Source organism: Pseudoalteromonas haloplanktis ATCC 14393 (genome assembly GCF_000238355.1).
In the GTDB taxonomy this organism is placed as follows: Bacteria; Pseudomonadota; Gammaproteobacteria; order Enterobacterales; family Alteromonadaceae; genus Pseudoalteromonas; species Pseudoalteromonas haloplanktis.
On sequence record NZ_AHCA01000015.1, the window covers coordinates 1 to 57671 of the forward strand.

Sequence of the window (57671 nt, forward strand, 5' to 3'; positions counted from 1 at the left end):
ACTGACGATAGCAGCGGTTGCCGATGCACCAATAGCCATGGATGACAGTGCAACGACGGATGAAGATACCGACGTTAGCGTTAACTTGGTTGATAATGACACGGATGCCGAAGGGGACTTAGTGGCCGCCTCAGCTGCCATAGTATTACCGGCAAGCAAAGGCTCGGTGAGTATCACCAATGGCATTGCCACGTATACACCGAACGCCAATGAAACCGGGGTTGATACCTTTACCTATACTGTAAAAGATGCGGCGCTGAATACCTCAGCAGCGGCAACAGTGACCATCACTATCACGCCAGTGAACGACATGCCTGTGGTACAGGCGGTGAGTATCAATGTGGATGAAGACACGCCTTCAATCGCAACGGCGCTGCGCAGTTTAGCAACGGATGTGGAAGACACTACGCCCACAGGGGATATCACCCTTGTCAGTGGCCCAACGTCAGGGCAAGTGGTGTTAGATCAAGTCGCGGGTACCTTTGTGTATACCCCTGATGCCAACGTGACAGGGCAGGATAGTTTCAGCTATACCTTAACCGATAGCGAAGGTGGGGTATCACTGCCTGCCACGGTGACCGTGAATATCGGTGCTGTGAACGACCGTCCTGTAGTGGCTGATGACAGTATTAACACCGATGAAGACACTGCCGCGACCTTGGCTATTTTAGCCAACGACTCAGACGTGGAAGACAGCGGCTTTAACGCAGCGAATGTCAGCTTAGAGAACAAAGGCACCGGCGCTGGCATGTATGACTTTGCGGATGTGAGTGTCAATTTGGATGGCAGTTTAGCGATAACGCCTCAGCAAGATGTCAACGGTGTGTATAGCTTTACCTACACCCTCACCGACAGTGAAGGGCTAAGCTCAACGCCTGCCACCGTGACACTGACCATTAACGCCATCAATGACGCCCCCGTTGCCATGGATAACACCGCGCAACTACAAGAAGAAGGCGCATTTGAGGTTAACGTACTGGGTAACGACAGCGATGTGGATACCGGCGACAGCTTAGATGTAAGCAGTGTCAGCATCGTCACAGATGCCACGAATGGACAAACGCAAATCACCGCAACGGGCGCGATTATTTACACCGCCAACGCCGATTACTTCGGAAGCGACAGCTTTACCTACACAGTTAAAGACAGCAACGGCGCAACCTCCAACGTGGCTACTGTGACCATGACGGTCAACCCGGTTAATGACGCGCCCATCGCACAAGCACAGACTCTGCGGTTAGCAGAAGATGAAACGATATTGATCACGCTAACGGGTTCAGATATTGAAAACGACGCGTTGAGTTATCGCATTGATGAAGGTACGTTACATGGCTCGCTAGTGCAGCAAAGTAATGACAGTTGGTTGTATACGCCAACCGCTAATTACAATGGTAGTGATAACTTCAGTTTTGTCGCTAATGATGGTCAGTTAGATTCGGTATCTGCGGTTGTTTCGTTAGTCATTACTGCTGTAAATGATGCGCCAATAGTAAGTGCGCAAAGTGCAAGCGTTGATGAAGACACAGCTGTAGTTATAAACTTACTCGGTAGTGATATTGAGGGCGATAGCTTAACGTATACAATCGTTGATCTGCCAGTCAATGGTGTGGCTACTATCTCTGGTGACCAATTAACTTACCAAGGTAATGCAAATTACTTTGGTGAAGATCAGTTTAGCTATATTGCAAATGATGGACTACTCGACTCAGCACCTAATACAGTTTCAATCACAGTGAATAGTATTAATGATGTACCCGTAATAACGGGGGTGCCAAGTTTAGCCATTAATGAAAATGCGCTATATAACTTTGTACCAACAGCCACGGATAGTGATGGTGATAGTTTAAGTTTTAGCATTGAAAATCAACCAAGTTGGTTGGCATTTGATTCTGTAACAGGGCAACTTAGCGGCATGCCAAGTAATGCTGACGTAGGTCGCTATTCAGATATAACATTGAGTGTAACCGATGGACAGGCTACGCAAAGCTTAGCACCTTTCGCACTAACAGTGGTGAATGTTAATGATGCACCCACAATCAGTGGTGCACCTGCAACATCTATTGCGCAAGACACCGCGTATTTGTTTACCCCTAATGTGACCGATATCGATAATACAACGCTATCATTTAGTATTACCAACAAGCCGAACTGGGCCACTTTTGATAGTCGCAGTGGGACCTTAAGCGGAGTTCCGACACGGGAAAACGTCGGCTTACATAGCAATATTTTGATCAGCGTAACGGATGGACAACTAAGTAACACGCTTAATCCATTTAGTATTGATGTAACGTATGTAAATGCGTTGCCTATTGCTAATGATATGCAGCTGAATATTGAAGAAGATACGGCTATCAGTGTTAGCGCACAAATTAGTGATAGTGATGAAGATAGTTTAGCGATACAGCTAGTCACTGAGCCACAATTTGGTAGCTTAACAGTGCAAGGGCGAGTATTTAGCTATCAACCTGAGGCGAATTATCATGGTAGTGACAGTTTTAGTTACTCAGTATCTGACGGCAAAGATAGCTCGCAAACTGCGACTGTAGTAATAAACGTTGCCCCCGTGAATGATGAACCGGTGGCTTTGGCAGATGCTTTTAATCTAACGCCTACGCAAAGTGGTCAATATACCCTTGACGTTCTTGCTAATGACACTGATGTTGACGGTGATACGCTTAGTATTATTGGCGCTAAAGCGAGTGTAGGCACAGTCTCGATTGTTGATAATCAATTACTATTTGAGTTGGCCGCAAGCACACAGGGCAGTATCAATATAGAATATATGATTGCTGATCCAGAAAAGGCTAGAAGCCGTGCTGTTGCTACGCTTAGTTTTAATGGCAGCATAGATGGTGCGCCAACAATTACAGCACCTGCAGATGTTAGCATAAATGCAACAGGGTTATTTACACGGGTTAAATTGGGCACCGCGACAGCCTTTGATGAGCAGGGGAACCCGCTTGCAGTAGGCATTGTTGAGCCAAATATGTTGTTTGCCCCTGGTGCACATCAAGTATATTGGCAAACTACCGATAGCAACGGTAATTGGGCAATGGCTGAGCAACAGGTATTTGTCCATCCACAAGTAACTATTGAGAAGAATAAAGTAGTGGCTGAGCAACAAAGCTACACCACATACGTTTATTTAAATGGAACCGCACCGAGTTACCCGGTAATAATTCCTTATAGTATTTCAGGAACTGCCAGCGAGGACGACCATGATCTAGTTGCTGGCGAAGTGGTGATAGAGCAAGGTTTAGTAGGCGAGATTAACTTTACTATATTTGCAGATAGTGACGTTGAACCAGATGAAACTCTGATCATCACCCTTGCTGAAAGCGTTAATTTGGTAGCAGATACTTCAAGTACCATAACAATTACAGAGCAAAATATTGCACCGACTCTGTTAACGACTATTGAGCAAAATAATCAAACACGGCCCTTTGTATTAGCCAATAACGACTTGGTTACTATTCGTGCCATCGCATCTGATCACAACCCAGAGGATAGTATTTCACTCAGTTGGCAAGTAGAGGATGAGCGTATTATTAATTTGGCTGATAACTCAGATAGCTTCGTGTTTTCAACAGCTGAACTCACAGAGGGGATTTATGCTATCACTGCTACCGCTACTGACAATGCGCAACAAAGCTTATCAAGTACAGTGACTAGCTATGTGGAGGTGGTTGCACAATTACCGGAGTTAACCGCAGCTGATACAGATAAAGACTTACTCCCCGATATTTTAGAGGGTTATCAAGACAGTGATCATGATGGGATTGCTGATTATTTAGATCCAATCAGTATGTGTTATGTCATGCCAGAACAAGTTAATGAAACAACACGATTCTTAGTCGAAGGAGAGGTGAGCGGTTGTTTAAGAAAAGTTTACTCAGGTTTATTAACGAGTAGCGGCGGGTTGCAAATCTTATCTTCAGAACTGTTAGGTGATGAGGGCATGATCAATACGGGTGGGTATTTTGGTTTTGTTATTACAAGCATAGAGCCAATAGGTGCACACTATAATATTGTATTGCCGCAACGTATGCCCATTCCTGCCAATGCGGTTTACCGTAAGCTAATAGATAATGAGTGGAGAGACTTTGATAGCATAGAAGGAGATCAAGTTTATTCTAGCCAAGGTGAGCAAGGTTATTGTCCATCACCATCTAGTGAGTTATGGCAAGAAGGCCTACATGAAGGGGATTGGTGCGTACAATTACGTATGGCTGATGGGGGAGGCAATGATGCTGACGGCTTAGTTAATGGTCAAATTGTCGACCCAGGCGGGATAGCTGTTGTTAAAACAGATAACACGAACCCCGTAACTCAACCAGACCAAGCAACCATCGCGATGGACAATGCTATTACGCTTGATGTACTCGAGAATGACAGTGATGCAGATGCAAATGAGCTACGTCTTACTGGTGCAAGTGTAGACTTTGGCGAAGTCACTATTGTTGATAATCAACTTAGTTATACACCGATAACTAACTTTATTGGTACTGCCACAATTCATTATAGCGTATCTGATGGTCAAGGCGGCACAGCGTTTGATGTTGCCACGATAACTGTTGTTGTCAACAGTGCACCGACAACAACAGCAGACAGTGCATCAACCAATGACCGTACCGACATTGTTATTGATGTACTGAGCAATGACACGGATGCAGATGGCGATACATTTACCGTCACCGACGCAATCGCCAATCAAGGTGATGTGACCATTAACCCTGATAATACCTTAAATTATCAGCCGAAGCCTGGCTTTGAAGGTATGGATTTTATTACATACACAGTAACAGATAGCAAAGGCGCCAGTAGCAAAGGGGAGGTTAAAGTGACGGTGAAAGCATATACAACCGCAACGGTAAAAAATAGTTCGTCAGGAAGTATGGGAGGCGCGTTATTACTGTTGATGATTGGGGTCATTATAATTCGTCGCCAGTCAAAATTAACACCGTGGGTATTGTTAGCGACAGTCTCTGTGTCAAGCCAATCGGCGTTAGCTGGTGAGTGGTCAATTGATGCCAAAATCGGCTATGCTACTGTGGCAGGCGTCACTTCTATTGAGGGAGATACTGTTTTTGCTCAGAGCGACTATGACGATACGGATGTAAGTTGGTCTATCGGCAGTCATTATACAATGGCTGAAAATTGGCAACTTGGCCTGCGCTATATTGATTTAGGTGAAGGAAGTATGTCCTTTGTTGGTGATACGCTTGAACCAGATCATGTTCATCAGAGCTTATCGCAAACAGTGCCTGTATTAGGTCAAGGGCCTGCACTGCAAACCGCTTATATTTTCCCACACATAGGGTATCTAAAGAGCAAGCTCTTTATTGGCGCATTTTATTACCACTATTCAATTGAAAGCCTAAACAATTCGGGGCAAACAATTAAAAATAATGCATCTAACACTCGGGCTTATTTTGGCGGGCAATTAGCTTACCCGATATTAAAAAATACAGATATTTCTCTTAATTTTAGTCATTACAAGTTAAAAGAAAATGATGTAAATGAATGGGCTTTGGGTTTTGAGTATCAATTCTAAGATGACAATTGGCCAGCCTAAACAGCAGGCCAATTATTTTTAATATTTAAATAACCCTAATTTTTGTACAATACCTTTTTCTAAGTCGTTAAGCTGTTTTATCGTCACATCAAGGTGTTCAGCTTCTTGAGCTAGTGATTTTGCCCCAAAGTTGATCTTTTCCATCGTGACTAAAACCCCTTGTGTGGTTAGTGTTTGCTGCTCTGAACTGGCAGCTATTCGTTCATTCATCAGATTTATTTCGTCAACTTGTTGCGCAATATTGTGAAACACATACTGGCTTTGCTCATTGGCTACAATTACTTGGCTGCTAACGTGTTTGCTTTTTTGAGAAGCGGCTACGCATTCGCTGGCGTTGGTTTGTAGTGCACCAATAATGGCCTCTATTTCAGATGTGGAATGATATGTCTTACTCGCCAGTGCACGAACTTCATCGGCCACCACGGCAAATCCTCGACCGGACTCCCCAGCTCTGGCAGCTTCAATCGCCGCATTAAGCGCAAGTAAGTTTGTTTGCTCGGCAATGTTTTTGATGACGTCAAGCACTTGGCTTATTTCATTACTGCGACTGTCAAGTTGTTCAACCACACTTGCGGTATTATCTAATTGTTTTTCTAGCTCATGGATCAAAGTACTGTTATTACCCATACTTAACTGTCCTTCTTGACATAAGCTTTGTACTTTGGCTGTCTGATCTGCTGTTTGGGTTGCACCAAATGCAATTTCTTTGGTTGCTTCGCTAAGTTGGCTTAATGATAAGGTAGCGGCATCAGTTAGTGCATATTCTTGCTCTGCTTCATATTTAGATCTGACCGTGGCCTCATTCACAGAGCCTGCAATGATCTCCAGCTCTGTGGCTGTTTTACCAAGGTTGGCAATGATTTGCTGAACCTCGTTAATAAAGCGATTAAAACCTGCGACTAAATAGCCAATTTCATCACTCGATTGATAGTTAATACGTTGGGTTAAATCACCGCCGCCGCGTACTAATTCATCAACAAGTTGGTTTACACCAACAATGGGTTTAATAATGATAAAACGGCACACGTAAATGAGGGTCACACCGAGCAGTAAAAATGAAATAGCCAAAGTGATCACCATGGTTTGCACCGCTTTAAAAATACCTTCATTGAGCTTATCTTGGCTATATTTAATGTTGATTGCGCCAATTGCTTGTTCAGCAGTAAATAAAGGTAATTGGTGAGTAAGTAAATCTTGGCCATTGTTTTTTTGACCAACTACACCTAGCAGCTTGTTACGATGATCAACGACTTCTATATGTTGAATGTTATGGTTATTTGCGAAGGCATTTATAATTTGTGTAATCAGTGGTTTATCGTATGAAAAAACGGGCTCAGCTAAGATCACGGTTAATTGTTGATCCAATGCGGTTATGTTTTCTTGCCATTGCCCAGTTTCACTATTTTTTAATAGGTAATAATTAACACTAACAACGAAAGAAAAAATGATAACTAGGCAAATGCTGAGCGCGATAATTATTTTATATTGTAATGATTTCATTGTGTTACGGTTCTCTCTTTAAGTGGGTCGAACCAAAGTTCTGGGCGGGAAAGTGGGGTCATTGAGCTTAGGTTAGGGTTGTTTAATGGAATAATTATCCGCTGCTGCAAGTTAGCTTTTTGCAATACCATTTGTACCTGACTGTCGTTAAAAAACATGCGATTAAAACTGCCATCGGCAATCATGTTATTAAGCGATTGTGTGAGCTTATTTGCAAGTTGTGTATTTTCTTTGGCAACAAAAAAATACAGTGGTGCGGTGTATTTTAATAGTATGTATGGGTCGACGGTTAAGTTTAAATCCTGATAATTGATTAGCTCATCCCAGGGCTCATTGACGCCACGTGGAAAATAATCGAATCGCCCACCTTCAAGCATTGGGAATAGGTTTGGATACTTTAGAGTAGTGACTACATTCAGGCCATTTTCTTTTAAAATTGTAGTGTCTGGCCACGTTTTACCTTGACCTGCACTAAACCTTTTTAAGTCATTTAAGTTACTTATCTGTTTAAAAAGATCGGCATTTTGCTCGGTGACAACTGCTAAGCGCATACCCAGAAGGCCTCTAAAAAGTGGGATGTATATCGCTTGGTAATCTTGCTCAAGGGATTGCGAGGTCATGCTCCACATGACATCGAGCTGACCTATCTTTACATCATTTAAAATACGCGCATTTGAAATGTCTTTATCACTTTCGTATGGGTGAACATAGTCCAAGTTTGCATTATCCAATGCTGCAATTAATAATTTATGGGGGAGGGATGTATCCTTTGAGTAACTTTGTAATTTTACAGGCTCGCCATAGCTAACAAAGCTGATGAAGAGTATTAAGCTTAAGAGTAAATAATGCATAAAAATCGTATTGTTATAATTGTGTAAATTACAAACTACGATTGTTTTATATTCGGCTCAACCTTTTGTTATATGCATACGTATTCAACGTGCCGCAAGGTCAAAAAGCGATCACTTGGTAACCATGATGGCAATCTCTGTTTTATAGTCATTTGCATAAAGACTAATACGGATATTGTCATTTCCTGACGCGTAAAATAACGTCATGCGTGTATTATTACCTCGCGTTAATTGTGGTTCACCAAGCTTTAAAAGGTAAAACTTTGCAACATCAGTAACTGATTGCGCAGAATAACCCGTTTGTACGAGCGGGTAGTCATCGGCAATATGTAAGGTTGATTTAAAGTCATTCGGCAAAGGGACTGAGCTTAAACCTGCATCACTCGAAAATGCAGTAAACGTGAGTATTATCAGCGTAGCCCGTATTAGTTTATTCACATTATGCCTCTTGCAAACTGAATTTTATTTATAAAGCACTTACACTAAATTTTATTACGAATTAAGTCACGCACTAAAAAACGTGCAGGATGAATTGCTTGGCTTACGCGCTCACTCAGCGGGCTTGGCTCATTATTTAAATGGGCAATTAAATGCTCTGCTGCTAATGGTGCACTACATAAGCCTCGGGCGCCAAAGCCCGTAAGTATGTGTAAGCCTTGTTGGGGTTGTTGTAATGGCTGATACTGATAGCGCTTACCCAAGCGTAGGTTTGCAAACGCAGTTACATAATCGGTTTGCTCTGCCCATTCCCCAGCCATTGGTAGGTGATCAATAAAACTACATCGAATAGCCGCTTTGGCTGAATTTATTTCACCTAAACTGGTCGCAAACTCACAATGACCGTAAAAATTAAGCAGCTGGTCGCGATTTTTGACATTGTCTTGTTCAGTGACTTCGCGGCTTTTTGAGTTTTTTTCAAATGTCGCTCCCATGCAATGTTTACCTAAATAGGCTGGCGTAAAATACCCTTTATGACACAGTACCGTTTTAAGTTTTTTAGACGCCTCGCTTGCTTGTACATGGGATACCTGACCTCGCACCCCTACAATGGGCAGTGCTTTAGTTTGTGTAAAACGATCACTATGCTCGCCAGCGCAAATAATAACATCACTAAATGGGCCGAATTGTGCTTGCTCACTTTTGAGTATCCAACCATTGGGTGTTTTTTCAAGTGTGTCGATGTCACAGTTAAAGTGACTTTGTATATCAGACAGGGCACGTGCTTGCTCAAAGAGAGCGTTAACTAGTTGCGGCGGGTTAACCCAACCAGCTAAGGGAAAATACACCCCTGCGTAACCAGACTCAACCCCCGCTATTTCATCCGCCTGCTCTGGGGTCACACTGTGCATTAACGCATTGGGCCAAAGTTGTTTGGTTTCAATATTTAGATGGCGCTCTGCTAAAGGCTGCTTAACAGCGTGTTGCAGCACTCCGCACCATTGATGGTCAAAGCTATAGCCATTAGTCGTTAATTGCTGATACAAACGCTTTGCATATAAAAAACTATGCGCAAAAAATTCACTGTGTGGCGAATTTTTGGCTTGCAAATGAGGATAAACAGCCCCTTGCACATTATGAGACGCGCCCATTGCAAGTTGACTATCTTGACAAAATAATTGGCTCTTAATTCCTCGCTTCGCCAAGCTATAAAGCGCCGCACTACTGGCAATCCCCCCGCCTATAACTGCAACATTGGTTAATTGACTTGCTTGATTAGCAAAATAAGGCGGAGCTGAATGTGTGCTATTTGCTTGCGCTAACTTGCCCGTTAGCATTTCTCGTTTGCGGCCATACCCTTTGGCTTTTTGCACTTCAAAGCCTGCTGCAATTAACCCTCTGCGTACAAACCCTGCGGCAGTGAAGGTTGCTAAGGTGGCATTATTACGAGAAATATCAACCATGCGCTGAAATAAGCTTTGTTGCCACATGTCGGGATTTTTACTCGGTGCAAAACCATCTAAATACCAAGCATCAATCAGCCCTAATTGGTTATAAGCCATATTATTAATCGACTCTTGTACATCCCCAAAATATAAATCGAGAACAACGCAGCCGTTATCAAATTCAAGGCGATGGCAGCCTGCCAAGTTAATTGGGTAATTCTGTAAGAGTTGTTTACTCAATAGTGCCAGTTCAGGCCATGCTTGTAATGCAGTCGCTAAATCACTTCTCTTAATGGGATACTTTTCAAAAGAAATAAAATAGAGTCGGTTAACGTTTTGTTGATTTTGAACTTTATTCTCGTCATGCTGCCTATTGGCTAAGTGAGTTTTAAATTGCAGCCACGTATTAAGAAAGTTAAGCCCAGTACCAAAGCCAGTTTCAGCAATAACAAAATGTGATCGGTCATGATTTTGTAATCGTCTGGGAATATCATTTTGTTGATAGAACACGTAATTGGACTCTGCCAGACCGTCGTCGTTAGAAAAATAAACGTCGTCGAAGTTATTGGCAACGGGAGTGCCTAAGTGATTAAAGTGAATATCAGCGTTTTTGATCATGGCATGCAATTAATTAAAGAGTACTTTTTTTCATTATTTTACGTGTTTTCTTTGAAATAGTCTGGCGTTATTTATAAGCTATACGTTCAGAGTACATGTGTACGCTAGAAAGCTGACCACTTAGTTATAAAATTCAGCGTAAAATAGATCACAATTTAGTATCAAGCTAAGGTAATTACCCATGAGAAGAGCCGTTATTACGGGCATCGGTGTTGTTTCAAGCATCGGCAACAACAAAGAAGAAGTGTTAGAATCGTTAAAAACAGGGAAAAGCGGGATTGCTTTTAACCCTGAATTTGCTGAATATAATTTACGCAGTAACGTATCAGGCAAAATTGATATTGACGTTAAAGAGTTTGTTGACCGTAAAGCAATGCGCTTTATGGGCGATGCCGCAGCCTATTCGTATATTTCAATGGCTGAAGCGATTGCAGATTCAGGCTTGTCAGATGAGCAAGTATCAAATGAACGTACAGGGATCATTGTTGGTTCTGGTGGCGGCTCATCTAAATGGCAAGTAGAAGCGGCTGACATTTTACGCGAAAAAGGCGTTAAACGTGTAGGCCCTTATATGGTGCCACGTACTATGGCCAGTACGACTTCTGCATGTTTAGCGACACCGTTTAAAATTAAAGGTGTTAACTACTCAATCAGTTCAGCATGTGCGACGTCTGCGCATTGTATTGGCAACGCTGTAGAACAAATTCAGCTAGGCAAGCAAGACGTTGTTTTTGCCGGTGGTGGTGAAGAGCTACACTGGACTCTAGCAATGGAATTTGACGCTATGGGTGCACTTTCAACTAAATATAATGAAACACCAGAAAAAGCCTCTCGTACTTACGATGCTAATCGTGATGGTTTTGTTATCTCTGGCGGCGGCGGTATTGTCGTTGTTGAAGAGCTTGAGCACGCGCTTGCACGTGGTGCTCACATTTATGCTGAAATAGTTGGTTATGGTGCGACATCAGATGGTTATGACATGGTTGCTCCGTCAGGTGAAGGTGCGGCGCGTTGTATGCGTCAAGCAATGCAAGGCGTAGATAGCATTGATTACTTAAATACTCATGGCACATCAACACCGGTTGGTGATGTTAAAGAGCTTGGCGCAATTCAAGAAGTATTTGGTAGTAATTCACCAATGATCAGCGCAACGAAAGCAATGACAGGCCACGCATTAGGTGCCGCTGGTGTTCATGAAGCTATTTTCTCATTGCTTATGCTTGAACATGGTTTTGTTGCACCATCAATTAATATTGATGAGCTAGATGAGCAAGCCGCAGGCTTAAACATTGTTACTGAGCGTAAAGACGTTGAACTAAATACTGTTATGTCTAACAGCTTCGGTTTTGGTGGTACTAACGCTACATTAGTAATGAGCAAGTACAAAGGCTAATTTAGTCAAGACGAATTAGTTTAGAAGCCGAGCAACTTGCTCGGCTTTTTCGTTTTCAAAAGTGGCTGAGGTTCGTTACAATAGCGCCTCTTCGTGTCAACTGGACTTGTTAATGAAAATTCTTGCGGATCAAAACATGCCACTCGTTGAGCAGTACTTTGCTGATTTTGGTGAAGTAACGCGTTTTGACGGTCGTACATTACACAGCGAACAGCTAATTGATGTTGATGTATTATTAACTCGCTCAGTCACACTTGTGAACCAAGCGTTGTTAAGTCACGCTGATAAATTACAATTTGTAGGCACGGCAACGATTGGCATTGATCACATTGATACCGATTTACTCAATCAACGTAATATCACTTTTACCAGTGCCCCTGGCTGTAATGCTGTTGCGGTTGCTGAGTATGTGATTAGCAGTTTGTTTGCATTGTGCCAAGAAAATGCGACTAGCTTAGAGGGAAAAACCATCGGTATAGTTGGTGTTGGCAACATAGGGAGTTGTTTACGAGAGAAGCTTGCAGCTCTTGATGTCAACGTGTTGCTGTGTGATCCGCCTAAGCATGAAGCAGGGCAATTAGCAGAGCATATCGACATTGATACACTCCTCGCTAAAGCCGATATTGTTACTTTTCATGTCCCATTGGTGACCACGGGCAAACATAAAACCTTACATTTACTGGATAAAGTGCGATTAGCTTCACTAAAATCAGGCATGACAGTGATCAATGCCAGTCGTGGTGATGTCATTGATAATAAAGCCTTGTTAGAAGTGATGCAAAACGGTGCTCAATTGGATTTAGTGTTAGATGTATGGGAAAACGAGCCGACCATACTCACAGAGCTACTCGAATATGTGCGCTATGCCAGTGTACATATAGCAGGACATACACTAGAGGGTAAAGCTCGTGGCACACAAATGCTGTATCAAAAATTGTGCGTACACAAAGGTGTGCAAGCAAATAAAACCTTAGCTGATTTTTTACCAACGCCGGCTATTACCCAAATCACATTACAAGAAACGTTCAGTTTTGCTGACTTAGGTCAATTGATCCATGCTGTTTACGATGTTCGTCGTGATGACGGTATTTTACGTCGTAACCTAGCAACGGATGGATTTGATAGTTTACGCAAAAAGTACCCGATCCGTCGTGAATTTAGCACTGTAACTATTGCAGGCGCGAAACACAATAAAGCGCTTTTATCTGGGCTTGGTTTCGTAGTCGAATAATTTAAAATTTAAGCAGCGGCCATAATGGCGGTTGTTAAACGAGGAATACACATGTCACAAAAATATAATGTTGCCGTACTTGGCGCTACAGGCCTTGTTGGTCGCCAAATTATTGAAACGTTAGAAGATCGTAAGTTTCCTGTTGATCAATTATTTCTATTGGCAAGTAGCCGCAGTGCCGGTGAAGATATTAAATTTCGTGGTGAAACTATCGAAGTGCAAGATGTTGAAGGGTTTGACTTTAGCCAAGCACATATCGGCTTGTTCTCGGCAGGGGCAAGTGTGTCAGAAAAATACGCACCGATAGCAGCTGATGCAGGTTGTATTGTAATTGATAACACCTCACATTTTAGAAACGACTTTGAAGTGCCATTAGTTGTACCAGAGGTTAACGCTGCAAGTCTTGCTGATTTTAGAAATCGCAACATCATCGCTAATCCAAATTGTTCAACTATTCAAATGATGGTGGCGTTAAAACCAATTTATGATGCTTATGGCATTGATCGTATCAATGTATCAACTTATCAAGCAGTGTCTGGTGCGGGTAAACAAGCGGTTGATGAACTTGCTAAACAAACTGCTAATTTAATGAATGCGCGCCCAATAGATAACCAATTATTTCCAAAGCAAATAGCGTTTAACGTCATTCCACAAATTGATGTGTTTGAAGATAACGGTTACACCCGCGAAGAAATGAAAATGGTTAACGAAACTCACAAAATATTAGGTGATACTACTATTGCGGTTAACCCGACTTGTGTACGAGTACCTGTTTTCTTTGGTCATAGTGAAGCAATTAACCTTGAAACGCGTATGCCATATGACTTTGAACATGTTAAACAGCTATTGAATGATGCCCCAGGTCTTGAGTTAATTGATGATGAAGGGGATTACCCAACACCTGTATCAGATGCCAGTGGTAACGATACTGTGTATGTTGGTCGTTTACGCCAAGATATTTCTCATCCCCACGGCTTAAATATGTGGGTTGTTAGTGATAACACCCGTAAAGGTGCTGCGACTAATAGTGTGCAAATAGCTGAAGAGCTAATAGCTAACTACCTTTAATAAAAGATTAAAAAAGCGGCAATTTGCCGCTTTTTTATTTTTTAACCGCCAAATAATTGCCGCATAGCAGCTAAAAGCGTATAAACTTAATCTTAACGAAAACAAACTCTTTCAGCTGAGAAATTTTAAGCCATTACGTATCAAAGTGTTGCGATGGATATTAGACTGCAACTGGTTTATAGTCTGCAACTGGAATAGAGCTTGCAATATAAATTTAATTAACTATTTATGTAAGTTATTTCTGTTAGAAATAATCAATGTTTAAGTGCCTAATTGTTAGGTGCTGCGTTAACATTTAAACATTAAAGGATCAGCATGCGCGGTTTAGCTTCACTCCTCTTATTAGCGTCTGCATTGGTGGTAACACCGATATACTCCCAAGACGGAGCTCAATTAAAAGGGCCTAAAGGCGTTGACTATGGCGTTCAAGGACGTTCAATCGGGCCAATAAAGCCGACTGATACATTATGGCGTATTGCAGCAAAAGTACGACCAGATAACTCGGTAAGTATTTATCAGGTTATGCAGGCTTTTTATGAAAAAAACCCTCAGTCATTTCTAGATCAAAACCTGAATCATATGCGTGATGGCGCGTATCTAAAAATCCCTACATTAGCTGAGATGCAAGCTGTAAGCCCTGAATTGGCAAAGCAACGCTCTGAGCAGGATGATGAGTTATGGGAAAAAAAGAAAAACGGCACACTGACAACAAGCGAAATAACCGCATCACAAAAGAAAGTTACTCAAGCGCGTAAAGTTGATGTTGATGAAGCAAAACAAGAATTAAAACAAGAAATCAACAGCATTAAAGCGCAGCAAGGTACGCAACTGGTCGAACTGCAAAAACAGTTCAAGTCATCCGTGGATAATGTTGAAGAGATATTAGTTGAGAATAATAAACTAAAGCAGCAGCTTACAGGAGTTTCTAAAGAGCTTGAGAGCATTCGCGAGCAACTCGGCCAAGACAGTGAAATTCAACGACAATTAAAAGAATTAATCGCCAAGCAAAATGAAATTATAGAGCAACAAAATGCAAAAAAGCTCGAAGAGACTAGCGAGTTTAGTTTTGCTGGACTATTAGCCAATCCGCTAGTTCTCATACTATTAATGACTATACCTGCCTTGTTGGTCATCTTTGCCATTATCATGTTTTTACGTAAACGTAATAACAGCCAAGATGAAAGTGCAGATGATGATGAATTTTTACCGCAAAGCCCAAGTTATACCGCAGATGATATTGATGATGTAGGCCCTCCACTTGACCCCATTATTCCTGATCCAGTGCCCAATGATCTTGATGATTTAAGTGTGCAGTTGGACGATGTGAATGACGATATTTTACCAGACGATGACGACATTATTTTTGATGACAACATTGATGATGAATTTGAAGATGGGGATAGCTTATTAAATCAAGATGAACTCGATGGTTTACTGAGCGATGACATCGTATTTGATGATGAAAATAAAGAGCAAGAAGATGAGCTCGATATTTTCATGCAACAAGATTTTGACCAAACAGATGATGATAGTTTGGGTGACGATATCGATTTAGATATGAAGACGGATTCTGATGATGGCGGTATCTTGAGTGCTGCTGATTTAGATGATCTCTTCGCAAATGATAGCGATGAGCCTGTAGTGGCCGAAGAAGATGACTCAGATGATGAATTAGCTGCACTCAGTGAAGAATTAGCAGGTGAAAGTGGTGATTTTGACATCGACGCCTTGATCGACGAGCAAAGTACTAATAAATCAACCTCAGCAGAGCCTGAACTAGTTGAAGAAGACGATGAGTTTGATTTAGATGACATCGACGGCTTGATTGACGAAGCTGCAAGTGAAAAGAGTGCCGCAGAGCCTGAACTAGTTGAAGAAGACGATGAGTTTGATTTAGCTGACATCGATGGCTTGATTGACGAAGCTGCAAGTGAAGAGAGTGCCGCCGAGTCTGAACTAGTTGAAGAAGACGATGAGTTTGACTTAGATGACATCGACGGCTTGATTGACGAAGCTGCAAGTGAAAAGAGTGCCGCAGAGCCTGAACTAGTTGAAGAAGACGATGAGTTTGATTTAGATGACATCGATGGCTTGATTGACGAAGCTGCAAGTGAAGAGAGTGCCGCCGAGCCTGAACTAGTTGAAGAAGACGATGAGTTTGATTTAGATGACATCGACGGCTTGATTGACGAAGCTGCAAGTGAAAAGAGTGCCGCAGAGCCTGAACTAGTTGAAGAAGACGATGAGTTTGACTTAGATGACATCGACGGCTTGATTGACGAAGCTGCGGGTGAAAAGAGTGCCGCAGAGCCTGAACTAGTTGAAGAAGACGATGAGTTTGACTTAGATGACATCGACACATTAGCTGATGAAACCGCGGGTGAAGGCAGTGCCGCAGAGCCTGAACTTGTTGAAGAAGATGATGAATTCGATTTAGATGACATCGACGAATTAGTCAATGAAACTGCAAGTGAAAAGAGTGCCGCAGAGCCTGAACTAGTTGAAGAAGACGATGAGTTTGACTTAGGTGACATCGACACATTAGCTGATGAAACCGCGGGTGAAGACAGTGCCGCAGAGCCTGAACTAGTTGAAGAAGACGATGAGTTTGATTTAGATGACATCGACGGCTTGATTGACGAAGCTGCAAGTGAAGAGAGTGCCGCAGAGCCTGAGCTTGTTGAAGAAGACGACGAGTTTGATTTAGATGACATCGACGAATTAATAGATGAAGCTGCGGGTGATGACAGCTCAGCAGTGGCAGAACTAGCTGAGGAAGATGACACATTAGATGTTGATGAACTCGACGAATTAATAGATGAAGCTGCTGGTGAAGACAGCCCAGCAGAGCCTGATCTTGTTGAAGACAACGATGAATTTGATTTTGGCGATATTGATAGCTTATTAGATCAAACTGCTGATACACACTCTGAGCCTGAAGCTGGCATAGAGCCTATCGAAGCCGAAGATGAACTTGATTTAGGGGATATTGAAAGTTTAGCGGATGACACACATAACACGCAGCTTGATGAAGCACTTGCAGATTCGATGGAAGAGTTATCGAATGTAGAAGATGAGCTTGATGTTGAAGATGTTGAATCAATCGCTTCTAGTCTTGTTGATGAATTAGAACCTGAGTCAGAGATTATAGATACAGATGATTTATTGGCGCAATCGAGTGAAGAAACAACAGATGAGCTACTCGATGAAGACGATTTACTCGATGAATATGACGATCCATCACTCAAAAGTGTTGATGACTTACTCAATGAGCTACAGCAAGAAGATGATTATGTAGAGCCGCCAGAATGGTCTGACGTTGATGAATTGAATGATGAACTCAATGATGAAATTGAGGAAGTTGAAATAGACTTGGGCGATGACCCGCTTGCAGATGAAGAGCTTGCAGACGAGTTTGATCTTGCATTAGCAGATGAACCGCTTAACACAGAAACAGTGACCCCAAGCGTAGAGCTTGATGAATACCCTGAGCTTGAACTTGATGATGAAGAGAGTGAAGGTAGCGAAACGTTAGATGACTCTAATGCTGATACGCCCGAGCTACAACTTAGTCAAGCAGAGCAAGATCTGGCCAACGCCATGGCGACAGGACAAGACTTAGATAGCTTAGAGCAAGACTTTGACGATGAATTATTAATTGAAGATGAGTTGCTTGCTGATGATATCCCATCAAGCGAAGAGCCACAGCTTAGCGATGCGCTTACGGCGGATGAAAATACTGACGATGCAATTGAGTCAGCGACCGAGTTAGACGAGTCTTTAAAGCAGCCACCTGTATTGGATGATAGTTTAGATCCACAGCAAAATGAACTGTCAGACGATCAGCTTGATGACGACTTTATGGCTGATTTAACGCAAACTGATTTTGATGCATTACTCAGTGAGTTAGCTGAACCTGAGTCGCTAGAAATTGATGAAAGCAGTGACTTTGAAGTTGATTTTAATGCGTTGTTAAGTGAAGATCTTGCTGAATTAGAAGAGTTTTCAACAGCTGATGAAATGGACTTGCCTGAGCTAGTTGACGAGGTTGTTACTGCGCCAACAAATGAAGATGAGACTACCGAAGAATTTGTAGATATAGATGCATTGATTGAACAAAGTGATGACGCAAACTTAGATCATGAGCCTTATGATGATGTAAATATGGATGTCGGTCTGAGTGAGTTTGACGCTTTGTTAGCGGGGGATAACCCAACAGATGTTGATTTAGAAAGCGGCGGTTTTTCAGCTAAACTTGATTTAGCGCGAGCTTATATAGAAATAGGTGACATGGACGCAGCTCTGGATGCTATTGAGGATGTGATTGCCAATGGGCCTGAAGAAGTGCAAGAAGAAGCGCTTAGTTTAAAAGCCAAATTAGCTTAAATTAACAAAAGGGTATAAACGCAGTTTATACCCTTTTTTCATCAAAATGCGTTAGCTTTAAGAAAGACAACACTGCTAATTTGTAATGAGTTACTTTTATTAGATTAGCATATAGCATAAAATGCCCGTCCTTTAGTACAGTAGGTAAAGCAGTAATTATGCGAGTAGCACTTGGAGTTGAGTACAACGGCGCCCGTTACAGTGGTTGGCAACGTCAATCACATGTAAATAGTGTACAACAAGAAGTAGAAACCGCGCTTTCGCGTATCTGTAATCATCCAGTAGAAATCGTTTGCGCAGGCCGTACAGATGCGGGTGTGCATGGTACAGGTCAAGTTGTGCACTTTGATACCGATGCTGCGCGTGAGATGGTTGCATTTACGATGGGCATGAATACTTTATTGCCTAAAGATATTGCAATTCGTTTTGCTAAACCTGTTAGCGAAGATTTTCATGCTCGCTTTAGCGCGACAGCAAGACGCTACCGTTATGTGATTTACAATTCCTCCTACCGTGGCGCAATCATGAATGAAGGTGTTACTCATTTTCACCACCCCCTTGATGAGAAAAAAATGCAAGAGGCCTGTCAGTATCTGGTCGGTGAGCATGACTTTACATCGTTTCGCGCGTTACACTGTCAAGCTAATACAGCCAACCGAACTATTCATCATTTATCGGTAAAGCGCCAAGGTGAGTATGTGATCATTGATATTAAAGCAAATGCTTTTTTACATCACATGGTACGTAATATTACAGGGTGTTTGATGGATATCGGTTTACATAAGCAGCAACCGGTGTGGCTTAAAGAGCTACTTGATTTTAAAGAGCGTGCTAAAGCCAGTGCGACAGCAAAAGCAGCGGGTTTATACTTAGTAGATGTTGATTACCCTGAGCAGTTTGAAATACCATCAACGCCGCTGGGGCCATTATTTTTAGCAGATACTGAAGTTTGATGGGTGATATTTTGAACGTATTCGCATAGGCATTTCACTACTAAGACCAGTTTTTTATACCGCCTATGTGTAATTCATGTTTTAATTGAAAAAATTTGTCTGTCAATTATCTTTTGGCAGGAACGCAGCAAAGCACAGAATAGTATTAAGAGAGTTGCAAATGAGTTGGTTAGAAAAAATCCTACCTAAAACAACAAAGTCTTCGGCTCGTAAAGAGATACCTGAAGGTGTTTGGGCAAAATGTACAGATTGTGATTCGATTTTATATAAAGCTGAATTAGAAAAATCACTGAATGTATGCCCTAAATGCAATCATCACATGCGTGTGAGTGGTCGTAAGCGTCTTGAGCACTTCCTTGATGATGCAGATCGTCAAGAGTTAGGCGCAGAGCACGAGCCAAAAGATGTTTTAAAATTTAAAGATTCTAAGAAATATTCAGATCGCATTACTGCTGCGCAGAAAGCCAGTGGTGAAAAAGACGCGTTAGTTGCCATGAAAGGCCGCTTAAAAGGTATTCCTGTCGCCGCTGTTGCATTTGAATTCTCATTTATGGGTGGTTCAATGGCATCGGTGGTTGGCGCGCGTTTTGTTGACGCAGTTGATCAGTGTTTAGAACATAATATGCCACTCATTTGTTTTTCTGCTTCTGGTGGCGCGCGAATGCAAGAGGCACTTATGTCGCTTATGCAAATGGCTAAAACCAGTGCAGCTCTTGCGAAAATGAGCGAAAAAGGCTTGCCGTTTATTTCTGTTCTTACTGATCCGACCATGGGTGGTGTATCAGCATCATTAGCCATGCTAGGTGATATCAACGTTGCAGAGCCAAAGGCATTAATTGGTTTTGCGGGTCCGCGTGTTATTGAGCAAACGGTACGTGAAACGTTACCGGAAGGTTTCCAGCGCAGTGAGTTTTTACTTGAGCACGGTGCAATTGATATGATTGTAGATCGCCGTGAGATGCGCGATACGCTAGCACGTGTATTGGCTAAATTTATGAACTTGCCTTCTACCGAACAAGAGCATAGAGTAGCGTAAATTTCAGCTTAACTAATTACATGCTATGACAAAAAACATTCCTAGCCAATCATCAAGCCTTGATGATTGGCTTTGTTATTTAGAAAGTGTTCACCCTGCAAATATTGCCATGGGCCTTGAACGCGTAGCCGACGTTGCTAACAACATTGGTTTATTAGACACTTCAAGTAAAATCATTCTGATTGGTGGTACTAACGGCAAAGGCACCACAGCCCGCTGTTTAGAGTCGCTATTATTAGCACAAGGCTACAGCGTAGGTACGTATGCATCTCCGCACTTGATCCGTTATAACGAACGCGTACGAATAAACGGCGCAGAGCTTGATGATCAATTTCATATTGATGCATTTGATTTATTAGAGCAGGGGCGTGGCGACACACCACTGACTTATTTTGAATATGGTACACTTGGCGCGCTGGCTATTTTTAAGCGTCACGCTGTGGATTATGTGTTGTTAGAAGTGGGGCTGGGTGGGCGTTTTGACGCAACCAACATAGTCACACCTTATGCAAGTGTAATTACCACCATCGATTTAGATCACAAAGAATACCTAGGTGATACCCGCGAATTAGTGGGTTATGATAAAGCTGGTATTTTTAGAGCAGGCACCCCAGCTATTGTCGGCGATTTAAATATACCCCACACAGTGACTGATTACGGGCGGCAAATAAATGCTGACATGTATTTATCAGGGCAGCAGTTTAACTTTGCTGAGTATGAACACACGTTTAGTTGGCAGTATCAAGGGCAGCAACTTGAATTTTCAAAGCCTGCCATTCCGTGTCAAAACGTGGCAACAGCGCTGACTACATTAGCCGTGTTAAACTTATTGCCGGATGAGACAATGATCCGCGACTGTTTAACTAATTTAGTCGTTGAAGGTCGTTTTCAGCAACTAAGTCGTGAGCCTTTGGTCTATACTGATGTTGCGCATAATCCTGAATCTGCACGCTATTTAGCTAAAAAGTTAGCTCAGCTACAAGATCAAGGCTTTAAAGTTCATGCGTTAGTCGCTATGCTGGCTGATAAAGATAAAGTTGCTGTATTAAATGAACTGAACTCAGTCGTTGATACTTGGTATTTAGCTGGACTAACTTGCTTTCGTGGCGATAAAGTAGAAAACCTAGCTAAATCAATGGAGCAAGTGCAAACGCACGCGCGGATTGAACAATATCAAAGTGTTGATGACGCGTTAGATACGGTGTTGCCTCAGCTAGATGAGCAATCGATTTTGATTGTATTCGGCTCCTTTTTTACCGTAGCAGCTGCCATTAATTATTGGAAAAAATAGAGAGGAATCTGGTGAACTCAGGCTTTATAAATCGTTTGGTCGGCACAAGTATTGTGGTGATTGCAGCTATCGTGTTTATTCCTAACATTCTTGATGGCGAAAAAGTACATTACAAAGAAGGCTTTAAAGCCATCCCTGACCGCCCTGAGTTCAAAACCATCGATCTCCAAGAGGCAATTAATGATCAAGTGGCTAATGCTCAACAGCCAACAGCAGAAGCCGAGGAAGATATCTCAGCGGATGATAAACTGCTCACCAGTGCCGCTGAGGTCGCCGTGGAGTCAACATCCGCAGAGCAAGTAATGGTTGAAGCATCAACAGAGCAAGAAGCTGTTGTAGCTAAAGCGCAACCAGTTGAAAAGCAGCCAGAACCAGCTCGTAAACCTGAAGAGAACTTATCGAAAATGGCGTATGTGATCCAGCTTGGAAGCTTCTCACATGCTGCGAATGTTAAATCATTACAAGCGAAACTCAGTGACAAAGGGTTTAAAACGTTTACTCGTCCAGTGAAAACACCGAATGGTACTTTAACCAAAGTTTTTGTGGGTCCGTCGCTAAATAAAGCAGAGCTTGAGAGTAAACTCCCTGAATTAAAAGCGCTTACTAAACTCAATGGTAAAGTTACCCAATTTGAAGTAACAAAATGATCTGGCATTTAGTGTCGACCTCTTATAGAATGCGCCCCAAATTAACGACTAGTTGGTTCATATGATCTGGGTTGATTACGCCATTCTTGGCATTATTGCACTGTCTACTATTATCGGTTTAATTCGTGGCTTTATCAAAGAAGCAATGTCTTTGGCCGTGTGGGCTGGCGCATTTATCATCTCTAGTTTGTTTTACCAATATTTAGCTTCCTTTCTAACCAGTATTTCTGAACCCCTTTTAAGAAATGCAGCGGCCATTGCCATATTATTCTTTGCGACGCTATTGTTAGGCGGATTGTTAAACTACCTTTTGGGTGAACTGGTACATCGTACCGGCTTATCTGGCACTGACCGTGTCTTTGGCATTGTCTTTGGTGCACTTCGTGGCGTGTTGGTCGTGAGCGCGTTACTCTTCTTTCTTGATGCTTTTACTGGTGCACCTAATACGCACTGGTGGGGTAACTCTATTTTGATCCCAGAATTTGGCTTTGTTGTTGAGTGGTTTTTTTCATACCTCGAAAACAATTCAAGCTTCTTAAATTCGGTCAACCGTTAATCGGCGAGGAAAAATTTCATGTGTGGTATCGTTGGAATAGTCGGAACATCTCCTGTAAATCAGGCGATTTATGATGGCTTAACTGTTTTGCAACACCGTGGCCAAGATGCTGCGGGCATCATTACCATTGAAAACAACACCTTTAGTTTACGTAAAGCAAATGGCTTAGTGAAAGATGTATTTCACACCCGTCATATGAAGCGCTTACAAGGTACTATTGGTATCGGTCATGTGCGCTATCCGACTGCTGGCTCGTCTAGTTCGTCAGAAGCACAGCCGTTCTATGTTAACTCACCGTTTGGTATTGCTTTAGCGCACAATGGTAATTTAACTAATGCTGAGCAGCTTAAAGAGCAATTGTTCTGCGAAGCTCGTCGCCACGTTAACACAACCTCAGATTCAGAAATTTTACTTAACATCATGGCCCATGAATTAAGTAAACCGAATAAACTTAAGCTTGATCCTGAAGATATTTTTAACGGCATTACAGAAGTAATCAATAAAGTGCAGGGCGGCTATGCCACTATTGCGATGATTATTGGTCACGGTATTGTTGCCTTTCGTGATCCAAATGGCATTCGTCCATTAGTATTTGGTAAGCGTGATACAGCTCAGGGGACAGAATATATGTTCGCGTCGGAGAGCGTTGCACTTAAAACTGATGGCTTTGAGTTTGTTCGTGATGTAGCTCCAGGCGAAGCAATTTACGTGACTGAAGCAGGCGAGTTCTTCTCACAAACATGTGCAGAAAAGGCCTCGTATTCACCGTGTATTTTCGAGTTTGTATATTTTGCGCGTCCTGATTCAAATATTGACCGCATGTCTGTTTACGCGACTCGCGTTAATATGGGCACTAAATTAGGTGAAAAAATTGCACGTGAATGGGCAGATAAAGATATCGATGTCGTTATCCCAATCCCTGAAACATCGTGCGATGTAGCATTAGAAATTGCCCGTGTACTGGAACTACCATACCGCCAAGGTTTTGTTAAAAACCGTTATATTGGCCGCACGTTTATCATGCCTGGCCAAGAAATGCGTAAAAAGTCGGTACGTCAAAAGCTTAATGCGATTGACCGTGAGTTTAAAGGTAAAAACGTATTGTTAGTAGATGACTCAATTGTACGTGGTACTACATCTGCTCAAATCGTTGAAATGGCTCGCGAGTCTGGTGCTAAAAATGTTTACTTTGCTTCTGCTGCTCCAGAAATCCGCTTCCCGAATGTGTATGGTATCGATATGCCATCTGCTGCGGAGCTAATTGCTCATGGCCGTGAAGTTGAAGACATTAACGCAAGTATTGGTTCTGATGGTTTGATCTTCCAATCATTGACTGATTTAATTGCTGCAGTATCGCAAGAGAATCCTGAGATCACGCGATTTGAAACGTCAGTATTTGATGGTCAATATATTACCGGCGGCATTGATCAAGATTATTTAAATCGGATCGAGCAGCTACGTAATGATTCAGCAAAAAGTAGCCGTGAAAGTGCGATGTCTTCTGGTTTAGAGTTACATAACCAAGAAGAAAATGGTTCAGATTAACAAATAGTTAAATTCAAGATATAAAAAAAGGAGCTAAATTAAGCTCCTTTTTTATGAAGGAAAGAAATAATAACACTACTTTTTAATACAACTCACTGAACTTTTTAAACGCATTTATCCTATGTTTATGTAAAAGTTGGGCTGACAATACCATTAGTCCAAAGCATTGCGGTGACTGCTAAAATAATCACCAGTAAAATTAATCCACAAGTTACTACTGAGCTTGCGTAAATAAAGCCGCGCTCTTGCGGTATATGCATTAAAATAGGCACTCCTGTGTACAATAAATAAACTGAGTAAGCTAAAGCAACAATACCTGCGCATACAACAAACCACAACTCCGGCCAAAACGCTGCTAACGCAGACATAAACACCGGTGTTGAAGTATAGGCTGCAAGCTCTAGGGTTTGGGTGAATGTTGGCTCGGCACCAAAAGTAACTGCCATCCAATGCGCTAAATAAGCCAATGCAAATACACCAACAATGAGTGCGGCGTACATTGCAGCTGCAATCAATATTGCACTATCGTGGGTTAAAAATACTGGATCACCAGTACCTATACTCCAACCTAAATAAACAGATGAGTAATAACCCATTACTGACGGAAACAGCGCTATCAACAATATATGTGAAAGGCTATACGTCAAACTTTCGTGACGGTTATCTATGGTTTGCCACTCTTCGAGCGGGTGGGCATAAATGCCCCATAAATGGTTTAATATCATAGTGTGTGCCCCATAAAAGGAAGTAGACGCTGTTTTATTTTTATACAGCTTGTATTAAGTTATGGTTCAGTAATGGGGGCTTGTCAAGCAACTGTAATTTGAAAGTACGCCTTACGACAAGGATAATATATGGCTTAGTTTTATTCTTGCTATGGTTTCGTGATAAAATGACTGGTCGATAAATTTTATTATAATGAGCAGCCTAAGTCGTGCCATATAGCCAACTCTTACAACCAATCAATAACTTCCTGCAATGTGAAACCCCGCAGGCTTGGATAGATGAAGCCATAAAGCCTGAAAATTTAAACATTTTACTGATTGATCACCTGATATGTGAGCTTAAAGCAGCCCAGTCGGCTATGTTTTTGATTCGTAAATATGCCGTTGATAAAGACAGCAGTGACGCATTGCTTGAGTGGCTTAAGCCATTTGAAACACTTATTTATAAGCGGGAAGGGAATTGGCAAGATTTAGCGGCAAAAAATAAGCTGAATAAATCGGTGATCCCAAAATCGGATTCACCCTACGGGCAAGATTTGGTTGATAAAATGGTAATGCTGATAAAAGAAGAACTGCATCATTTTTATCAAGTACTCGAGATCATGGATGAATACGGCGTTGAATATCAAAGTATTACGCCATGTCGTTATGCTAAGGGTATGCTCAGGCATGTTAAAACCTATGAGCCTGATGCGCTGGTCGATAAGCTTATAGTGGGCGCTTACATTGAAGCACGTTCGTGCGAACGTTTTGCAAAACTTGCTCCGCATTTAGATAAACGGTTAGGTGATTTTTATATTTCATTACTGCGCTCTGAAGCCCGTCATTATCAAGACTACTTAACACTCGCACAAGAAATTGCAGATTTCGATATCACAGAACGTGTTGAATTTTTTGCTGAAAAAGAACGTGAATTAATTGTCTCGGTAGATACTGATTTTAAGTTTCATTCGGGTACACCTACTTCTTAATTAGGTTATATGAACTGGCTCTAACAATTAAAATTATAAGGATATTAAATGAAGAAGTTAATTGGGTTTTTATCACTATTTAGTGTATCTGTTTGGGCTAATGAAGGAGGGGTTCCTACTTTTTTTAATTCAGAATCAAATAAAGAATACATTGCGCTAATAGACCACCTTGTTGCAGTGTTACCAAAGAACGGTAATCCTGAGTTTTTAAGTGTGTTAGCGTCCCCTTATGGTTTGTTAGATGTGCAAGCGACTAAGTTTAGCGATGACTTAGATAAAAACAGTTTTGCTAATTTTAATATGGGTGTTATGGGCTCTGCGATTTTTGATACTGAGCAAAAATATGTGAAGGATTTGCCAAACCGCTTTTTATGCCATCAAAGCAGCTGCAGAAAGCCGAGGCTACAACTTGCAAAAGAACTGACTTCTCATATAAATACCATAGAAGCATTTTTCACTGAAAACCCAACGATAAATTTAGTCAGCATTTTAGATCAGTACGTATACCGTATAAATAATGCCTTTTATACGCCAGACAGTGTAATTGATTATACGCCTTCTGCTGAAGCTGGTTTTGTACCATCAGCCGAATTTAAACAGTATGTTAGTGCAATTGAACGTTCCCCTTATTATAAAATCGAAGAGCAGACTTTAGCTATTCGACAGCTTATGCACAAAATGGGCATCAAGGTAATCCAGCAAGTAAGTGCTTCACAACTGCGTATCATTGTGATGGGGATAAGTAATAATCAGTGGGGGATAGTATATAGCCCTGATAATAGTTACATTCCTGTGCTTGGTGAGCGAAATTTGCAAGGGTTTGCATTTGATGATGTTGAAAAGTTGGCTGAAAACATATTTTATTATCAAACCAATTAATATTCTATTTGTTCGCTACAAATGGCTCGCTAATTAGGGTTTGCTGTTTTTCAGTTACCACCAAGTAGGAGCCTTGGCTATACCAGTCACCTAAAACAGTGCGCGTCAGTTGCGTACCAGCTATATTGTAATGATGCACATCAGGGCGGTGGGTATGTCCGTGGATCATATTAGTGACTTGGTGTTTAGCAAAAACGTCAAGTACTGCGTCTTCTGTTACATCAAGAATTTCTAACGCTTTACCTGCTTGGTTTTGTTTTGATTTTTCGCGTGCTTTTTTGGCAACACCACGGCGATACCACAGAGGCAGTGCCAGCATTAAACGCGGCCACCACCAACCACGGCCTTTTTTGCGAAATTTTTGATACTCAATATCTTGAGTACACATTTCATCGCCATGTAAAATAACAGTTGGCGTACCGTATAAATCGATGACAGTTTGTTCGTTGAGTAAGGTCATGCCAGCTTTTTTCGCGTAGCCATTTCGCATGATAAAGTCACGGTTGCCATGAATAAAAAATACTGGGGTACCGTTGTCACTCACTTGCCTAAGTCGAGCTGCTACTTGAGTTGATAGAGGCGTAACATAATCATCGCCTACCCATACCTCAAAGAAGTCACCTAAAATATATAATGCATCTACATCTTGATTTACGATGTGGTTATCTAAGAATTGGTAAAAAGCAGCGCTTATATCAGGGCGGCTCTCAGTTAAATGTAGATCGGCAATAAAGTAAGTTTGGCGCATTGTGACTCGGTCATGTTAACGAAAAATAAAAAGCGGATAAAATATCCGCTTTATAATATACCCACCAGCCCCAAGTCGCGAGCTTGAGACTAAGTGAGCACAAAGCTAACTTAGTCTACAGTTACGCTTTTGATGATAACGTCATCAAGCGGTACATCTTGATGAAAGCCTGAGCTGCCAGTAGCAACGGCTTTGATTTTTTCAACTACGTCCATGCCTTCTACTACTTCTGCAAATACGCAATAACCCCAGCCTTGTGATGTTTCACTGCTAAAGTTTAAGAAATCATTGTCGTTCACGTTAATGAAAAACTGGGCCGTTGCTGAATGTGGATCTGGCGTACGTGCCATTGCTAATGTGCCTTTTTTGTTCGAAAGGCCATTATTTGCTTCGTTTTGAATAGGATCATGCACTTCTTTTTGAATCATGCCAGGTTCAAAACCACCACCTTGAACCATAAAACCATCGATTACACGGTGAAAGATAGTACCGTCATAAAAGCCAGCATTAGCATACTGTAAAAAATTTTTAACCGTGTTTGGTGCTTCTGTTTTGTGCATGTTAATGGTGATATCACCAAAATTTGTGTGTAGAACAACCATGAGGTTTCCTATTAGCTGATTTAATTAACGCTATTTTATCTTAGTTAGCTAAGATTAACAAAGTGCTTATTGATTTGATAAAGCGCTAGAGCAGGGGCTTTGCAAGTGGTAACATAGCCAACCAAGTAAACAGTCAAGGATTAAAAATAAATGGTAAATATTTACAACACACTCACGCGTCAAAAAGAGCAATTTAAACCTATGGTCGAAGGCAAAATCGACATGTATGTGTGTGGTATCACCATTTATGATTACTGTCACATTGGGCATGCTCGTACCTTTGTTGGTTTTGATGTAATAGTGCGCTACCTTCGTCACTTAGGTTACGATTTAAAGTATGTACGTAACATCACAGATGTTGATGACAAAATTATTAAGCGTGCCAATGACAATGGCGAAGCGATTAATGATTTAACCGTACGCATGACCAAAGCTATGCATGAAGACTTTGATAGTTTAAATATGCTACGCCCCGATGTTGAACCAACAGTAACAGGGCACATGGATGAAATTATTGAGATGGTTGAGCGCTTGATTACAAAAGGCCATGCCTATGTTGCAACCGACGGTGACGTGCTTTTCGATGTGTCTACCTTTGAGCAATACGGTGCATTATCGCAACAAGACTTAACTATGTTACAAGCTGGCTCGCGGGTAGAAGTTGCCCAAGATAAAGACGATCCACTTGATTTTGTATTGTGGAAAAAAGCAAAGCCAGGTGAACCATCATGGTCATCACCTTGGGGTGAGGGTCGCCCTGGTTGGCACATTGAATGTTCAGCAATGAGCTCTAAGCATTTAGGCGAGCATTTTGATATTCACGGTGGTGGTTCGGATTTACAGTTCCCGCATCATGAAAACGAAATTGCGCAATCGTGCTGTGCAAATAACGGGAAATACGTAAACACGTGGATCCACACCGGCATGGTGCAAGTAAATAAAGAAAAGATGTCTAAATCATTAGACAACTTTTTTACCGTTCGTGATGTGCTTAACGAGTATGACGCTGAATCAGTCCGTTATTTCTTGATTTCAGGTCATTACCGTAGCCAGCTAAATTACTCGCAAGAGAATCTAGACCAAGCTCGCTCTTCACTTGAACGTATTTATACTGCGTTGCGTAATGTTGAGCCAATTGCGTGTGAGCTTAAAAGTAACGAGTATGTCGCTAAATTTAGAAAAGCCATGAATGATGACTTTAATACTCCAGAAGCGCTGCCAGTTTTATTTGAACTTGCTAAAGAGCTTAACCGTGTTAAAGACTCAGATGCTGAGCAAGCAGGAAAATTGGCGTATACCTTACGCAGTATTGGTGAAGTACTGGGCGTTGCACAGCAAGCTCCTGAAATGTTTTTACAAGGTGGTCAAGCGGATGACGAAGTCGCTGAAATTGAAGCGCTTATAGTTAAGCGTAACGATGCCCGTGCAAATAAAGATTGGGCCGCAGCTGATGAAGCACGCGATGCACTTAACGCATTAGGCGTCGTACTTGAAGATTCAGCAGGTAAAACGACGTGGCGTAAAGCGTAAGTTAACTTTATTTCTCGTTTAAAAGGTTGCCTCATTGGCAACCTTTTTTGTTTTCTATATTGACCTCAACTGACGTTGAGGTTTTACCTTAACATTTCTTCAATATAACAAGGAATGAAATGAATATTCTTCTCGCTATGATCCCAGCATTTCTTTGGGGTACCACGTATGCTGTGACTAAGTATGCAACACCTGATTGGCCGCCAATTTTACTGGGTGCAATACGAGCATTGCCAGCGGGGTTATTATTGTTGCTTATCAAACCAACTTGGCCACAGTTAAGACAGTGGCGAGGCTTAATTGTATTAGCATTCGTTAATATCGCTTTATTCTTTAGTTTTATCTTTGTGATGGCGATCAACTTGCCTGCTGCAATTGCAGGCGTGGGCATGGTTTCCGTGCCTGTTGTGGCCTTATTGTATGCATGGCTGTTTAAAGGACAGCGGCCTGCATTATTACAGTCGGTGTGTGCGTTAACATTAGTTTATTTGGCGTGGCGACTATTCGATCCGCAACACGTTACACTTAACATGTTAGGTATTGTTGCTCTGATAGGCGCATTATTGACAATAGTGATTGGGAGTACTTTGGTACAAAAGATCACGACACATATTCATTGGTGGACAGTACTGACGTGGCAGCTCATTCTAGGTGGCGCCGTGCTGGCAATCGCAGCGTTAGTGCAAGCATTGTATATTGAACCACAGGCCTATCAAGTGCTTGCTCAAGTGTTTACCCCCAGCCAGTGGTTTGTGCTTTTTTGGTTAGTAGTGCCGAATACCGCGCTTGCTTATACATTATATGTTTGGCTGCTTGGGCGAATGACTGTGGTTGAGTTTACTTTTGGTACTATTGCAAACCCAATCGCGGGGATTATCTGCGCTGTCGTTTTATTAAATGAACAATATCAAGCATGGCAATATATGCTGATGGCATTAATGATTTTCTTCTCTGTGTTACCCCAGTTATTAAAGTTAGTAGGGCGCAGGCGTAAAATCGCGCGATGAATAAAAAAGGGTTGCTAAATAGCAACCCTTTTCTATCTTGGTGCGCCAAGCGTCGCGAGTTTATCAACTATGGTATTTTTCGCATGCTTCTAGTGTATTTTCAATTAAGCTTGCTACTGTCATAGGACCTACACCACCTGGTACAGGGGTAATAAAGTGTGCTTTTTGCTCAGCGATATCATATTCAACGTCACCTACCAATTTACCAGTATCTAAACGATTGATACCTACATCGATCACGATCGCGCCATCTTTCACCCAGTCGCCAGGGATAAATTCAGGCTTACCCACAGCAACAACAAGTAAATCAGCACGGCGAACATGCGTTTCTAAATCTTGGGTAAATTTATGACAAACAGTGGTAGTGCAACCAGCGAGTAATAATTCAAGTGCCATTGGACGGCCAACAATATTAGACGCACCCACTACAACGGCATGCATGCCTTTATATTTAACACCGGTTGAATTAAGAAGAGTGATAATCCCTTTTGGTGTACATGGACGAAGGGCAGGCATACGTTGTGCTAATCGACCAATATTATAGGGATGAAAACCGTCTACATCTTTTAGCGGGGTTATGCGCTCAAGAATTTTTTCAGCATCAAGGCCTTCAGGTAATGGCAGTTGCACTAAAATACCATCGACTTGTGCATCGTTATTGAGCTCATCAATCAAATCTAATAATGCTTGCTCGTTTGTATCAGCTGGTAAATCAAAAGATTTTGATACAAATCCAACTTCTTCACAGGCTTTACGCTTAGAGCCTACGTAAACTTGGCTTGCTGGATCTTGCCCAACAAGTACAACGGCAAGTCCAGGTGCGCGAAGACCATTTGCGACACGTTCTGTTACTCTTTGTGCTACTGCACTGCGTACTTGTTTAGCTATTGCCTTACCATCAATGATGTTTGCCGTCATGGGTGACCTTTAATTGGGGTTAGTTAACTTATATAACGATACTTTAATAAAAACGAGTGCATACAAAATAGGGGTAATAATGCTAAGTAGAAAACATACTCTCTACTGCTCGCTTTCAATATGTATTACTATTTTCGCAGAAAAGCGTTAAGGCGCCAAGTTGCTTTTCTGATATTAAGTTGCTTTTCTAATATAAACAGTCGAATAATATCAAAGAGTCGAAATTTTAGCTTAGTTTTGCAATATTTAACCATTGTGAACTAAAAATGACCGATTGATTTATTTTCTTAAAAAAAGGTTTGACCTGACTCAGTCAAATCACTATTATGCACCCCGTTGTCAACGAGGTCACTCGCAGATAATAGTAAGCATCGGCGATTAGCGCAGTTTGGTAGCGCACTTGGTTTGGGTCCAAGGGGTCGCAGGTTCAAATCCTGCATCGCCGACCACTTTCATTTATAATTTTTTTATAATCGATTGGCTTATTGGTAAACTATGAAGTTTTCGATGCGCCCATAGCTCAGCTGGATAGAGCAACGCCCTTCTAAGGCGTCGGTCGAAGGTTCGAATCCTTCTGGGTGCGCCATTTTGAAAACATGTAAATATAGCGGTGGTTGTAGCTCAGTTGGTAGAGCCCCGGATTGTGATTCCGGTTGTCGTGGGTTCGAGCCCCATCAGTCACCCCATTTACAAAAAAGAATATCGGCGATTAGCGCAGTTTGGTAGCGCACTTGGTTTGGGTCCAAGGGGTCGCAGGTTCAAATCCTGCATCGCCGACCACTTTCTCAAAGTGGTCTTAAACTCACCGTTTAAGTGTTCAAATAGAAAACGAAGTTTCATACTTCAATATCGGCGATTAGCGCAGTTTGGTAGCGCACTTGGTTTGGGTCCAAGGGGTCGCAGGTTCAAATCCTGCATCGCCGACCACTTTCTCAACATCTAATATCTAAAAAATCTAATATCTAAAAAATCTAAAATCTATTTATTAACTCAAAGCGACAATTATTGTTTTCCTGATAGCTTCGGGCGCCTACTTTTCATCCAGTCAACTGCTATAATCCGTGATCTAACCAAATAATTGCCCCCTAGACTCGACTATCATAAATATTAGGTTATAATGCCGCGTCTATTGTTTAACATAGTGCCCGAAGGGCAGAGCAGCATTGGTATCGTATAGTGAAGATGGAGTTTAAATGTCCTTTAAGTGACTTTTAACGTATCAAGCGCATAGTGATCACCGTGTTTGTAAGGAAGGCGAACAGTCGCCAAAATTGAAGATTGAGGTATATCATGCAAGTTTCTGTTGAGACGACTCAAGGCCTTGAGCGCCGTCTGACTATCACCGTTCCTGCAGAGAACGTTGAGACCGAAGTAAAAAAACGCTTACAACAACTGTCTAAAACCCAGCGTATTGATGGTTTCCGTCCTGGTAAAGTACCAACGTCTGTGATCAACAAGCGTTATGGTGGTGCAGTTCGTCAAGAAGTTGCTGGTGAATTAATGCAGCGTAACTTCTACGAAGCGATCGTAGCTGAAAAAATTAACCCAGCTGGTGCGCCTACATTTGCTCCTAAAGCACTTGAAGCAGGTAAAGATTTAGAGTTCGCTGCAACATTTGAAGTGTACCCTGAAGTAGAAGTTCAAGGTTTAGATAAAATTGCAGTAGAAAAGCCAGTAGTAGCAGTAACTGACGAAGACTTAGCTAACATGCTAGAAACACTTCGTAAGCAACACGCTTCATGGGCTGAAGTTGATGCAGCTGCTGGCGAGAAAGACCGTGTAACGGTTGATTTCGTAGGTACTATCGACGGTGAAGTATTTGAAGGCGGTAAAGCTGAAGATTTCCCATTAGAACTTGGTCAAGGTCGTATGATCCCAGGTTTTGAAGATAACATCGTAGGTAAAAAAGCAGGCGAAGAAGTCGTTTCTGACGTGACTTTCCCTGAAGATTACCACGCTGAAAACCTAAAAGGTAAAGCGGCTCAATTCACTATCACAGTGAAAAAAGTTGAAGCACAAGAGCTTCCAGAATTAAATGAAGAATTCGCAACTAAATTCGGTGTAACTGAAGGTGGCGTTGACGCACTTAAAGAAGAAGTTAAAAAGAACATGTCACGTGAACTTGACCAAGCGGTTAAAGCAAACGTAAAAGATCAAGCAATCAAAGGTCTTTTAGCTAACAACGAAATCGACGTGCCTAAAGCGCTAGTAGATCAAGAAATTGATGCACTACGTCAACAAGCTGCACAACGTTTTGGTGGCGATGCTAAAAACATGCCTGAGCTTCCAGCTGAACTGTTCCACGAGCAAGCTGTAACACGCGTTAAAACTGGTCTTTTATTAGGTGAAGTGATCAAAGCGAATGAGCTTAAAGTTGACGATGCAAAAGTAGACGCATTAATTGCAACAGTGGCTTCTGCATACGAAGATCCAACAGAAGTAGTTGAATACTACAAAGCAAATGATCAACTTATGCAACAAATGCGTAATGTAGCAATGGAAGAGCAAGCTGTTGAAGCTATTTTAGCTAAAGCAAATGTAACTGACGTTGAAAAAGCATTTGATGACATCATGAATCCACAGCAAGGCGCTTAATAAGTCATTGACTTAAGCCTCTGCTAACGATTAAATGGCTCGTGTTACTCTGTATTATGCAGTGTGCCCGAGCCATTTTAGTTTGTGGCCTTCAATTTTGCTAAAAAGATAACTATGCTTCCTTATAAATAAGGATAAGTATAAGCGCATAAGGAATAAAATAAATATGAACACTGGTATTACAGATCCTCTCAATGCATTAGTACCTATGGTTGTTGAACAAACAGCGAAAGGCGAGCGCTCGTATGATATTTATTCGAGACTATTAAAAGAGCGAATCATATTCTTAACGGGTCAAGTTGAAGACAATATGGCCAATCTAATTTTAGCGCAAATGCTATTTTTAGAATCAGAAAACCCAGAGAAAGATATCTTCTTGTATATCAATTCACCAGGTGGCTCTGTTACTGCTGGTATGGCAATTTACGACACGATGAATTTCATTAAGCCAGATGTAAGCACGATTTGTGTTGGTCAAGCGGCGAGTATGGGGGCATTTTTACTCTCTGGTGGCACTAAAGGTAAACGTTATTGCTTGCCTAATTCACGTGTAATGATTCACCAACCTTTAGGTGGTTTCCAAGGTCAAGCATCTGACTTTGAAATACATGCTAAAGAAATCCTGTCTATTAAAGATAAGTTAAATCGTTTAATGGCTGAACATACAGGACAACCATTGGATGTGATTTCTCACGATACCGACCGTGATAACTTTATGACGGCAAGTCAAGCTGTTGACTATGGTTTAGTGGATGCAGTCTTTACTAGCCGAGCAGGTAAATAAACCCTTTGAGCTGGTGACTATGTCGCCAGCTAAGCCTTTACTATGCGAAAAGCATTTTTTTTTGGTATAGTTAAGCGTATTGAAATAGCTGCTAAGTAGTTTGGCAGCCAACGTATAAGATGAGGTAGCTGAATGTCTGACACTCCTACAGACGGCGACAAAAGTAATAAATTGTTATACTGCTCTTTTTGTGGCAAAAGCCAGCATGAAGTTCGTAAACTAATTGCCGGCCCTTCAGTATATATTTGTGATGAATGTGTTGAGCTGTGTAACGACATTATCAGGGAAGAGATCAAAGACATTGCGCCTAAGCACAATACCTCTGATAAACTGCCTGCACCAAAAGAAATTCGTAATCACTTAGATGATTATGTGATTGGCCAAGACCATGCAAAGAAAGTACTTTCTGTGGCGGTTTACAATCACTACAAGCGTTTACGTAATCAAAACACGAAGACTGAAATCGAATTAGGCAAAAGTAATATCTTGCTAATTGGTCCTACTGGTAGTGGTAAAACACTATTAGCAGAGACATTAGCACGCCTACTTGATGTGCCATTTACTATGGCTGATGCAACCACATTAACCGAAGCCGGTTATGTGGGTGAAGATGTTGAAAACATCATTCAAAAGTTATTGCAAAAATGCGATTACGATGTAGAAAAAGCGCAACGTGGTATTGTTTACATTGATGAAATTGACAAAATTTCACGTAAATCAGACAACCCATCAATCACTCGAGATGTATCAGGTGAAGGCGTGCAACAAGCACTGCTTAAATTGATAGAAGGGACTGTCGCATCAGTGCCACCACAAGGCGGACGTAAACATCCACAGCAAGAGTTTTTACAGGTTGATACCTCAAAAATCTTATTTATCTGTGGTGGTGCATTCTCAGGTCTTGATAAAGTGATTGAGCAGCGTAGTCATAAAAACACCGGCATTGGTTTTGGTGTTGATGTGAAAGAATCTGCGGCGAGTCGCTCTTTAAGTGAAACGTTTAAAGATGTAGAGCCTGAAGATTTAGTGAAATATGGTTTAATTCCAGAGTTCATTGGCCGTTTACCGGTTGTGGCAACGCTTACTGAGCTTGATGAAGCTGCACTTATCCAAATTTTAAGTGAGCCGAAAAATGCCCTGACTAAACAGTATGGCGCATTATTCGGTATGGAAGATGTTGAGCTCGAATTCCGTGAAGATGCGCTTCGTGCTATCGCTCATAAAGCGATGGAACGCAAAACGGGTGCACGTGGTTTGCGTTCAATCGTTGAATCTGTATTGCTTGATACTATGTATGAACTGCCATCTATGGAAGATGTGAGTAAGGTAGTGATTGACGAAACCGTGATCAAAGGTGAGTCTGACCCTATTTTGATTTATCAAAGTGCCGGTCAAGATAAAGCGGCATCTGAATAAACTTTAGCCAGTTTATTTACAAAAAGGAGCCTCGTGCTCCTTTTTTTGTAATTTATTTAACTCTGTTGGGTTAAATTGTTGAACTTTAGCTAGGTTATCCCCATATACTTGAGTAATCTTTAAAATAAATGAAGAGCGAAGAGAAAAATAATGACGCTTGAGAGAACAGATCGAGTCGAAATCCCGGTACTGGCACTGCGCGATGTTGTGGTGTATCCGCACATGGTGATCCCGCTTTTTGTAGGCCGTGAAAAATCTATTAAATGCCTTGAAGCGGCAATGGATAAAGACAAACAAATTTTCCTTGTTGCGCAAAAAGACGCAACCGTGGATGAGCCAGAGCAAGACGATATTTATCGTGTTGGTACTATTGCCACTGTACTACAGCTACTTAAACTACCTGATGGCACTGTTAAAGTGTTAGTTGAGGGTACACAACGCGCAAAACTAGAAAGCTTTATTGATAATGATGACTTTTTTATTGCCAATGCGCAGTTTATAGGCTCAGAAGAAATTGATGAGCAAGAACAAGATGTGTTTATTCGCAGCGCCATTAATCAATTTGAAGGCTATGTAAAGCTTAATAAAAAGATTCCGCCGGAGGTACTTACCTCGGTGAGTGGCATTGATGAAGCGCCGCGCCTAGCGGATACCATGGCTGCGCATATGCCATTGAAAGTGCCTGAAAAACAAAAAGTGCTCGAGATCACTAATGTCACAGAACGCCTTGAGTATTTAATGGCATTAATGGAAGGCGAAATTGACTTACTGCAAGTTGAGAAAAAAATTCGTACCCGCGTTAAAAAGCAAATGGAAAAGTCGCAGCGCGAGTATTACCTCAATGAGCAAATGAAAGCCATTCAAAAAGAACTAGGCGAACTTGATGATGTGCCTGATGAATTTGAAGCGTTGAAAAAGCGCATTGAAGAATCGGGCATGAGCAGCGATGCACAAGAAAAAGCCAATTCAGAACTTGCCAAGCTAAAAATGATGTCGCCAATGTCGGCAGAAGCTACGGTTGTGCGTTCATATATTGATACGCTAATTAATGTACCGTGGAAAAAACGCTCTAAAGTGAAAAAAGACTTAGCCGGAGCGCAAAAGATTTTAGACAGCGATCATCATGGTCTTGATAAAGTTAAAGAGCGTATTATTGAGTATCTTGCGGTTCAGCAACGTACTAATAAGCTTAAAGGGCCTATTTTATGCCTAGTTGGCCCTCCAGGTGTTGGTAAAACCTCACTAGGGCAATCGATTGCGCGCTCAACGGGTCGTAAGTATATTCGTATGGCACTTGGTGGCGTGCGCGATGAAGCGGAAATTCGTGGCCACCGTCGTACGTATATCGGTTCAATGCCGGGTAAGCTTATTCAAAACATGAGCAAAGTGGGCGTTAAAAACCCATTATTCTTATTAGATGAAATCGACAAAATGTCTTCGGATATGCGTGGCGATCCGGCATCAGCACTGCTAGAAGTACTCGACCCTGAGCAAAATAGTCATTTTGCTGATCACTACTTAGAAGTTGATTATGACTTATCTGACGTTATGTTTGTGGCGACTTCAAATAGCTTTAATATTCCAGGTCCACTATTAGATCGGATGGAAGTAATTCGTTTATCGGGTTACACCGAAGATGAAAAGCTAAATATTGCAAAAGAGCATTTGATCCCTAAACAAGTTAAGCGTAATGGCTTAAAAGAGGGTGAAGTGGTTATCGAAGACAGTGCTATTGTTGGCATTATTCGTTATTACACTCGTGAAGCGGGTGTACGTAATTTAGAGCGAGAAGTGTCTAAGTTATGTCGCAAAGCTGTAAAAAACATTTTGCTCGAAAAAGACACGAAAGTAGTCACTATCAATGAGCAAAACCTAGAAGAGTTTTTAGGTGTGCAGCGTTTTGATTACGGTAAAGCTGAAGATGGCGACCGTATTGGTCAAGTAACAGGTTTAGCGTGGACTGAAGTCGGCGGTGATTTATTAACAATTGAGTGTGCAGCAGTACCTGGCAAAGGCAAACTAAGCTACACAGGCTCATTAGGTGATGTAATGCAAGAGTCGATTCAAGCAGCGATGACCGTTGTACGTAATCGTGCTGATGCATTTAGGATCAACAGTGATTTTTACGAAAAGCGTGATATTCACGTACACGTACCTGAGGGGGCAACTCCAAAAGATGGCCCAAGCGCCGGTGCGGCGATGGTTACTGGGTTAGTATCAAGTCTAACCGGTAACCCTGTGCGCGCTGATGTGGCGATGACGGGTGAAATCACTTTACGTGGTGAAGTGTTACCAATTGGTGGTTTAAAAGAAAAGCTCTTAGCCGCTCACCGTGGCGGTATTAAAACCGTTATTATTCCAAAAATTAACGAACGTGACCTAAAAGAGATCCCTGACAATGTATTGGCAGGCCTTGATATTCACCCAGTTACATGGATTGATGAGGTTTTAAAACTGGCTTTAGTGCACCCAGTTGAGAGTTTTTCAGTCGAAACAGCTAAAAACCAGTAAAAAAGCGAAAAAAAGTGCATTAAAGGGCTTTTCAAATCTAGATGATATGATAAGTTAAGCACTGGTTTTCAAGCCTAGGCCTTATGTGGCCTAGGTTTAAGAAAAATTACAATCGTATGAGCATGAAAAAGTTTGCTCTAAAATTTTCAAAACAGTGATGTTAGTTTAAAAAACAATCGCTCTTGATAATAACAATGAAAGAGGATGATATTGTGAATAAATCTCAATTAATCGATCAAATCGCAGCTGACGCTGACATTTCTAAAGCGGCTGCGGGTCGTGCACTTGATTCATTCATCGAGGCTGTTTCTGGCGCGCTTAAAGATGGCGATTCAGTAGCATTAGTAGGTTTCGGCACTTTCTCAGTGCGCGAGCGTGCTGCTCGTTCTGGCCGTAACCCACAAACGGGCGAAACAATTCAAATCGCTGCAGCGACTATCCCAGCTTTTAAAGCGGGTAAAGCGCTTAAAGACGCATGTAATAGCTAATCACTACTCTTTAGTGAGTTAGTTTTGGCAGTGTAAGAAGTTAATCGCTTTTACAGCTTAATTAACTATCTTTCTCGCCAACTGCTTCAAGTAAAAAAGCGTATCTGGTAAGATACGCTTTTTTTACATAAGCAAGGCGATTTCTGCCTCGAATAGAATAGAGATAAATAAATGCTTGAGAAAATCAGAGAAGGTTCGCAAGGACCGGTAGCTAAAGTTATTTTAGGCGCGGTGATTTTATCTTTTGCCTTAGCAGGGATCGGTGGTTACTTAGGTCAAACCACAGAGCAGCCCGTCGCTGAAGTAAATGGAGTTAAAATTAGCCAAACTGAATTTAGCCGTGCGTTCCAAAACGAACGTGCACGTTTAGAGCAACAATTTGGCGAATACTTTGCACAAATTGCGGCTGATCCAAATTATATGGCACAAATACGTCAAGGCGTTATTGACCGTCTAGTACAACAAGAATTACAAACACAACTAGCGGCAGAACTCGGTTTACGTGTTAGTGATGAGAGTGTTAAAAAAGCGATTTTAGAGCTGCCATACTTCGAAATTGGTGGCAAGTTTAATAACGATCGTTACTTACAAGTAATTCGTCAAATGAACTTCCAACCAGACGCATTTCGCGAATATTTACGTGAAGAAATGACTCGCAGCCAATTAATTTCGGCCGTTGCGGGAACTGATTTTGCCTTAGAAAGTGAGCTAGCTAGTGCGATTGCGCTACAGCAGCAAACACGTAGTATTGATTACGTTGTGGTTAGCAAAGAATCACTACAAGAAGGGATTGCAGTAACTGAGCAAGAAATTGCAGATTACTATGACTTGAACTCGTCACAGTTTTTAGCACCAGAGCAAGTATCGGTAAGCTATATTGATTTAAATGCAGCAAACTTAGACTTACAAAGCAATGTAAGCGAAGAAGACGTAAAAGCATATTACGATCAAAACAGTGCACAATACATTGAGCCTGAAAAGCGCCGCGTATCACATATCTTAATTGATAACACTGAAGACGACGATGCAGCAAAAGCGAAAGCCGAAGACTTGTTAGCACAATTACAACAAGGTACTGACTTTGCTACATTAGCTGAATCATCATCTGACGATATTGTCAGTGCTGAAATGGGCGGTGATCTTGATTGGATCGAACGCGATATGATGGATCCAGCGTTTGAAGATGCAGCATTTGCACTGCAAAGCAAAGGTGATTTTTCAGACGTAGTGCAATCTGAGTTTGGTTATCACATCATTCAGTTAACTGATATTCAAAGCCAGCAAGTTAAAGCATATGATGCAGTAAAAGCTGACCTACGTGCTGAACTTGAGCGTGCTGAGAAAGTAAATGCATTTTACGAAAAGCAAACAGAAATGGGTGCTATCGCATTTGAAATTTCAGATACACTTGTTGACGCTGCAGAAGTGGCCGGTGTTGAAGTACAAACGACTGGACTAGTTGACCGTAATTCATTACCAGCACCGTTAAATACACCCGCGGTCATGACTGCAATTTTCTCTGTTGATGTTCTTGAAGATAAAATGAACTCAGAAGTTATCGAAGTGGGTGACGAGCATGTGGTGTTAGTGCGTGTTAAAGAGCACAAACCAGCTGCAACAAAACCACTTGCAGATGTATCTGAGCAAATTAAAGCACGCTTAGTTAGCCAAAAAGCATCAGAGCTTGCGAAAGAAAAAGCGACAACTCTATACGCAGAGATTGAAGCAGGTAAGAGCTTAACTGACTTAGCAACTGAGCATAGCTTAGAGCTACGTCAAGAAGCTGCATTGACTCGTCAAGCTTACACTGTTTCACCAGCTATCGTGCAACATGCCTTTAAAATGGCTCACCCAACAGATACTGCAGTGGTTGACAAAGTTGAGTTAAATAACGGTGATGCTGCAATCGTTGCCCTAAAATCAGTGACTAACGCCACTGTTGAAGGTGAAATTGAAGCGCAGCTTAAGCAAAATATTACTATGGCCCAAGTTAACAAAAACTACATGGTATTCATTGACGCTTTAAAAGCAAATGCCGAGCTTAACTTACCTAAAGCGCAAGCCGCCACAGAGTAATGTTAATTATGCAAACCTAAAAAAGCGCCTAATGGCGCTTTTTTTGTGAGCAAAATATAAAGGTTAAAGGTAAAAGTTAAAGGTGCTAGGTATCTAGGGGCTAGGGGAGTTGGTTTGGAGATTCCAGTTTACTTCGCGCAATGATTATAATTTTTAAGTGCTGTAGTGGTATCTCAGTTGAGCGATTAAAAGCGTATCGTCTAGGTACTTGTATACTATTCTGTGCTCATCATTTATCCGTCGAGACCAATATCCCGATAAACCATGCTTAAGTGGCTCAGGTTTTCCAAGTCCTTCATGTGGGCTGCGTTGAATATCTTTAATGAGCAAATTTATACGTTTCAGTATTTTTTTATCATCGCCCTGCCAATAAAGGTACTCTTGCCACGCATGAGTAGAAAAGGTTAATTTCACTCAATTAGCTCTCTTTGTGTGCCTTCACCTTGCTCAAGTTCGGCAATCGACTCCAAAAGCTTGCGGGCATTGGCCGGGGATCTAAGTAGGTAAGTGGTTTCTTGCATCGCGTTATAGTCTTCTAACGACATCATAACCACTGGGCTTTCACTTTTACGGGTAATAATAATCGGCGCATGATCATCGCACACCTGCGCCATGGTACTCGCTAAATTAGCGCGAGCAGCAGTATAACTAATAGCATCCATAACAACTCCAAAATGTTCATGTACGTTAATTTGTACAGTATAGCTCATGCACAAATAATAAGTCACTTTAAATTAGGCCACAGGAGCTAAGTTAAAGGTTAAAAGTAAAAGGTGCTAGGTATCTAGGGGCTAGGGGAGTTGGTTTGGAGACTCGAGTTTACCTCGCGCCGCTTTATGTAACACGCGTAGGTTGGGAAGAGTGCAACGAAACCCAACGAAAAAATACCTTGTAAGTCTGGATCTAGGGCCCCATTTTTCAATAAAAACTGCGTGATGGGGTTGGAGGTTAGAGACCTCCGGCTACCCGATTAGGTTAATTGTGCTCGGTAATCATGAAACACTTTTTTACCCGAAGTAAGGTTCGCTCCATGCATTTTATAAAAATTGCTCTTTTGAGGAGTAAAATCGTCATCATGTATTTGTACAATTTCTGGAATATAACCTTTAGAAATAGCATCAGGAGTAAGCCAAGTATTATTTTTAACAAAGTCTGCACAGGTTATTGTCAATTCGTCCCAAGCTTGTTGATATTGAAATTTCTTCCGATTCACAGCGTCAGAATACTGCATCGGTAATTCGAAACTTACTCCATGCTCGCTACGATTTTTAATGCACTCAGCTCTAAGTTCTTCTTCTGAAATGCAGTAACTCCAAAAACACTTTTCTGCGTTAACAAGTGATTTATACTGTTCCTGATGTTTAAACTGATTTTTCCATGTACTCAAAGCCTCCTGCGCAATAAATAACGTGCAAACTGAAACTATTAAACCAAGTGTCGGAAATATATCAAAAACAAGTAAATTACTATGCGAGGCTCCAAAGTAATAACCAACTATAGCCAAAAGTAAAGCGACAATAATATTTGTAATATCTATTTTCATTAACACCTCTTTAAGTTAACGCTGCCATAATTTGCCGCCTGAAGCGCAGTGTAAGGCGGTCAAATTGATTTTCATGGGCTTGACTTATGAGGTGAAAGTCCTCTGTAGGAAGATCACCGCTTAAATAACATTCTGTTATTAAACGATAGGCACTCGCGAATGGCAAGGGCTAAATCGCGAGAGATAGTCTGGAGGAAGCCGCTAGTATTCTTTATATAAGTATGTGCGAGCTGATGAACAAAAACATCAAGGTGGGCCATTACCCCCTTTACTTTCTAATATTTTACTCGATGAATTAGATAATAAACTAACCTACAAACAACAGAAGTTTGCACGTTACGCTGATGACATAATCATTTTAGTAAAAACGAAAAACGAAAAACGAAAAACGAAAAACGAAAAACGAAAAACGAAGGGCTAATAATCCAACGGGAAATTACTGTGTTTATCACTAAGCGATTAAAGCTCAAAGTGAACGAATCGAAAAGTCGGGTCGGTCCAGTATCAGGCTCGAAATTTCTCGGGTTCACCTTCTGTTACGGTCAAGTACAAATCCACGAACAGGCGCTAAAGAAATTTAAAGTGACTCGCCATATCGTGTGGTGTGGGGGCTGGAGGTTAGAAACCTCCGGCTACTCGATTAGCTTTTTTACCACGGGTGCTTTATTGGAACATCTATATCATTGTCCATGATAAATGAAACCAATTCCCGATAACTTGCCAGTAAGCTTCCACGATTGCACCAGTTGTTTTGTTCATCAGACACGTTTGGATTAATAAACGTAGCATTAGGGGAAATATAATAGTTTAAATATTCAGGGTCTAGCGATTGAATAGTATGCTCCCAATCAGCATCAAAAACCAAGTCAAACATACTTAAAAATCTTGAGATTAAAGAATTAAAATGTTGAGATTTATCATCATTAAGCTTCAACTTGTCTGCTTTTAGAATATTGCGAGATAAACCAAGTATTTCTTCTAATAGCTCACGCTCACTTCGAGTATGTGATTCATTATTCGAAGTGTCACTAGCTAAGAGTTCCATCACACGTGTTTCAAGCTTTGGCCAAAAAGCTTCAAATACATCACGAAGTACGTCATCAGCAAGTACATTATCAGTATTTGAATTATTAATTGTAGTAACAAGAGCATACATGTCTGACTTATTAAAAAGCGTTGTTTGAAATTGAGTCAGTGGCCCTGATATATCAGCATTACCTAAGCCAAAGAGAATTGGGCATACTAGAGAAGCATCAACTTTTTTTGATATAGCTCCTGCCTCAAACATTATCCAAGGGCTATTTAAATTCTCTTTTGTTATACAAAAAATACCAACCGAAGAATTGTCTAACTCATCTGCAATATCAGATGACCAGCGGTTTCCCTTATCTATATCGCTAGGAGTAAAATATGGTTTTACCGTTTGTAATACACTTGGTAACCAAGCTCGTATAGCTTGTGCTATATCTTTACTTTGATCTCCTGACCAACTAATAAATACTTTCAAAACAACTCCATATTTGAGATAAAGCGAACAGCTTAATGAACACCATTTTGGTGGTTTATAACACACCAAAACGGCGTATATTACATACTCTGATAATTTCACCAATAATTACTTTTGTAAACATGTAATTAAAATAGCAAAATCTTAAGCTTGTTATTTTGCTCTAAACCGTCTTTCAACTTGCTCTTTACACCTTGGGTTTCGTAACTCTCTACCCAACCTGCAACAACCAACGGTAAAATTTAACGCCGGGCTGCTCTAAAACTGATAGCTGACAGCTTAAGGCTTACAGCTATACCTTTAGCAACTCAACAATTTTTGAGTAACTTTTGACTGTGGATTTTGAAATACATCTCTAGTTTTACCGTATTCAACGATTTCACCGTGATCCAATACCACGAGTTGGTCGCTAATATGGCGTACTAGGCTTAAATGGTGGGTGATCAAAATATAGCTTAGGCCAGTGTCTTGTTGAAGCTTGAGTAACAGGTTAACGGTTTGCGCGCGTACGGATGGATCTAAAGATGATAACGCTTCATCGAGTACCACCACTTTGGGATCTAAAATTAATGCGCGGGCGAGGGCGACTCGTTGTAGTTGACCACCACTGAACATGTGTGGGTAATAATGTTGGTGGTCGTTTAACAAGCCTACTTTAGATAAGGTGGCGGTGATTTTTTCAGCACGACTTTGTTTATCTAAGTGAGTATTATATTGCAGGCAGTCGTTGAGCATTTCGCCTATGGTGAGGCCCGGGTTTAATGAAGCTTCCGAGTCTTGGAAAATCATCCGAATATGGCGACATTGTTGGTCGCGAATGCCTTTGTCTTCAATGATATTGCCACTGAGTAAAATTTGCCCTGCATCTGCGCTATCAGCTCCAGCAAGCAATTTTGCAAGGGTGCTTTTTCCTGAACCTGTTTCGCCGATAATAGCGAGGGTTTCACCTTGCTCTAGGCAAAATGAAATGTTTTTTAATACTTCGAATCGTTTTCGTGAAAATAAGCCAGCTCTAAGGTTAAAGCTTTTCGATAAGGCTTGCACTTTTAACAGAGGTTGCATTATTTCATTGCCTTAATTAAAGGAAAATGACACGCATAGCTGTGGCCATGCTGCTTAGTTAAAGGCGGTGTAACAACACAAGCTTTCTGGGCTTGTGGACAACGAGGGCCTAGTCGGCAACCGATTGGTAAATGTTGCAAAGTGGGAATTGTCCCTTTGAGCGCATAAAAAGGCTCTTTATGAGCAAGCCCTTGCTCGTAATCTGGCAAGCTTTTTAATAACGCTTGTGTATACGGATGACGTGGCAAAGTAAAAATACGTTGGGTTGGGCCAGCTTCAACCATTTGTCCGCAGTAAAGTACGTGAATGCCATGAGACCAGTTGACGATTTCTTCAAGTTCATGAGAGATCATTAAAATAGACATATTTTTCAGCTGATTTAAGCTTTTTAATAACCTAAAGACTTGTGCGCGAGTAGTGCTTTCAAGGGCGGTAGTTGGCTCATCGGCAATCAGTAACTTAGGGGTACGGGCAATGGCCATTGCAATCATTACTTTTTGACACACGCCTTCTGAGAGCTCATGAGGGTAGCTTGATAGTACTTTCTCGTGATCTTTAATACCCACTTTATGGATCAATGCTTTGACACGTTCTTTGCGCTCGCGGTTGCGCTTTAAGAAAAAGCCAGAGCTTGCTATTTCAGGAAGCGTTTCAGCAATTTGCTCAAATATTTTGGCGGTTGGATCAAGGCAGCGACTGGGATCTTGATAAATCATGGCGATATCGCTGCCAACAATTTTACGGCGCTGCTCGTTTGATAAACGCATTAAGTCAACACCGCGCCAGTGCATACGGTCGGCGGTGATATGCCAGCGCTTATTTAAAACGCCAACAATGGCTTTGGCGATCAAGCTTTTACCAGATCCTGATTCACCAACTAATGCATGGACTTCACCTTCTTTGAGGCTCAGGCTCACTCTATCTACGGCTCGGATCACAGTATCTGAAGTACGTAGCTCTATGGTTAAGTTTCGTATATCAAGTAATTGCATTTAGTCAGCCTTACGTGCTTTAAGCACTTGGCGTAGCCCGTCGCCAACTAAGTTGGTCGACAGCACAGCTAAAAAGAGTAATACCCCGGGCAAGCCTACAGTCCAAGGCGCCAAATAAATTAAACCAAGGTTTTCAGCTAAAATTGCGCCCCATTCGGTGGTGGGAGGTTGTGCGCCTAATTTTAAAAAGCCCAATGCTGAAATATCAAGAATAGCGGTCGAAAGCGCCATAGTAAAAATAACCACGATATGCTCATAAATATTAGGGAAAATTCCCCGTGAGAGGATATGCCAATTAGAGGCGCCATCGAGTTTAAATGCGGTGATGTAGTCTTTTCCAAGCTCTGTGACAATCAGGTTTCGTACCGAATGAATAAATTGTGGTAATAAGGCTAAAATAATCGCCCAAACGGTATTCATCAATCCAGGACCTAGTATTGCAATAATAATAATAGCTAATAGTAAGGAGGGGATTGATAAGGTGATATCAAGTAAGTGGTTTAAAAAACTTGAGCGTAATCCACGGCTAATACCTGCAAAAGTACCCACGAGTACACCAATCACTGTGGTTATAAGTGCTGCGATAACGGATAACCCAAAAGTATAGGTTGCGCCGTTCATTAATCGCGAGAGTACATCTCGGCCTAAATCATCTGTACCTAAAATAAAGCGTACATCGCCCATTTCATGCCATGATGGAGGGATCAGTAAGGCATCACTGTGCTGTTGGTTTACTCCATAAGGGGCAATCAGTGGTGCGGCGGCAGCTAAAATGGCAAAGGCAATAAAAATCCAAAGTCCAACAACGGCGGGGGGATTGGATTTAAACTTTCGCCAAAACCGCGCCAGTGGCGATTTATTTGATTCTTCTGAAAATAAATTAAACTTTGCCATGCGCTTGATTCCGTGACAGCGGGTCGAACAAGGTATAAGTTAATTCTGCAATAATGGTTGCCAGAATTACAAACATCGATACCGCTAATAAACCACCTTGAATGGCTGGGTAATCCCGTTGGTATATACTATCAATTAACCAACGACCAATGCCAGGCCATGAGAAAATGACTTCGGTGATCATAGCAAGTGTGATCAAAGTGCTAAACTGCAAACCAATTTGTTTGATAACGGGTAATAGCGCATTACGTAACGCGTGATGGATAATTAATTGGGCGCGGTTTAAGCCCTTGGCTCGAGCAGTTTTAATATAACTTTGATCAAGTACATGTAACATCGACTCGCGAGTAAAGCGCACTAATACGGTAGTCGGATACATTGCCAGCACTATGGTGGGTAATGTTAAGTGATGTAAGGCATCAAGCATTGCCATACCAGCATACGGGAAGTCAGCGAGGATAATATCCAGTAAAATAAAGCCTGTTTGGTAGGGGATCTCGTATAGTAAACCCATTCGCCCAGACATTGGGAACCAACCTAGCTGCAATGAAAACACCATAATCAATAGCAATGCCAACCAAAACACCGGCATAGAGTAACCCACCAAGGTGGTAGAGTTAACTAGTTTATCAGGCCATCGGTGGTGATATGCCGCTGCAAATATCCCCGCTGGCACACCAACCACTACTGAGATAATCAATGCATAAAGACTGAGTTCCAGAGTTGCCGGAAAGAGGCCAATAATATGGCTGAATACGCTATCTCCTGAGGCAAAAGACAGGCCCCAATCGCCTTGTACAATACGGGCCAGAAACGCAAAATATTGAATTAAATAATTATCTTCAAAATGGTATTTTTCTTGTAACTCACTGGTTTGTGAAAAGCTGGTATTACTGATGCCACTTAAATTACTAAGTGGATCACCGGGAAACAAATAACTCAGCGAAAATGTAAATACACTTAAAGTAAACATCATGAAAAACAGTAAGCCTAAGCGGCGCAAAATATAATGTAATACCATTATTTTTTCCTCGCATTAGCTAAGGAAATTGCCCCAAATGGACCAAGAGGAATACCCTCTACGTCAGCGCTACTGGCTTGAAAACGCATACCATGAGCCAATGGCAGTAGCGGCAGTTCATTTATCAGCATGGCTTGTATTTGTTGGTAATATTCTTTACGTTTGGTTAGATCCGTGGTGTCGAGTGCCTGAGTGAGTAATAAATCAAACTCAGGGTTACACCAATTTGCAGAGTTTTTACCACTAAATGCTGCGGTACAACTAAGCAGCGGACTAAAAAAGTTATCTGGATCGGGGGTATCTGCGGCCCAACCTAATAAAACGCTATCGTGGCGATGTTCACCAATTCGTTGAATAAAGGTATTCCATTCATATTCAACAATGCTGACGTTGACACCGATTTTTCGTAAATCGCTTTGCATTAGCTCAGCCATTTTACGCGCGTTAGGATTATATATACGGCTTACAGGCATCGCCCAAATAGTCATATCAAAACCATTTGGCAGCCCTGCATCAATTAATAGTTTTTTAGCTAGATCCGGATTAAAGGTGGGTAATTTAGGTTGTGCCTGATATGCCCACGATGTTGGTGGTAATAATGATTGTGCTCGAATACCATTGCCGTAATAAACAGCCTGCATGATTTTTTCAACATCAATAGCATGAGCCAGTGCTTGGCGCACGCGCAAGTCATCAAATGGCGGTCGCTGGGTATTAAACGCCCAATAACCTATGTTTAAATTGGTTTCTTTTTGTACGTTGATATCGTCACGTTGCGCTAAAATACTCAGCTGTGCGCTGCTTGGATGTGCCGTGATATCACACTCTTTGGTCAGCATTTTTGCAATGCGTGTAGTACCATTTGGCGTTATGTCGTAGACCAATTGTTCAAGTACAACGTGGTGCTTCCAATAATCTGGATTACGATAATAGCGCACTAAGTGATCGCGTCGATATTCTTTATAGATATAAGGACCTGTACCAACAGGGTATTGATCAAATAAATTCAGTTGCTCGCGCTGCTTTAATTGCATGGCGTATTCGCGAGATAACACGACGGCGAAATCAGTCGCCATATTAGCTAAAAAGCTACTTTCAGCATTAAATAGTTCAAAGCGCACTTGGTAGTCAGACACTCTGACTATTTGGCGGATCAGCTGATCGATTCCAACACTTTGAAAATAGGGGTAGTCAGCATTACCAACAAAATGATAAGGGTTATACACGTCGAATAAACGGCTAAAAGTGAAAATCACATCATCGGCGTTAAACTCTCTGCTTGGTGTAAAGTAAGCAGTGGTATGAAACTTAACCCCTTTACGGAGTGTAAAAGTGACTGATTTACCGTCTTTACTTATTTTCCAATCAGTGGCGAGCTCGCTTTTAAACTCTGCGGTAACCGGATCGATACTGATCAAACGGTCATATAATTGATTGGCAATAATATCGATAGTTGAACCCGTAGTCGTTACTTGCGGGTTAAACGACACAGGATTAGCCTCAGCGCAATAAACTAAGCCCTGGTTCTTTTCTTCTAACGTCTTTTCTTTGGTATCTAAGCATCCCGTTAGGGATAGCGATAAGATTCCAAGTAATAATTTATACACCCGTTTAGCCTCTGACTATTATTGTTGATCTAACAAGTTGTATTTTTTCAAATAGCCTCGTAGTTGATGATACGTCAAACCAAGTACTTCTGCAGTTTTCTTTTGATTAAATTGACTAAATTCCAACGCTTTTTTTATTAAATCAATTTCAAACTCATTGGAGAGCGCTTTTAAACTACAAGGAAACTGAAATTGTGTACGCGTTGTTGCAACAATCGGTTCTTCAGTGGCAGCAGGAATAGGGGGCGCCTCTGCTGTTTTTGTGATCGGCTTTTTGATCCGTTGCTTTGGTCTAAAGCGACTTTCAAATGGGTCTAAAATAATCTGGTGAACGGGAATATGTTCATTACCATGGCGGTATAAACTCCGTTCAACAACATTTTTTAATTCTCGAATATTTCCTGGCCAGTCATAGCCTTGTAATATTTCCATGGCACTGCGGGTAAAGCCACTGAATAGTTGCCAGTCTAAATCTCGGGCCATATTCATGGCAAATTGCTCGGCCAGTAGCATGATGTCTTCTTGACGTTCTCGCAAGGGAGGCAATGTAATAACATCAAACGCGAGTCTATCGAGTAAGTCGCTTCTAAATTCGCCTTGCTCGGCTAAATAAGGGAGATCTTCATTGGTTGCACACACTAGGCGGGTATCGACCTTGACGGTTTGCTTACCGCCTACACGTTCGAATTCGCCGTATTCAATTACTCTTAATAGTTTTTCCTGCACCATGGCGGACGTATTGGCTAATTCATCTAAGAATAGAGTGCCGCTGTTGGCGCGTTCAAATCGTCCTTCGTGGCGTTTACTTGCTCCCGTAAATGCGCCGCTTTCATGACCAAATAATTCACTTTCAAGCAGGTTTTCGTTCAGTGCCGCACAGTTGAGCTTAATGTAGTTTTGCTCCCAGCGCTTTGATAAAAAGTGTAACCGCGCTGCTATTAGCTCTTTACCCGTACCACGTTCACCAATAATCAGCACAGGTTTATCTAAACTTGCCAGTTGTGAAACTTGATCAAGGACAGCTAAAAAGCTGTCTGATTGGCCGAGTAAATTATCTTGTTGGCGAAATTGGCTCATATTCCCTAACTCTTAGTCATTTTTACTAACAGTTAGTGTATTTCATAATCAAGAAGAACTAAAGGAATTTGTATTTTTAGTTTAACATTATGAAATTATTACTGTATTTTATGTTTTATAAAGTTGGCAAGCATATTGTAATAGTAACTGCAGACCAATTAAGTTAAACACTACAGAGGTAAATGTTATGGGAATTTTTTCGCGTTTTGCAGATATTGTTAATTCTAATATCAATGCCATTTTAGATAAAGCTGAAGATCCTGAAAAAATGGTACGTCTGATCATCCAAGAGATGGAAGACACGTTAGTTGAAGTACGTTCAACCTCTGCAAAAACATTAGCAGAGAAAAAAGAACTAGTACGTCGTGTTGATACACTGAAAGAGCAAGTTGCCCAGTGGCAAGATAAAGCTGAGCTTGCCTTGAGTAAAGATCGTGATGATTTAGCCCGCGCCGCACTACTTGAAAAGCAAAAGTCAGCGCAAGCGGTGACTGCTGTTGAAGAAGAGCTAAATCATGTTGAATCACACATTGACAAGTTACAGCAAGAGGTGAGCACGTTACAAGATAAGCTCGCAGACGCAAAAGCACGTCAAAAAGCAATTATTTTACGTCAGCGCTCGGCAGAGTCGCGCCTTGAGGTGAAAAAAGCACTCGACAGCTCTAAAGTAGAAGATGCACTAAATCGCTTTGAACGTTACGAAACCAAGATTGATGGACTAGAATCACAAGTAGAATCGTACGATTTAGGCAAAAAGTCATTAGCGGATGAAATTGCTGAATTACAGCAAAATGAAAAAATTGATGACGAACTTGCAGCGCTTAAAAAGAAGCTTGCTGATAAATAAAGCCAATAATTAATAAAAGGGGGAGCATCTCCCCCTATGCTTAAATAAACGGATTGTGTAGGAGAGGGTTATGTTTAATGCAGAAGTGTTTGTTGCGCCAATTATCATTTTTATGGTTGTGGTCGCACCCCTTTGGTTAATTTTACATTACCGAAGCAAAAAGCAAGTAAGTCAAGGTTTGAGCGAGCACGAACATCGCCAATTAGTTGAGCTTGCTCAAAAAGCTGAGAAAATGGCTGATCGAATAGAAACACTAGAAGCTTTACTTGATCAAGAGGCCCCACAGTGGAGGCGTAAAATATGAGTACTAAACGAGAATTGTTAAGAGACCCAGTACGCGGCAAGATAGCAGGTGTATGCGCAGGACTCAGTGATTATTTCAATATGGAATTGTGGCTAGTACGTATAATTACTGTTTCAGCATTCATACTAACAGGTGGCTCGTTCGTGTTTGTTATTTATATTGCAGCGTGGTTTATCCTAGATAAAAAACCCCGTAATGCACATGGTAAAACTGATGCGTCGTTACATGAAGATCCGCTTGAAGTAAAATTTAAAGTATGGCAAAAAGGTGAGCCACCACGTCGTGCTTTACAAGATTTAAAAGATCGTTTGGGACGTGTTGATACGCGCTTACAAGAAATTGAACGCTATGTAACGTCAACAGAGTTTACGGTTAGCCGTGAAATCAATAAGCTATAAAGGATTTAATAGCACTTTAGACTAAGTAATTATGTAGCTGAAGTGCTAGCTCATTATGATAAATACTTCATCTGCAAAAAACGCCTTTAATAAGCTCAAAGGAAAGGCTGAAAAAGCCGTACATCGTAGCTTAGATCAACATGTAAAATTAGCGGTTACTGGCCTCAGCGGCAGTGGAAAAACCGCTTTTATTACCGCCTTAGTGAAACATTTGACCAGCCAAGCAACAGATAAAAACCTACCGTTTTTTGATGTTATGCAGCAACAGCGTCATATCGCGACCAAAATTGTACCGCAACAAGCATTGACGATACCGACTTTTGATTATTCAAAGGCCTTAAGTGCGTTATTACCGCTAGAAGGACAGCCTCAATGGCCTGCTTCAACTGAGCGTATAAACACGTTGCGCTTGGCTATTAAATATCGCAGTGACTCGGGTTTACGTGGCCACTTTGCCCCGCAATCAACCTTGTATTTAGATATTATTGATTACCCTGGTGAATGGTTGCTTGATTTACCAATGCTAGAGCAAAGCTATCAGCAGTGGAGTGAGCAGCAATATGCGCTATTACAACGCTCTCCTCGGGTTGAAAAAGCGCAGGCATTTTTAACCGCGTTGAGTGAACTTGATTTAAATGCTCCTGTAGATGAAAACGCGTTGAGCGAGATTGCTGCACATTATCAAACGCTATTAATCGGCCTAAAAAAAGACACAAAGCTTGCTATGTTACAACCTGGGCGGATGTTGATGCCCGGTGAATTACAAGGCGCCCCACTTTTATTGTTTTTTCCGGTTGCAAAGTTTACTGATGAAATCATTGCAGGATCGAATTTAGCGCATTTGAAAAAGCGTTTTGATGCTTATGTAAAAGAAGTGGTTAAACCATTTTATAGTCAACACTTTCGTAATTTTGATCGGCAAATCGTGCTGGTTGATGTACTCAGTGCGCTTAATGAAGGAGCAGAGACGCTGCAAGAGCAAGGTGATGTGATCAAACAATTACTTGCTCATTTTAATTATGGCGAAACGGGCTTTTTAAAACGTTTATTCAAACCCAATATCGATAAACTGCTATTTGCCGCCAACAAATCGGATCACATAAGCAGTGCGCACCATAAAGACTTAGCGCTGTTATTAGATTCGTTAGTGCATGAACAAAGTAACCATTTAAAATTTGATGGCGTTAAAATTGAAACTATGGCGATGTCCTCGATTGCTGCCACCATGCCAAAGCAGGTAGTTGAGCAAGGTAAAACGCTTAATTGTATTTATGGTAAACCATTAGCTGAGTCACAATGGCTAACGTACTTACCGCCACAGCCCCCCATGCGTATCCTAGGTAAAGATGAGTGGCCAAGCCATGGATTTGAGTTTTTATCGTTTGCGCCAATGCCAAGTCCAGATAAACAGTTAAAACATATTCGTTTGGATCATGTCATGCAGTACCTTTTAGGAGACAAATTAACATGAGTGAGACCGCACCCGGTTTTCAAGCTGGAAGACGCATTGAAACCAGTGAGCAGCCTTTAGATAATGAGCTTGCTTTAACTCCAGCAAAAGTGATTGATCAAGGAGAATATGAATATCAAGCAATAAATGACGAACTGTTGGATGAAGAGATTGATTTAGCGCCAGTTTATAAAAAGTCAAAATGGCAAACACTGAAAGCCGTGTTTGCCATTAGCTTTATTGTTTTGGTGTTGCTGGAATTTATATTTTCCATGGTGTTCACATTTGAGCAGTCAATTATCTTAGGTAGTGTGTACTTAATTGCAGTGCTGAGTGGGGTGTTGTTATTAGGCAAGCTGTTATGGCGCGAGTATAGAATGTTGCGTAGTTTAAAGCGCAATCAATTGCATCGTCATGAAGCCGACCGCTTACTTAACAGTGAACAAGTGGGGGGAGCATTGCCATGGCTTGAAAAGCTAAACAAGCATCAGCAATTAACAGGCTTTGACGAGTTTAAAGCCAGTATTGATCATCATCACAGCGATAAAGAGATCATGACTTTATACGCTGATAGTTTACTGGTAAAACAAGATACTCAAGCTAAAAAGCTGATCAACCGGTTTGCCACTGAATCAGGTTTATTAGTAGCACTTAGCCCTTTGGCGCTGGTGGATATGATGGCTGTATTGTGGCGTGGTACTAAACTAATTGAACAAATTGGCCGTATTTACGGTATTGGTTTTGGTTATGCAAGCCGTATTAAGCTTTATAAAATGCTGATCAAACAGGTTATGTTTGTTGGTAGTGCGGAGTTAGTATCAGACTTAGCTGCTACGGCACTCAGTGCAGAGCTGTTGGGCAAGTTATCTGGGCGTGCAGCACAAGGTTTAAGTGCTGGTATTTTTACGGCACGAATCGGTTATAAAGCGATGGAGTTAAGTCGTCCATTACCGCGGCTCGAGCATAAGCGCAGTTTACTCAAAGGCACCGCACAGTTAATCGCAAGTAAAATAGTCTCTCGTAAAAAGACGGTTCAAGAGCAAGACGAGCCAGTTAACTGACAAGATATCTGTACAGTGCTTAAAAAGCGCTGTACAGATGATAGCCATCTGAGCATCCGGCATGCTTGTGATCTATCAGCTGATACGCTTTGATTATCATATTAATAATAATCAAAAAAGATCAAACAATGAACACACTCCACATCGACAGTCAATGCATTCATGGACCAGAAAAAGCCAACGATCCTCATGGAGCGTTAACCGCACCGTTATATCAAACATCAACGTTTCATTTTAGCAGTGCTGCACAAGGGGCTGCGCGTTTTGCTGGTGAAGAGCCTGGTTATATTTATACCCGTTTAGGTAATCCAACTACTACTGAACTTGAGCAAAAGGTTGCACAACTGGAAAGCTGTGAAGCTGCTGCAGCGACAGCAACGGGAATGGGGGCTGTTTCTGCTTCGGTATTAAGCTTCCTGTCGCAAGGCGATCACTTAGTGGCATCAAGTGCTCTATATGGTTGTACGTTTGCGTTCTTCGCTCATATGCTGCCACGCTGGGGAATTGAAGTGACCTTTGTGGATATGACTGATGAACAACAATTACACGATGCAATTAAGCCAAATTCAAAAATGATTTTTGCAGAAACGCCAGTTAATCCAACGATGGCAGTGATTGATTTAGCGCTAATAGGACAAGTGGCAAAACAGCATAACTTGATTAGCGTAATAGATAACACCTTTCTTACGCCACTTTTGCAAAAGCCAATGGATTACGGCATTGATTTGATTGTTCACAGCGCCACTAAATATTTAAACGGCCATGGCGATGTGGTCGCAGGGTTAGTGTGTGGCTCAGATGAACATATTAACTTAATTAAAATGACGGTGCTTAAAGACATTGGCGCAACTATTAGTCCTCATGATGCCTGGCTAATAAACCGCGGGTTAAAAACATTAGCTATCAGAATGCAGCGCCATTGTGAGAGCGCGCAAATTATTGCTGAGTTTTTAGAGCAACACCCACAAGTGAATACTGTTTACTACCCGGGGCTTGCATCTCATCCTGGGTTCAAGTTTATTGGCAAGCAAATGAAAGCGGCCGGTGGCGTAATTGCTTTTGAGTTAAAGGGCAGCCTCAAAGATGGCGAACAGTTTATTAATAGTACACAGCTTTGCACGCTGGCGGTGAGTTTAGGTGATGCAGAAACACTTATTCAGCATCCCGCATCGATGACTCATTCTCCGTATTCACCAGAAGAAAGAGCCGCCGCGGGGATCAGCGATGGTTTGATCCGACTATCTGTTGGTCTTGAAGATGTTAACGACATAATTAACGATCTTAACCATGCCTTTACCTGTATTCGTTAGTTTGTTATCTTAAGTTTACAGTTCTGTAGTTGTAAGTCCCTTTAAAATAAAGGGTGTAAACTTTTTGGTTTATCTCTGTAATTAAATGTGTACAAATTTGGGACCGGTATCAATTACTGATATTGGCTCAGCTATTAAACTTTGTCTTACATTTGCTTAGTATCCCTTTAACACGTTGACACCGACACCGGTTTAACACTAAGAAGGTTATTATGGCTAAAGCAAGTAAATACACCTCCAGAACTCCCGATGAAAATGGGGTGATCCACTGGAGCGAAGAAGAAAATAAAATATGGTCAGAATTAGTCGCACGCCAGTTAAAATGCATTGCAGGCAAAGCGTGTAATGAGTACATGGAAGGCCTTGAAAAAATAAACCTTCCTCATGATCGTATTCCACAGTTAAGTGAGCTTAACGAGGTATTATTAGCGACAACGGGCTGGCAAGTTGCGCCTGTGCCGGCGTTAATTGATTTTGATGAATTTTTTCGTTTGCTAGCGAATAAACAGTTTCCAGTTGCAACCTTTATTCGTAGCCGAGAAGAGTTTGATTATCTGCAAGAGCCGGATATTTTTCATGAAATATTTGGTCACTGTGCCATGCTTACTAACCCTGATTTTGCTGAGTTTACTCATAAATATGGCCAGTTAGGGTATGCGGCTGAGAAAAAAGATCGCGTTTATTTAGCGCGTATGTATTGGTTTACAGTAGAATTTGGCTTGATGCAAACTGATGAAGGCCTACGCATTTATGGGGGCGGTATTCTATCAAGCCCAGGTGAAACACAATATGTGTACTCAGACAAGCCTGAGATC

Annotated in this window: 47 protein-coding genes and 5 tRNA genes (1 of these 52 running past the window's edge); 34 read left to right on the forward strand and 18 right to left on the reverse strand. The window is 41.5% G+C overall.

Translation table 11 applies throughout. The features are described from left to right. Positions 1 to 5554, forward strand: a 5554-nt coding sequence (locus tag PHAL_RS0119975; protein WP_016710209.1) for an Ig-like domain-containing protein, incomplete at its 5' end; no start/stop codon positions are given. A 39-nt stretch (positions 5555 to 5593) separates the two neighbouring features. Here PHAL_RS0119975 and PHAL_RS0119980 read toward each other — a convergent pair. The 4 genes from PHAL_RS0119980 to mnmC form a co-directional block, all read right to left on the reverse strand. Continuing rightward, positions 5594 to 7075 (reverse strand): methyl-accepting chemotaxis protein, encoded by a 1482-nt coding sequence (locus PHAL_RS0119980; protein WP_016710210.1) that lies wholly within the window; start codon positions 7073 to 7075, stop codon positions 5594 to 5596. Further along, a complete protein-coding gene (locus PHAL_RS0119985; RefSeq protein WP_016710211.1) occupies positions 7072 to 7926 on the reverse strand; it encodes a transporter substrate-binding domain-containing protein in 855 nt (284 codons plus the stop codon). The genes PHAL_RS0119980 and PHAL_RS0119985 overlap by 4 nt, the downstream gene beginning before the upstream one ends. Positions 7927 to 8037: 111 nt before the next feature. Continuing rightward, positions 8038 to 8364, reverse strand: coding sequence for a hypothetical protein (locus tag PHAL_RS0119990; RefSeq protein WP_016710212.1), 327 nt, complete (start codon positions 8362 to 8364; stop codon positions 8038 to 8040). A 44-nt stretch (positions 8365 to 8408) separates the two neighbouring features. Beyond that, the gene (mnmC, locus tag PHAL_RS0119995; RefSeq protein ID WP_016710213.1) at positions 8409 to 10427 is read right to left on the reverse strand and encodes a bifunctional tRNA (5-methylaminomethyl-2-thiouridine)(34)-methyltransferase MnmD/FAD-dependent 5-carboxymethylaminomethyl-2-thiouridine(34) oxidoreductase MnmC; all 2019 of its coding nucleotides are present in this window, start codon (positions 10425 to 10427) and stop codon (positions 8409 to 8411) included. 181 nt (positions 10428 to 10608) lie between these two features. On the opposite strand from mnmC, the gene fabB reads away from it, so the two are divergent. The 10 genes from fabB to purF all read left to right on the forward strand — a co-directional run bounded on the left by fabB (position 10609) and on the right by purF (position 24533). Further along, entirely contained in the window at positions 10609 to 11820 is a 1212-nt protein-coding gene (gene fabB / locus PHAL_RS0120000; RefSeq protein WP_016710214.1) for a beta-ketoacyl-ACP synthase I, read from the forward strand. A 112-nt stretch (positions 11821 to 11932) separates the two neighbouring features. Next, positions 11933 to 13051, forward strand: coding sequence for a 4-phosphoerythronate dehydrogenase (locus PHAL_RS0120005; protein WP_016710215.1), 1119 nt, complete (start codon positions 11933 to 11935; stop codon positions 13049 to 13051). Between the two features lie 51 nt (positions 13052 to 13102). Next, complete coding sequence (locus tag PHAL_RS0120010) at positions 13103 to 14119, forward strand: aspartate-semialdehyde dehydrogenase (protein WP_016710216.1); 1017 nt, start codon at positions 13103 to 13105, stop codon at positions 14117 to 14119. 315 nt (positions 14120 to 14434) lie between these two features. After that, positions 14435 to 18505: a FimV/HubP family polar landmark protein gene (locus PHAL_RS0120015; protein WP_016710217.1), complete on the forward strand. Its 4071-nt coding sequence runs from the start codon at positions 14435 to 14437 to the stop codon at positions 18503 to 18505. A 158-nt stretch (positions 18506 to 18663) separates the two neighbouring features. Continuing rightward, a complete protein-coding gene (truA, locus tag PHAL_RS0120020) occupies positions 18664 to 19458 on the forward strand; it encodes a tRNA pseudouridine(38-40) synthase TruA (RefSeq protein WP_016710218.1) in 795 nt (264 codons plus the stop codon). Between the two features lie 160 nt (positions 19459 to 19618). Next, entirely contained in the window at positions 19619 to 20494 is an 876-nt protein-coding gene (gene accD / locus PHAL_RS0120025) for an acetyl-CoA carboxylase, carboxyltransferase subunit beta (protein WP_016710219.1), read from the forward strand. Positions 20495 to 20519: 25 nt separating this feature from the next. Beyond that, positions 20520 to 21785, forward strand: coding sequence for a bifunctional tetrahydrofolate synthase/dihydrofolate synthase (gene folC / locus PHAL_RS0120030; RefSeq protein WP_016710220.1), 1266 nt, complete (start codon positions 20520 to 20522; stop codon positions 21783 to 21785). Positions 21786 to 21796: 11 nt separating this feature from the next. Beyond that, on the forward strand, positions 21797 to 22432 hold the full coding sequence (locus tag PHAL_RS0120035; RefSeq protein ID WP_016710221.1) for an SPOR domain-containing protein: 636 nt from the start codon (positions 21797 to 21799) through the stop codon (positions 22430 to 22432). Between the two features lie 61 nt (positions 22433 to 22493). Further along, positions 22494 to 22988 carry a CvpA family protein gene (locus PHAL_RS0120040; RefSeq protein ID WP_016710222.1) on the forward strand — a complete coding sequence of 165 codons (495 nt, stop codon included), beginning with the start codon at positions 22494 to 22496 and terminating at the stop codon, positions 22986 to 22988. Between the two features lie 18 nt (positions 22989 to 23006). Beyond that, positions 23007 to 24533, forward strand: a complete 1527-nt coding sequence (purF, locus tag PHAL_RS0120045; protein ID WP_016710223.1) for an amidophosphoribosyltransferase — start codon at positions 23007 to 23009, stop codon at positions 24531 to 24533. Between the two features lie 125 nt (positions 24534 to 24658). On the opposite strand, the gene PHAL_RS0120050 is transcribed toward purF, so the two are convergent. After that, positions 24659 to 25258, reverse strand: a complete 600-nt coding sequence (locus PHAL_RS0120050; RefSeq protein WP_016710224.1) for a Yip1 family protein — start codon at positions 25256 to 25258, stop codon at positions 24659 to 24661. 209 nt (positions 25259 to 25467) lie between these two features. Here PHAL_RS0120050 and miaE point away from each other — a divergent pair, with 209 nt between their 5' ends. Together miaE and PHAL_RS0120060 are read left to right on the forward strand one after the other, a co-directional pair. Continuing rightward, complete coding sequence (miaE, locus tag PHAL_RS0120055; protein WP_016710225.1) at positions 25468 to 26229, forward strand: tRNA isopentenyl-2-thiomethyl-A-37 hydroxylase MiaE; 762 nt, start codon at positions 25468 to 25470, stop codon at positions 26227 to 26229. Positions 26230 to 26277: 48 nt separating this feature from the next. After that, positions 26278 to 27108 carry a hypothetical protein gene (locus PHAL_RS0120060; RefSeq protein WP_016710226.1) on the forward strand — a complete coding sequence of 277 codons (831 nt, stop codon included), beginning with the start codon at positions 26278 to 26280 and terminating at the stop codon, positions 27106 to 27108. Positions 27109 to 27112: 4 nt separating this feature from the next. Here the strand turns inward: PHAL_RS0120060 and PHAL_RS0120065 are convergent, their stop codons facing one another. Both PHAL_RS0120065 and ppiB read right to left on the reverse strand, forming a co-directional pair. Further along, complete coding sequence (locus PHAL_RS0120065; RefSeq protein ID WP_016710227.1) at positions 27113 to 27856, reverse strand: UDP-2,3-diacylglucosamine diphosphatase; 744 nt, start codon at positions 27854 to 27856, stop codon at positions 27113 to 27115. A gap of 110 nt (positions 27857 to 27966) precedes the next feature. Beyond that, the gene (ppiB, locus tag PHAL_RS0120070) at positions 27967 to 28458 is read right to left on the reverse strand and encodes a peptidylprolyl isomerase B (RefSeq protein ID WP_016710228.1); all 492 of its coding nucleotides are present in this window, start codon (positions 28456 to 28458) and stop codon (positions 27967 to 27969) included. A gap of 150 nt (positions 28459 to 28608) precedes the next feature. Between ppiB and cysS the strand changes: the two genes are divergently transcribed. Further along, a complete protein-coding gene (cysS, locus tag PHAL_RS0120075) occupies positions 28609 to 29988 on the forward strand; it encodes a cysteine--tRNA ligase (RefSeq protein WP_016710229.1) in 1380 nt (459 codons plus the stop codon). Positions 29989 to 30107: 119 nt separating this feature from the next. Further along, on the forward strand, positions 30108 to 30995 hold the full coding sequence (locus PHAL_RS0120080; RefSeq protein ID WP_016710230.1) for a DMT family transporter: 888 nt from the start codon (positions 30108 to 30110) through the stop codon (positions 30993 to 30995). A gap of 63 nt (positions 30996 to 31058) precedes the next feature. Here the strand turns inward: PHAL_RS0120080 and folD are convergent, their stop codons facing one another. Beyond that, positions 31059 to 31913, reverse strand: a complete 855-nt coding sequence (folD, locus tag PHAL_RS0120085; protein WP_016710231.1) for a bifunctional methylenetetrahydrofolate dehydrogenase/methenyltetrahydrofolate cyclohydrolase FolD — start codon at positions 31911 to 31913, stop codon at positions 31059 to 31061. Positions 31914 to 32285: 372 nt separating this feature from the next. Here folD and PHAL_RS0120090 point away from each other — a divergent pair. From PHAL_RS0120090 to ppiD, 11 genes are all read left to right on the forward strand, one after another. Further along, positions 32286 to 32362: transfer RNA gene (locus PHAL_RS0120090), tRNA-Pro, on the forward strand. 60 nt (positions 32363 to 32422) lie between these two features. Then, positions 32423 to 32499, forward strand: a tRNA-Arg gene (locus tag PHAL_RS0120095). A gap of 24 nt (positions 32500 to 32523) precedes the next feature. Next, positions 32524 to 32599: transfer RNA gene (locus PHAL_RS0120100), tRNA-His, on the forward strand. Between the two features lie 17 nt (positions 32600 to 32616). Further along, positions 32617 to 32693: transfer RNA gene (locus PHAL_RS0120105), tRNA-Pro, on the forward strand. A 70-nt stretch (positions 32694 to 32763) separates the two neighbouring features. After that, positions 32764 to 32840 (forward strand) — tRNA-Pro (locus tag PHAL_RS0120110). Positions 32841 to 33203: 363 nt separating this feature from the next. Further along, positions 33204 to 34508, forward strand: a complete 1305-nt coding sequence (tig, locus tag PHAL_RS0120115) for a trigger factor (RefSeq protein ID WP_016710232.1) — start codon at positions 33204 to 33206, stop codon at positions 34506 to 34508. 166 nt (positions 34509 to 34674) lie between these two features. Then, a complete protein-coding gene (gene clpP / locus PHAL_RS0120120; protein WP_016710233.1) occupies positions 34675 to 35292 on the forward strand; it encodes an ATP-dependent Clp endopeptidase proteolytic subunit ClpP in 618 nt (205 codons plus the stop codon). 132 nt (positions 35293 to 35424) lie between these two features. After that, positions 35425 to 36708, forward strand: a complete 1284-nt coding sequence (gene clpX / locus PHAL_RS0120125) for an ATP-dependent protease ATP-binding subunit ClpX (RefSeq protein ID WP_016710234.1) — start codon at positions 35425 to 35427, stop codon at positions 36706 to 36708. A gap of 150 nt (positions 36709 to 36858) precedes the next feature. Then, a complete protein-coding gene (gene lon / locus PHAL_RS0120130) occupies positions 36859 to 39219 on the forward strand; it encodes an endopeptidase La (protein ID WP_016710235.1) in 2361 nt (786 codons plus the stop codon). 185 nt (positions 39220 to 39404) lie between these two features. After that, positions 39405 to 39707 carry an HU family DNA-binding protein gene (locus PHAL_RS0120135; RefSeq protein WP_301562686.1) on the forward strand — a complete coding sequence of 101 codons (303 nt, stop codon included), beginning with the start codon at positions 39405 to 39407 and terminating at the stop codon, positions 39705 to 39707. 171 nt (positions 39708 to 39878) lie between these two features. Further along, positions 39879 to 41783, forward strand: a complete 1905-nt coding sequence (gene ppiD / locus PHAL_RS0120140) for a peptidylprolyl isomerase (protein WP_016710237.1) — start codon at positions 39879 to 39881, stop codon at positions 41781 to 41783. 153 nt (positions 41784 to 41936) lie between these two features. Here the strand turns inward: ppiD and PHAL_RS0120145 are convergent, their stop codons facing one another. The 3 genes from PHAL_RS0120145 to PHAL_RS0120155 form a co-directional block, all read right to left on the reverse strand. Beyond that, positions 41937 to 42197 (reverse strand): Txe/YoeB family addiction module toxin, encoded by a 261-nt coding sequence (locus PHAL_RS0120145; RefSeq protein WP_016710238.1) that lies wholly within the window; start codon positions 42195 to 42197, stop codon positions 41937 to 41939. Beyond that, positions 42194 to 42445, reverse strand: a complete 252-nt coding sequence (locus PHAL_RS0120150; protein ID WP_016710239.1) for a type II toxin-antitoxin system Phd/YefM family antitoxin — start codon at positions 42443 to 42445, stop codon at positions 42194 to 42196. The genes PHAL_RS0120145 and PHAL_RS0120150 overlap by 4 nt, the downstream gene beginning before the upstream one ends. A 308-nt stretch (positions 42446 to 42753) precedes the next feature. Further along, complete coding sequence (locus PHAL_RS0120155) at positions 42754 to 43326, reverse strand: hypothetical protein (protein ID WP_016710240.1); 573 nt, start codon at positions 43324 to 43326, stop codon at positions 42754 to 42756. A 223-nt stretch (positions 43327 to 43549) separates the two neighbouring features. Here PHAL_RS0120155 and PHAL_RS24165 point away from each other — a divergent pair, with 223 nt between their 5' ends. Next, positions 43550 to 43747, forward strand: a complete 198-nt coding sequence (locus PHAL_RS24165; RefSeq protein ID WP_016710241.1) for a reverse transcriptase domain-containing protein — start codon at positions 43550 to 43552, stop codon at positions 43745 to 43747. Between the two features lie 228 nt (positions 43748 to 43975). Here the strand turns inward: PHAL_RS24165 and PHAL_RS0120165 are convergent, their stop codons facing one another. The 7 genes from PHAL_RS0120165 to pspF all read right to left on the reverse strand — a co-directional run bounded on the left by PHAL_RS0120165 (position 43976) and on the right by pspF (position 51486). After that, positions 43976 to 44833, reverse strand: coding sequence for a toll/interleukin-1 receptor domain-containing protein (locus tag PHAL_RS0120165; protein ID WP_016710242.1), 858 nt, complete (start codon positions 44831 to 44833; stop codon positions 43976 to 43978). A gap of 300 nt (positions 44834 to 45133) precedes the next feature. After that, entirely contained in the window at positions 45134 to 45895 is a 762-nt protein-coding gene (locus PHAL_RS0120170; protein WP_016710243.1) for an ATP-binding cassette domain-containing protein, read from the reverse strand. Beyond that, complete coding sequence (locus PHAL_RS0120175) at positions 45895 to 46887, reverse strand: peptide ABC transporter ATP-binding protein (protein WP_016710244.1); 993 nt, start codon at positions 46885 to 46887, stop codon at positions 45895 to 45897. Before PHAL_RS0120175 ends, PHAL_RS0120170 begins: the two co-directional genes overlap by 1 nt. Next, complete coding sequence (locus PHAL_RS0120180; RefSeq protein WP_016710245.1) at positions 46888 to 47781, reverse strand: ABC transporter permease subunit; 894 nt, start codon at positions 47779 to 47781, stop codon at positions 46888 to 46890. Then, positions 47768 to 48802 carry an ABC transporter permease gene (locus PHAL_RS0120185; RefSeq protein WP_016710246.1) on the reverse strand — a complete coding sequence of 345 codons (1035 nt, stop codon included), beginning with the start codon at positions 48800 to 48802 and terminating at the stop codon, positions 47768 to 47770. The genes PHAL_RS0120180 and PHAL_RS0120185 overlap by 14 nt, the downstream gene beginning before the upstream one ends. After that, positions 48802 to 50409 (reverse strand): ABC transporter substrate-binding protein, encoded by a 1608-nt coding sequence (locus PHAL_RS0120190; RefSeq protein ID WP_016710247.1) that lies wholly within the window; start codon positions 50407 to 50409, stop codon positions 48802 to 48804. Before PHAL_RS0120190 ends, PHAL_RS0120185 begins: the two co-directional genes overlap by 1 nt. Positions 50410 to 50427: 18 nt before the next feature. Beyond that, positions 50428 to 51486 carry a phage shock protein operon transcriptional activator gene (gene pspF / locus PHAL_RS0120195; protein WP_016710248.1) on the reverse strand — a complete coding sequence of 353 codons (1059 nt, stop codon included), beginning with the start codon at positions 51484 to 51486 and terminating at the stop codon, positions 50428 to 50430. Positions 51487 to 51673: 187 nt separating this feature from the next. On the opposite strand from pspF, the gene pspA reads away from it, so the two are divergent. The 7 genes from pspA to phhA form a co-directional block, all read left to right on the forward strand. Then, positions 51674 to 52333, forward strand: a complete 660-nt coding sequence (gene pspA / locus PHAL_RS0120200; RefSeq protein WP_016710249.1) for a phage shock protein PspA — start codon at positions 51674 to 51676, stop codon at positions 52331 to 52333. 70 nt (positions 52334 to 52403) lie between these two features. After that, on the forward strand, positions 52404 to 52637 hold the full coding sequence (pspB, locus tag PHAL_RS0120205) for an envelope stress response membrane protein PspB (RefSeq protein ID WP_016710250.1): 234 nt from the start codon (positions 52404 to 52406) through the stop codon (positions 52635 to 52637). Continuing rightward, positions 52634 to 53035 (forward strand): envelope stress response membrane protein PspC, encoded by a 402-nt coding sequence (gene pspC / locus PHAL_RS0120210; protein ID WP_016710251.1) that lies wholly within the window; start codon positions 52634 to 52636, stop codon positions 53033 to 53035. The genes pspB and pspC overlap by 4 nt, the downstream gene beginning before the upstream one ends. 55 nt (positions 53036 to 53090) lie before the next feature. Further along, the gene (locus PHAL_RS0120215; protein WP_016710252.1) at positions 53091 to 54506 is read left to right on the forward strand and encodes a YcjX family GTP-binding protein; all 1416 of its coding nucleotides are present in this window, start codon (positions 53091 to 53093) and stop codon (positions 54504 to 54506) included. After that, a complete protein-coding gene (locus tag PHAL_RS0120220; RefSeq protein WP_016710253.1) occupies positions 54503 to 55546 on the forward strand; it encodes a TIGR01620 family protein in 1044 nt (347 codons plus the stop codon). Before PHAL_RS0120215 ends, PHAL_RS0120220 begins: the two co-directional genes overlap by 4 nt. 128 nt (positions 55547 to 55674) lie before the next feature. Then, on the forward strand, positions 55675 to 56856 hold the full coding sequence (megL, locus tag PHAL_RS0120225) for a methionine gamma-lyase (RefSeq protein WP_016710254.1): 1182 nt from the start codon (positions 55675 to 55677) through the stop codon (positions 56854 to 56856). A gap of 212 nt (positions 56857 to 57068) precedes the next feature. After that, on the forward strand, positions 57069 to 57671 hold the 5' portion of the coding sequence (gene phhA / locus PHAL_RS0120230; protein ID WP_016710255.1) for a phenylalanine 4-monooxygenase. 195 nt of this gene lie beyond the right edge of the window; only the first 603 of its 798 coding nucleotides appear in the window; it begins with the start codon at positions 57069 to 57071; the stop codon falls past the right edge of the window.

Excerpts from the sequence above, each read along its gene's own strand:
- truA (WP_016710218.1), top strand. The coding sequence starts at position 18,664 with ATGCGAGTAGCACTTGGAGTTGAGTACAACGGCGCCCGTTACAGTGGT.
- PHAL_RS0120185 (WP_016710246.1), bottom strand. The coding sequence starts at position 48,802 with ATGGTATTACATTATATTTTGCGCCGCTTAGGCTTACTGTTTTTCATG.
- purF (WP_016710223.1), top strand. The coding sequence starts at position 23,007 with ATGTGTGGTATCGTTGGAATAGTCGGAACATCTCCTGTAAATCAGGCG.
- PHAL_RS0120150 (WP_016710239.1), bottom strand. The coding sequence starts at position 42,445 with ATGGATGCTATTAGTTATACTGCTGCTCGCGCTAATTTAGCGAGTACC.
- PHAL_RS0120040 (WP_016710222.1), top strand. The coding sequence starts at position 22,494 with ATGATCTGGGTTGATTACGCCATTCTTGGCATTATTGCACTGTCTACT.
- PHAL_RS0120015 (WP_016710217.1), top strand. The coding sequence starts at position 14,435 with ATGCGCGGTTTAGCTTCACTCCTCTTATTAGCGTCTGCATTGGTGGTA.
- ppiD (WP_016710237.1), top strand. The coding sequence starts at position 39,879 with ATGCTTGAGAAAATCAGAGAAGGTTCGCAAGGACCGGTAGCTAAAGTT.
- PHAL_RS0120170 (WP_016710243.1), bottom strand. The coding sequence starts at position 45,895 with ATGCAACCTCTGTTAAAAGTGCAAGCCTTATCGAAAAGCTTTAACCTT.
- PHAL_RS0119980 (WP_016710210.1), bottom strand. The coding sequence starts at position 7,075 with ATGAAATCATTACAATATAAAATAATTATCGCGCTCAGCATTTGCCTA.
- lon (WP_016710235.1), top strand. The coding sequence starts at position 36,859 with ATGACGCTTGAGAGAACAGATCGAGTCGAAATCCCGGTACTGGCACTG.
- mnmC (WP_016710213.1), bottom strand. The coding sequence starts at position 10,427 with ATGATCAAAAACGCTGATATTCACTTTAATCACTTAGGCACTCCCGTT.
- accD (WP_016710219.1), top strand. The coding sequence starts at position 19,619 with ATGAGTTGGTTAGAAAAAATCCTACCTAAAACAACAAAGTCTTCGGCT.
- clpP (WP_016710233.1), top strand. The coding sequence starts at position 34,675 with ATGAACACTGGTATTACAGATCCTCTCAATGCATTAGTACCTATGGTT.
- fabB (WP_016710214.1), top strand. The coding sequence starts at position 10,609 with ATGAGAAGAGCCGTTATTACGGGCATCGGTGTTGTTTCAAGCATCGGC.
- tig (WP_016710232.1), top strand. The coding sequence starts at position 33,204 with ATGCAAGTTTCTGTTGAGACGACTCAAGGCCTTGAGCGCCGTCTGACT.
- pspC (WP_016710251.1), top strand. The coding sequence starts at position 52,634 with ATGAGTACTAAACGAGAATTGTTAAGAGACCCAGTACGCGGCAAGATA.
- PHAL_RS0120065 (WP_016710227.1), bottom strand. The coding sequence starts at position 27,856 with ATGCGCCAAACTTACTTTATTGCCGATCTACATTTAACTGAGAGCCGC.
- PHAL_RS0119985 (WP_016710211.1), bottom strand. The coding sequence starts at position 7,926 with ATGCATTATTTACTCTTAAGCTTAATACTCTTCATCAGCTTTGTTAGC.
- pspB (WP_016710250.1), top strand. The coding sequence starts at position 52,404 with ATGTTTAATGCAGAAGTGTTTGTTGCGCCAATTATCATTTTTATGGTT.
- ppiB (WP_016710228.1), bottom strand. The coding sequence starts at position 28,458 with ATGGTTGTTCTACACACAAATTTTGGTGATATCACCATTAACATGCAC.
- PHAL_RS0120175 (WP_016710244.1), bottom strand. The coding sequence starts at position 46,887 with ATGCAATTACTTGATATACGAAACTTAACCATAGAGCTACGTACTTCA.
- PHAL_RS0120215 (WP_016710252.1), top strand. The coding sequence starts at position 53,091 with ATGATAAATACTTCATCTGCAAAAAACGCCTTTAATAAGCTCAAAGGA.
- pspA (WP_016710249.1), top strand. The coding sequence starts at position 51,674 with ATGGGAATTTTTTCGCGTTTTGCAGATATTGTTAATTCTAATATCAAT.
- cysS (WP_016710229.1), top strand. The coding sequence starts at position 28,609 with ATGGTAAATATTTACAACACACTCACGCGTCAAAAAGAGCAATTTAAA.
- megL (WP_016710254.1), top strand. The coding sequence starts at position 55,675 with ATGAACACACTCCACATCGACAGTCAATGCATTCATGGACCAGAAAAA.
- PHAL_RS0120010 (WP_016710216.1), top strand. The coding sequence starts at position 13,103 with ATGTCACAAAAATATAATGTTGCCGTACTTGGCGCTACAGGCCTTGTT.
- PHAL_RS0120155 (WP_016710240.1), bottom strand. The coding sequence starts at position 43,326 with ATGAAAATAGATATTACAAATATTATTGTCGCTTTACTTTTGGCTATA.
- PHAL_RS0120005 (WP_016710215.1), top strand. The coding sequence starts at position 11,933 with ATGAAAATTCTTGCGGATCAAAACATGCCACTCGTTGAGCAGTACTTT.
- folD (WP_016710231.1), bottom strand. The coding sequence starts at position 31,913 with ATGACGGCAAACATCATTGATGGTAAGGCAATAGCTAAACAAGTACGC.
- PHAL_RS0120060 (WP_016710226.1), top strand. The coding sequence starts at position 26,278 with ATGAAGAAGTTAATTGGGTTTTTATCACTATTTAGTGTATCTGTTTGG.
- PHAL_RS0120180 (WP_016710245.1), bottom strand. The coding sequence starts at position 47,781 with ATGGCAAAGTTTAATTTATTTTCAGAAGAATCAAATAAATCGCCACTG.
- folC (WP_016710220.1), top strand. The coding sequence starts at position 20,520 with ATGACAAAAAACATTCCTAGCCAATCATCAAGCCTTGATGATTGGCTT.
- clpX (WP_016710234.1), top strand. The coding sequence starts at position 35,425 with ATGTCTGACACTCCTACAGACGGCGACAAAAGTAATAAATTGTTATAC.
- PHAL_RS0120220 (WP_016710253.1), top strand. The coding sequence starts at position 54,503 with ATGAGTGAGACCGCACCCGGTTTTCAAGCTGGAAGACGCATTGAAACC.
- PHAL_RS0120080 (WP_016710230.1), top strand. The coding sequence starts at position 30,108 with ATGAATATTCTTCTCGCTATGATCCCAGCATTTCTTTGGGGTACCACG.
- PHAL_RS0120050 (WP_016710224.1), bottom strand. The coding sequence starts at position 25,258 with ATGATATTAAACCATTTATGGGGCATTTATGCCCACCCGCTCGAAGAG.
- pspF (WP_016710248.1), bottom strand. The coding sequence starts at position 51,486 with ATGAGCCAATTTCGCCAACAAGATAATTTACTCGGCCAATCAGACAGC.